The sequence below is a fragment of the Streptococcus sanguinis genome (genome assembly GCF_050223295.1).
Classification (GTDB): domain Bacteria; phylum Bacillota; class Bacilli; order Lactobacillales; family Streptococcaceae; genus Streptococcus; species Streptococcus sanguinis_X.
On record NZ_CP071424.1, the window covers coordinates 1672476 to 1730146 of the forward strand.

The following is a 57671-nucleotide window of genomic DNA, read 5'->3' on the forward strand; positions in this document are numbered from 1 at the left end:
TTGTCGGGTCACTGGCACAAAATCCTCCCGAATCAAATAAAAGGTCATCAAGGCTGCCACTAGAAAAAAGCCGCCAATCAGAAGAAAGACATTGCGGATACCGAACATCTCCGCAATCAGACCGCCAATAAATGGACCCATAAGATTTCCCGCAACGACACCGGTCGAGAGAGTTCCCAGAGCATAACCCGTTTTTTCCTTGGGAGCCTGACTGGCAATCAGAGCTGTGCTGTTGGGAACATAACCAGCGAAAACACCGTTTAGAAAGCGTAGGAGCAAGAGCCAGAAAATATTGGGCACAAAGGCAATACCGCCCATAGTGAAAACCATGGCAATAGCCGCACGTACCATCATAGGCTTGCGGCCATATCGATCAGCCAGACTTCCCCAAACAGGAGAGAGCAGCGCCGCTGAGATTGCAGAGAGAGAAATCCCTAGCCCAGCGTAATACTCCACATCATGACCTATGGCACCCAGCTGCTCCACGAAAAGTGGCATAAAAGGCGTCACCAGAGAAATGCTGGCACCAGTCAGGAAGTTCCCAAACCAAGCGATTTTCAGGTTATGTTTCCAATTTACTTGTGTCGTGATAAATCATCTTCTTTCTAATTTCTGCAAAGCATCGTGAATCTGCTGTCGAGTTTCCTCAAGCAAGCCATTATTATCTATCAGCACATCCGCCCTCTTTCGTTTTTCTCGGAGAGATAGCTGAGCTGCTATACGTTTTTCTGCTTCTTCCTGACTGAGGGCATTTCGAGACATAAGACGACTGAGCTGAGTTTCCACCGTCACATCCACCAGCCAGATTTGGTCAAACCATTCTTCATATTGTAACTCGAACAGCAAGGGAAGATCCATAAAAAAGACAGCCTCAGTTTCTGCCAGCAAATCTCGCCGGCTAGCCAGTTCCTCGCGGATAATCTGATTTTGTATTTGACTGGATTGCTCCAAGAGTTCGGGATTCCCAAAAATCATAGCTCCCAGCTTAGGCCGGTCCAAGCGCCCATCTTTCTGTAAGATAGCTGGACCAAAAGTGGATAAAAGAGCTTGATAAAGGCGTCCGCCCGGCTCCTGTAGCTTATGAACCACCTGATCCGCATCAATGACTTGGTAGCCCTGCTGCCTTAAAAACTCTGTCACGGTTGACTTACCCGAGGCAATGCCACCAGTGATGCCGATAATTCTTACCATGACAGCTACCTCACTTTCTGGCAATGAGGACAGAGATGGGTACCTCGTCCGCCCAGCTTAATTTTTTCAATCGGGCTGCCGCATCTAGCACAGGGTTGACCGGTCTTTCCATAGACCTGCAGAAAATCCTGCATAGTGCCATCCTCACCCAAAGCATTGCGGTAGGTCCGAATGGTCGATCCTCTCTTTTCAATCCCAAGCTGCAAAACTTCTATAATCTGCTCACGCAGCCGCTTCACTTCAGCAGGCTTCAGACTATCAGCTGGCCTAGCTGGATGAATCTTCGCCCGCCAAAGGGCCTCGTCTACATAGATATTGCCTAGCCCAACGACCAAGGTCTGCTCTAGCAAATAGGGTTTGATAGGCTTCTTGGAACGACCCAAAGCTGCTGCAAAAGGCGCCAAAAGAAAGTCCGCCTCTGTCGGCTCAGGACCAAGCTTTCTGGCAGCAAAATAAGCCTCCAGCTGATCCTTTCTCAAGAGCTCCATGGTCCCAAACTTACGAACATCCTCATAAACAAGCGTCCCACCATCCGTCATCTGGAAAAAGACATGGGCATGCTTGCGCTCAGGTACCGCATCAGGATAAAAAAGATACTTGCCTTCCATTCGTAGATGGGAAATCAGCACTCCACCCGTCAGGTAAAAAAGCAAATACTTGCCCCGACGACCGATCTTTTCAATGGTCTGACCTGGCAAGTCGTGGACAAAGCTATCCGCTCCCGTACCAATCATCTTGGCATAGCAGACCCGCACCTGATCAATCGTCTTGCCGACAACCAGACGCTCCAAACCGCGCCGAACCGTTTCCACTTCAGGTAATTCAGGCATAAAGCTCCTTTCTATCTTCTATTTGTTAGTCAGAAATATACTCTAAAATATCAGCAGGCTGACAATCCAGCGTTTCACAGATAGCCAGCAAGGTTGCAAAGCGAATACCTTTAGCCTTACCTGTTTTTAGAATAGACAAATTTGCTTGTGTAATTTTTGTTATTCCTAATAGAATTTTTAATCACTACTCTTTTTAAAACTTTGGTAAACATCATCAATAAAAATCTTTGCAATACGCTTTTTGAAATCTTCATTACTCAATAGCACTCCAAAGAAATCTTGATTTTGGGTGTAACCATCAGTTAAAGCTTTATCAATTTCATCCTCAAATGAAAATTCGAAATCTTCGCGAGAGTTTACTAAAGCTGATTGCTTCAATTTAGGATTCTTCTTCATCAATTCCCTAATTGAGACTGCCCCGCTAACAGCAATTTGATCATCAATATCTAAATCAAGCTGCTCATTAATTTCTTCAATAATTTCAGACAATTTTTTCTCTTGTTCTTCAGAAACATTTGATAAATTCGGCTTATTCAGTGTCACCGAATAATTTCCCTCTAACTCTGCCACAGTGTAAAAACCGGTTTGTTTGTGTTTCATATTATCTACAACAATCTTATCAGCAATAGTGAAATCATTCCCTCCCAATCGGACATCAATCATTTTCACAAGACCTTGCAGATAATTGTATCGTTCATGAAGCAATTCATTTTGATAAGCTGTAGCCTGAATCAAGAAGGTATACATCCGTAAAAATCCACGAATAACTTTACGGATATTTACTTGTTCTTTTTCATCAAAACGCTGCACTCGTGCATACCCGTTTGACAGTAGAGCGAGCATCTTTTGTTTATCGCGGCTGGAACGTTTCTCTTGATATAAGAATTGATTATAGGCATGGACATCATCATTATCTACTATTCCATAACTTTCAATTTTAGCATCTAAATCAAATACATCGCTCGGAGTAATCGTTTCAGTCAAAATTGTTTCTCGGTAGTAGGGAGCAAAAGCTCTATTAATATCCTCATAGGTATTTTTAAAATCAAGAATAAAAGTCTTTTTGTGATAGCCTTTTACAATACGATTCAAACGAGATAAAGTCTGTACTGCTGCTACATCACGCAACTTTTTATCTACATACATAGCCAATAATTTAGGCTGGTCAAAGCCCGTTTGATATTTATTTGCAACGATTAGCACTTGATAATCATCAGTATCAAACTTACTTTTGAGCTTATCTTCACTAAAACCATTCATAGAAGATTCGCTAAATTCAGCTCCATCAAGGCTCAACCTTCCTGAAAAAGCGACGGCCGCTCCGATACTAGTAATATGATGCTCTTTTAAATATTTCTTAAAAGCTTGTTGGTATTTGACAGCTGCCTCACGTCCTGAAGTTACAATCATTGCCTTTCCATGTCCACCTAAATCAGCCATGATGTCATGAGTAATAAAATGGTCCATGATAATTTCGACCTTTTGATGAATATTTTCATCAGATAGCTCCACAAATTTAGCAATTTTCCGCTTTGCCACTGTCGTTTTGAGTTCAGGATCCTCTTCGACCGCCTTATTTAGCTTGTAGTATGTTTTATAAGTGGTGTAGTTATTGAGAACATCTAAAATAAAACCTTCCTCAATAGCCTGCTTCATACTGTACAAGTCAAAAGGAACCTTTGAACCATCTGGTCTAGTAGAGCCAAACAACTGCAATGTAGTAGCTTTAGGTGTCGCTGTAAATGCAATAATAGAAATATTGTCTTGTTTCCCTGTACGGGCAATTTCCTGTTCAATAGCATCGCCGACAGACACTTCTTGTGGCTCATCCATTGTGCCGTTCTCTATATCCGTTTCAGTCAATACCTGACTGACTGCACTCATATAGGAGCCAGTCGTAGAACTATGCGCCTCATCAATCAAAATGGCAAATTTCTTTTCTGCTGTTACACCCGCAGACATCCAGTTTGATTTATTTATTTGTGCAAACTTATGGATAGTGGTCGCAACAATTTTTGTATTCCCAGCAAGTGCATCTGCTAAGTCGCTAGAAGTAGCCTTATCATCCATAACCTTAATCACACCAGGCTGATGCTCAATAGAACGAATAGCATCTTGAAGTTGACGGTCAACAACGATACGGTCAGTAACAACCAAAACTGTATCAACGATATTTTGATTTTCTTCATCATGAAGACTAACTAAGCTGTGTGCCAACCAAGCAATCGTATTTGTTTTACCCGACCCCGCAGAATGCTGAATCAGATAGTTTCTGTCAGTATGGTTGACTCGCATATCTTCTAAAATACGATTAACTGCTCGTCTCTGCTGATAACGCGGAAAAATGATATCCTTTTTATCAGGCGTTAAAAAGATAAAACGTTCAATCAACTGTAGGATACTTTCTTTCTTCAGCAAATCTCGCCATAGATATTCTGTTTCTGGCCCCTGATTATTCTGGGGATTCCCTGCTCCTTGGTCAATCCCTTCACCCTTTCCTTTATTAAAAGGCAAGAAGTAGGTATCTGATCCCTTAAGCTGAGTTGTCATATAGACTTCCATCCAGTCAACCGCAAAACTAACTAATACTCCTGCATTAAATCGGAAAAGACGATTTTTAACATCACGTCCTTTTAACTGCTTAATAGCATCCTGGACAGACTGGCCACTTGAATTTAGTTTCAACTCAATAGCAAACAAGGCTAAGCCATTAAGAAAGATGACTAAGTCAATACGTTCTTGGTCCTTATAGACCACTTCTTCCATTACTGTCAAGCGATTTAAATTATACTGATGACTAGCCTTTTCATTAAAGTCTGTTGCTGGTCTGCGGTACATAAGACGAAGTTTTTTATTCTCAATATACACTCCATCTTTTAAGGCAAATAGAAGACCACCTTTGATAATTTCTTGATTAATCAAATTGAGAATAGTCTCTCTATCAAAACGCTTCAAGAGTTTTTCGACAGTTGCTTCTTGGGTTGACATCAGAAATTCCCATAAAATATCTATATCCATAGCCAACCTTTGATTATAAGCAGACTGAGCACGCTGAATATAGCCATTATACTGAATGAGATCTTTTAAAATCCATTGCTGAAAATCATAACGCTCAGTAATATCTAAATTTGCCATCTGCTCTCCTTATGCTTCATCACCAAGAGATAAAATCTCCAAATACATATCCAATCTTTCATTGATATATTTGGCAAATAAATCCTCCATTGCCGATAAACTTCCTTTTGAATGAAAGTCATCAAATGCTTGGTAATAGGCCAATCTGTCCATAAATTTTATATCAATTGGTGGATAGCCTGCCTTCATCAACTCCAAATTCACCAAGAGCCTACCTGTTCGGCCATTGCCGTCAATAAACGGATGGATACTCTCAAAGGCAATATGAAACTGAGCTAGTTTGGTCACCATATTTTCCTGACTTGCAGCATAATCCACTAGGAGCTTCTCCATCAATGGAGCAATCATGTAAGGCTGAGCCGGTTCATTAGCTGCTCCCATGATGCGCACTGGGACTCTGCGATAAATACCTCGGTCATTTTTTTTATCCGCTAATACTAGATAATGAATATCCTTTATCATCTGTTCCGACAAAGGCTGGTTCTCCTCAACAAGCCTTTGAACATACAGAAAAGCCTCCTGATGACCGATTGCCTCCATATGATCTTTTAAAGGCTTTTGGTCAATAGTCAATCCACGCAGGACCAAATCTGTCTCACGCAAGGTCAGTGTATTGCCCTCAATGGCATTTGAGTTATAGGTATATTCGACTGTGAACTCTTCATTCAGCCGCTCCAGCTCTCCATCCGTCAAAGGGCGAAGTTTTGATAACTGCATCATCTTTTCATCAATCAAAGGCAAGAGACTCTCTGCTTTCTTATAACGGCCATCCGCTGGCTTTCTGGCATCTGAGGGAATCCTCCACAAACGCCCTTCTTGGACAGCACCCGGAATCTTTCCCTGACTGCAAAGAGACCGAACTCGACGATCAGAAATCCCCCAGAGATCAGCTGCCTGCCTCACTGTCATATACATGAGCACTCCTCACTTTCTCCCTCTATTATACCATAGTCCGGAACAATATGAGGAATAACGGAACAATATTTACAGATTAACGGAAGGATATATAGATAGATAAATAACATATTGCTTACCCAAGCTCTACAATGCTTGAACTCATATTAATCACAGAGTTTAATTATAAATATAACAATTCATAACAGGTCTTGTTCTAAATACTGATTAAGAAATAAATTACTCATCTCCAAATAAAGACAACTGTCCATCTAAAATTTCAGTCCTCCTCACTCGATGTTTAAATTCAAATTCATGTTTTTCATCTGTTCCATAGCTAGAAACTGAGATTACTTCCCATCTTATTTTCTCAGTTCCTTCTTGAATTTTAACTATTTTTTTTAGTTCACACTTAATATAAAACCCCGTATTAAAAGAAATAACCTTATTTTGAGATTTTTCTAAAAACTCTTTATCTTTGATATAAAAACGAATTTTTTCACTTTCATATTCTCCAGTCCATCCTTCGTTGCTTCCAGCTACTATAACTGGAGAGATTATATATATTTTTGCATCTGAAATAAGTTTATCTTCATTATTGTTTAAACAGATATAATCATCAAAAGTCTCTCTAGGAATTTTTGCAATCACTCTATCAATCTGTTTTATTTCAATTTCCTTAATTGAAGTATCTTTTTTATTCGCTTTATAAAAAGCATTCTTTTGTTTTCTTGTAAAACCAAAATTATCAATTAGTGTATTTGCCTGAGACTCTGTTAAACTTCCTTCATTAATTCTCTTAAAACATTCAGACATAAATGTAGCTTTTTCAATGTTACTATTTTTAGGAGTTAGGTTAGGTGAAAAGAACTTATTTATAACAGCTCCTAATAAAATCATAATAACGTCTTTATGTTCACCTAAGAACGTGACAACATGAGAAATATCGAAACTACCTTGTTCTCTTGCTCTCACTTTAATTTCAATAGGAAAATTAAAATCTCTTGCTATAGAATATATAAGTGAGGTAATCGCTTCTTCTGATTTTAATAAAGTTCTTGAATCAATCTCATGTAAATCTTTTTCATCAAAAATCCATCGAATAGAATAGCTATATTCATATACAACGGTATCCATTACACCCTCCTCTTCCCTGTTACATAATCATAAATAAGAGTTTGTCGTTGTTTGTTAATATTTTTAATTTGCTCTTGCTTGACTTTTATTAGAGCATCTACATTAGAGCATTGTTTATCTAAATATTCTACAATACCATACTGTTCCTCCATTGGTATTATTGGGATAATAATATTTTTTAAATTATAAGAATAGATGACATCAATCGTTGTGCTGTTACTCAAAAATTTCAACTGTTCTTTAACGAATGTAATATCATTAAAAAAATACTTTATTAGCTTTGGTTGAACAATATGACTATCTACCCTAAACTTCATAAGACAAGGATGTAAAACACCTTCAAAATAATCTTTAGGAACAATAGCGATACGACCAATGGTACCTCTAGTAGTCAACAATATATCTCCAGATACCACAGAAAAGTTTTTTAATTCTTTCCATTTTGCATCGCTTATAAAAGTATCCGTTTCAGTAAAATTATTGTCTAAAACATTACGCTGATTATATACCCATTTACCTGAACTTCTTATTGCATCTCCTGATAACGAAGAACCAAATGGACCAACTTTAATATTATTACTTGCTTTTTCAAGAGTAAATTTTAACTTACTCACTCCCCACCCTTCAGGTACCTGTCCAATCCAGTCGATACCTGAATCTTTCATAGGGACTGTTTTATCTAGTCCTTTTGTGACAGTCTCATAAATCAAGCTAGAGCGGTAGTCTTTGAGTTTTTGAATTTGCTTTTCAAGTAATCTTTTTGCCCTATCTAACTGAGCTATTTTCTTGTCTAGATAATCAGCAATTTTTTGTTGTTCATTACAAGGAGGAATTAATAACTCCATTTTATAAATATCTGACCAAGTCCCACCTTGTCTAACTCCACCACCAAAGTTATAAAAAACTTTACAAATATCATATGTATGCAAAAGATAGTACATATAACTGTCGTTACTCTCTAAATTTTTTAAACGCAATGTTAAGTATGCCGAAGTAATAATACCATTTTCTCTTGCAAGTCCAACACGAAGACTTCTTTTATCATTTTGTAAATCAGTCAGACGTAAAACAATATCTCCTCTTTGAATAATATTATACGTATCAAATGATTCTGGTAAAAGTCCAAAAGAACTATCTATGGATTTCCGGATAATACGACCGTAACTTAGAGATAATAGATTTTTTTCTTTATTACCTCTATTTTTTTGTTTATGTTCCTCAAAAATATGATTGACTTTAGCAACTTCCCACTCTTCTGGTATCTGTCCAATCCAGTCGATGCCACTCTCTTTCATCCTAGTCATGTTTGAGCTCCTCCAAGAGGTTTTGTAGTTCTTCTTCAAGCTCGTAGAACTCTGCCAAGAGCTTATCTGCACTTTCTGGGGCTTGGTACTGGTAGAAATACCTAGTAAAAGGAATTTCAGCTCCATAGCCCTTTTCCTCATCAAACCAATAGTGGGCGTCTGGTACATGTGGATAGACTTCACGCGCAAAGTAGTCTTCAACATCCTCTGTCAGTTTGACGATTTCACTATCCTTGGTGGTCTTATCATAGACAATACCATCTGCTATCTCGCCAAACTTGTCCTTCTTGGTCGTTGTGACAATTTCTGCTGTCTTATCCATCTCGCTCATAGTAAGCGCAATAGCATTGACATTAGCTGGTGTCACCTTCACCTCAGATAATAGCTCTCTGATTACCTGACTAAATTCCTCAAAATTAGGGTAGCTGTCATCAGTGATTCCAAGCCGGAGAGCATTTAATAACTGCTCCTGCTTAGTTTTCCCCGCTGCTAAGTCTTGTAATTTCTTCTCATCATTGGCTGTGCGAGGCTCCATTTCAAGCAGTTCCTGATATTGGTATTCATCATAAAGCTTTGCTACAAATGGGACACTTTTAACCTTTTCGATGGTATCTTCAGTAATTCTGCCTCGACGTTGCAGAGGCTGCATAACGATATACTCTTTATAAAGAAATTCTTTGTTATCAAATATTTTCACATGGTCGTTTTCTTCAAAGTTATGGTACCACTGGATAATCTGCCGGATATTGTCCTCAGAAAGTTCACGACGCTTTTGTCCCAGAGACTTTCTCAATGGTACAAACTCTTCGGTCGCATCGATAAACTGTACCTTATTCCGACGCTTAGGAGCTTTATTTTTATTGTAGATCCAAATATAGATGCCAATTCCTGTATTGTAGAAAAACTGACCAGGGAGTGCGATGATAGCTTCTAGCAAGTCATTCTCTAAGATATAACGCCTAATCTGACTTTCTCCAGATGTTGTTCCACCTGAAAAAAGCGGAGATCCGTTAGAAATAATAGCTGCACGTCCATTCTTTTCTAGTTTAGCCAAGCCATGCAAGTGGAAAAGTAGCTGAGCATCACCTGTTGCCGGAGTATTGACAAACCGACCTTGTCTGCCATCGGTTGCCTCAAAGAGTTCTTGATCTTTTTTGACAGCCTGTTCTACACCATCATCCGCGTCCTTTCCTCCCCAAGACTGGCCAAAGGGAGGATTGGCAATGACAAAATTCATCTTTTTGTCCGCAAAGGGATCACCATCTTTAAGAGTATCTGTCTTCACAAAGTAGTCAGAATTTTCCTGCCGAATAAGCATATCTGCCCTTCCGATACCATAAGTTTCTGAGAGATATTCCTGACCAAAGAGAAGAACATTCACTTCAGAATTCAAACGACGAATATAACTTTTGGCTGTAGCCAGCATGCCTCCCGTACCAGCAGCCATGTCTAGAATTTTTACTATTCTCTTATCTACAAACAGTTCCTCATCTGCTTCAACGAGCAGTAAGTTGACCATCAAAGCAATGACCTCCCGAGGTGTATAGTGAGATCCTGCTTCCTCATTTTCGGAGAAACGGCGAATGATGTCTTCAAACATATAGCCCATTCGCATAGAATCCACTGTACTCGGGGATAGATCAATTTTGGAAAATTTCTTAATGACAGTGAATAGGCGTCCTGTCTGTGCCAAGGTATGGACCTGCTCCTTAAACTTAAGGTTTTCAATAATGTCCTTTACTCGTTTGGAATAACCATCTAAATAAGCGAGAAAGTTTTCTTCGATTGCATCAGGATCATTTTGCAAATTTTCAAGAGTAAAAGGGCTTGTATTATAGTATTTATATCCTGATATATCTTCAAGAATCTGTTCCGGTGTTTTTTTGTCTTTCTTGTAGGCTGCAATCACTTGATCCTTGGTTGGCAGTAGAGCTGCTTCCAATCTAGCTAATACAAACATGGGAATAATCACATCACGATATTTATCTGCGCGATAAGCTCCTCGAAGTGTATTCGCAATAGACCAAACTGTGTTGACATCGCTAGAAATATTAACATCATTTTTCTGAAAAAGAGGAAGTTGCGATTTTAATTTTGACATATATATACTCTATTTCCAATTCTTATTTTAGTATCTTTCTGGTGGAAAAAATGTAGACCATCTCTCGTTTGTAGTAAAAAGAGATAACAAAATGTTATACTCTCTTTCACTACTATTTTAAACATATTTTTTCCTAGCTTCCTTAGGGATTCAATACTCCTTCTTATTATAGCCAAAGTCCGCCAAGTCCAGCTTCTTGTCCCGCCAGTTTTTCTTGACCTTGACCCAGGTTTCTAGGAAGACCTTGTCCCCCAGCATGAGCTCAATATCGCGCCGAGCCATGGATCCGATTTTCTTCAGCATGGATCCGCCTTTACCAATGATAATGCCTTTTTGACTGTCACGTTCCACCATGATAGTCGCTCGGATATGGACCTTGTCCGTCTCCTCGTCTCGCTTCATGCTATCAACGACCACTGCGACTGAATGGGGGATTTCCTCCCGCGTCAGCATCAAAACCTTCTCCCGAATCATTTCTGACACCAGAAAGCGCTCCGGATGATCAGTAATCTGATCTTCTGGGAAATACTGGAAGCCTTCTTCCAGATTCTCACTGAGGATGTCAATCAGATGGGACACATTATTACCCTGCAGGGCTGAAATCGGCACGATTTCTTTGAAATCCATCTGCTGACGGAAATCATCAATTTGCGCTAAAAGCTGATCCGGATGGACTTTATCAATCTTATTAACTACCAAAATAACTGGTACTTTAGCCGCTTTCAGGCGTTCGATAATCATGTCATCGCCCTTGCCACGCGGCTCATCAGCCGGCACCATGAAGAGGACGGTATCCACCTCACGCAGGGTGCTGTAAGCTGCTTCCACCATAAAATCGCCTAGAGCCGTCTTAGGCTTATGGATTCCCGGCGTGTCGATAAAGACAATCTGCTCCTTATCCGTCGTGTAAATTCCCATAATTTTATTGCGTGTGGTCTGAGCCTTATCGCTCATGATGGCAATTTTTTGCCCCATAACATGATTTAAAAAAGTTGATTTCCCAACATTAGGACGTCCTAAAATAGCTACAAAACCTGATTTAAAAGTCATTATTCTACCTCTATTATATTTCCATAAAAACAGCAGAAAATCGGCAGTCTCCCCCGATTTTCAAGTCTTTAAAAAATCCAATCCCAAATCTTGGGAACAAAAATAATCAGTCCCGTCACAACAGCAAAGCCAGACACGACCAGAACAGCTCCCGCCGCCATGTCCTTGGCATTCTTTGCCCGCATAGAAAAGTGGTAATCGCTGGCCAGATCCACGACATTTTCAATGGCAGAATTGACAATCTCAAAGGCAATGACCAGAAAAATGCTCAAAAAGAGAAAGAGCCACTCTATCGCGGACAAGTCAAAAATCAGTCCCGCAACTATCACTGCCAAAGCCGAAAGGACATGCTTGCGCAGGTTGCGCTCCTCTTTAAAAGCTGTAAAAATACCGGTTAAAGCAAATTCCAGACTCGAGACCACATCTCGATTTTTCCATTTGCGTTTGTTATTTCCTTGTGAGTCCATAAGCAGTTAAAATTTCTTCCTGTAATCCAAACATTTCTGCTTCTTCTTCCGGCGTATAGTGATCATAGCCGTTGATATGCAGAAAACCATGCACTGCCAAAAAGCCCATCTCCCGCTCAAAGCTGTGGCCGTATTCCTCTGCCTGCTCACGCGCCTTGTCCACTGAAATGAACAGCTCGCCGATATAGGCGTCAAAATCCTCCAACATCTCAGCTAGCTCAGGATGGTCCAGCAAATCCTCCTCGTCAACAGCGATGTCCAGCTCAGGCTTATACTCCAAGCTAATCACATCCGTCGGCCGATCCGTATCTCTATATTCCAAGTTTAGTTCATGACTGCGCGCATTGCTGACAAAAGTCACAGCCATTTCCTTATTTCCCTTGCCCGTTTTCTGGGCCGCAAACTCCAAAATTTCCTGAGTCTGTTTAAGAATCTCTTCCGAAACCTGACCCGTCTCATCTACCATTTCGATATACATATCTTACCCGCTTTGCTAGTATTACCTTATTATATCATATTTTGACTCACTTTAGGGAGCCGAGGGCAGGGTTTTGGAAAATAGCAGAGCAGATTTATCAACCACTCACCGCAAAGACAAAAGCAGCTATTTTTATTATGTTCCTTCCCGAAACTTTGCCTTTCACTATTTGCTATAACTGACAAAAAGAAAAGGCTGGGAAAACCCAACCTTGTATTACAAGATGCTAATTGCCGGGATCGAACCGGCGACCTCATCCTTACCATGGATGCGCTCTGCCAACTGAGCTAAATCAGCGTACCTATCTAATATATCATGTAGATAGGTGCTTGTCAATATCCTTTCTCATTTTTTTGCAAAATAATCTTCCCTAGTCAGATAGTAATGAACCCGTGTCACAATGCGACCTTTCTCATGCTTGTCTAGTGATGCGTAAGGCTCTTCGTGGGAATATTTCATACCCGACTTGACCATAACTCGGCCAGATGCTGGATTATCCACATCATGCAGCGCTACAAGTTTGTTCATTCTGATTTCCTCAAAAGCTAGCTTGATTACTGCGCGATTGGCCTCTGTCGTATATCCCAGATTCCAGTATTTTTTATTGATTACGTATCCGATAGCCGCCGTTTTCAAGTCCAGCCTGATCTTATGCAGGTCAATAGTCCCGATGAATTTGCCACTTTCTTTCACTTCTATTCCCCAGCGCCCCAGAGGATTGGCCAGATAAAAGAGAGCGATATTATTGCGTGTTTCTTCCAGGCTTTTGTTTGTCTCAAAAGTATAGCGAGTATTTTCCTCATCTGAAGCGTACTCAAACATTGCCGGGGCATCCTCCAAGGTCACCGGACGCAGAATCAACCGCTCAGTTTCCAGTCTGGTATGACGAGCCAGATTGACATAGATATTTTCCATCAGAGCCTCCTATTTTTTCTTAACAGAATAGCACAATTCACTAATGAAAGCAAACCGCTCAGATTTTTTCTTGATTTTTGAAGCGTTTTCATATACAATAAAAACATCTTAAAAAAGGAGCATATTTTTTATGTTAATCGGTATTCCAAAAGAAATCAAAAACAATGAAAATCGTGTCGCTCTGACACCAGCTGGTGTTCAAAGCCTCGTTGGTAAAGGACATGAAGTGCTGATTGAGACAAATGCAGGGCTGGGATCTGGTTTTACAGATGCAGACTACCAAAAGCAAGGTGCAAAAATCGTCCCTACTGCTGCAGAAGCTTGGGCAGCTGAGCTGGTGGTCAAGGTCAAAGAACCTCTGGCAGCCGAATATAGCTTCCTCCGCGATGACCTCTTACTCTTTACCTACCTGCACATGGCTGCCGCTCCTGAGCTAGCAGATGCTATGACAAGTGCCAAGACGACTGGTCTGGCCTATGAAACCGTCCGCGATCAAGATGGACAACTGCCACTCTTGGTACCTATGAGTGAGGTAGCTGGTCGGATGGCGGTCCAAATCGGAGCCCACTTCCTGACTAAGCGTGAAGGTGGATCTGGCGTACTTCTCGGTGGTGTACCAGGTGTTCCGAAAGGTAAAGTCACCATCATCGGTGGCGGTGTCGTAGGTACTCATGCCGCTCGTATCGCTCTAGGATTGGGTGCTCAAGTGACTATTTTGGATATCAGCGCTAAGCGTCTGTCTGTCCTAGAAGATGTCTTCGGTCATCAAATCCAGACCCTCATGTCTAATCCGTTCAATATCGAAGCTAGCGTTCGAGAGGCAGATGTCGTGATTGGCGCTGTCCTCATTCCAGGTGCGAAAGCTCCGAAACTAGTGACAGACGATATGGTTAAGCAAATGCGTCCAGGCTCTGTCATTGTTGACGTAGCCGTTGACCAAGGTGGTGTTATTGAAACTGCTGACCGCGTAACGACTCACACCGAGCCTGTTTACGAAAAACACGGTGTCCTCCACTATGCAGTTGCTAATATTCCTGGTGCCGTAGCCCGCACTTCTACTATCGCCTTGACCAATGTCACCCTTCCTTATATTGAAGCCTTGGCAGAGAAAGGCTTCAAACAAGCCATTGAAGATGACCCAGGCCTGCGTCAAGGTGTCACAACCTACCAAGGCCACATCACCAGTCAGCCAGTTGCAGAAGGCCTCAACAAGGACTACACATCTATTGACGAACTCGTTTAGTTGATTATTTCAACTTTAAAATCAATCCCACAAAAAAGAGCAGAAATAAATCTGCTCTTTTCGTATGTTATTAGATAAAAATCAAAGCTTTCTTTAGTAATACCTCTTTAGCTTTTCTTGATTTTCTTTGAAAAATTCCTCTAGCCATTCCATACCATAGGCATGACTAAAACCTTCTAAAAGAACAGAAAAATCAATCGTATCAAAACCCAACTTTCTCAGGTCCTCAAAGGTTTTGAATGGGGAATGAAAATCTTTGTATTTGATAATAGCTCCTATGTCTTTCAAATCCTGTTCTCTAATGCTGAACATTTTCATTCCTAAAACATATTCAATCGGAACCATTAAAACCCTTAAATGACTAAAAGTATATAAGGTCTCACATAAGTCAACCGCTGGCTGCTTGTTCATTCTTGCTACATTATTATTGAGCCAAAGTTCTTCATGAGTATTGAGGTTAAATCGTTGTCCTACTCTCGCAATAATCTCATTGATTTTTTGGTTTTCTTGGTAAAAAGCATCTACATCTTGCGTTGCTCGCAAGCCATGATGTTCCAAGACATAGCCCCCAACACAGATAATAGTTAAAGTAAGGTTGGCTTGGGCCAATTCTTGATTTAAGGCTTCAAAAACTGGTTTCATTTTATCCATGCTTATATCTCTCCATCAGCTCTTGAACATTTGTTAACTTAGCAGGTTTGTTTAAAGAAATCACATACTCATGCGTTGGAGTGTGTTCTTGTAGAGCATATTTCAGACTAACCTTTTGAAAATCTGTCAACTCTTTTGAAGCCAACAAACGTTCCACATCTTTGTCAGTTAAATAAGAACTGTCTTCAAAAATAACCTTTCTAAGGTAACGAAACCAATGACTGGCATTAAACCTTGATTGCCTAGAAGCATTAATCATATAATCATACCAATCCATCTTCTACCTCTTTTTAAAATTCTATCTTTCCTGATAATCACTTTTAATCATTTTATAAACCTTAAAAAATCTATATCATGATCATGGCCGATGTGAACTGATATTTAGTTCTCTTATTCCATTTCTTCTGGCTCAGTTGCTGCCTCTTTAACAGGAGTTGGTTCATAAGCTCGGATAATCTCCGCCACTACTGGATGACGAACGACATCCTTAGCTGAGAAATGTACAAAGTCGATTTGGGAGATGTTCTTTAATTTCTCCTGAGCATCAATGAGTCCTGATTTAACATTGCGAGGCAGGTCAATCTGGCTGATGTCTCCATTGACAATCATCTTGGACTGGAAGCCTAGCCGCGTCAGAAACATCTTCATCTGCATGATGGTGGTATTCTGTGCCTCGTCCAGAATTACAAAAGCATCATCCAAAGTCCGCCCCCGCATATAGGCTAGGGGAGCAATCTCAATGATTTCTCGCTCCATAAGGCGCGTTGTCTGGTCCTTGCCCAAAATCTGATACAAGGCATCATAGACCGGACGCAGATAAGGATCCACCTTTTCCTTAAGATCACCAGGCAGAAATCCCAAACTCTCACCAGCTTCTACCGCTGGCCTTGTCAGGATGATTCGCTTGACCTGCCCACGCTTGAGAGCAGTCACGGCCAAGGTCACCGCCAGAAAGGTCTTCCCTGTCCCGGCTGGCCCGATCCCAAAGACGATATCATGATTTTTAACGCTGTCCACATAGATTTTTTGGCCAAGTGTCTTGACCCGAATCGGCTTGCCATAGCTGTCCTTGATAATCTCTTCTTCGTAAAGAGCTACAAACTTATCAATTTCATCATTTTTGACCATGGTGATGGCTGTCACAACATCGGGAGTACCGATGGTCATGCCACGATTGACCAAGACCAACAGAGCCTGAATGACCTGTCTGGTCTCTTCACAGGCAGCCTTCGTACCTAAAATCTGCACAATCTCGGTTCGGGCATGAATAGTTACCTTCAATTCCTGCTCCATAAGGCGCAGATGGCGTTCATTAGAACCAAAGAGATGAAAGGCATCATCTGGATGGCCCAGTTTCAATTCTACTGAATGTTCCTGCAAACAAAGAACCTCTCTATTTTAATTTATTGAATGAATTATCTTTATTATATCAAAGCAAGCAGAAAATGACTATCCCTAGCCACTATCCACTCAATGTGCCTGATACTCTTCCCAAATAGCATCGAACTCGCCCAAGTTAAAGGAAAAATTTGCGTGCTCCTCCAGAAAACGACTGACCTCGTCAAAATCATCCGTATGCTTGGGAAAGGCAGTATCCTGAAAAGCCAAATCCGCCAAAATAGCCTTGGGCTCCTTGCTCTTAGGATTGCGCTCTGTCATCAGCCAGCTGTAAAAAGATTTTCTCATAGGTTCCTTTCTAAAAATTTATTAAAAAAGTGATTTTGAGAACTTTATTAATACCTTATAAAATCCAGAATAGTTCTCAATATTAACTACAACATGTTTCACAAACTGAAGCATAAAATAATTTATAGCACAATAAAACAACACAGCTATTAAATAAACCGCCCATATTGTAATATGTTCATTTGAATTTTCCTGAAAAAATTTTAAAATTTCATATTTGATTTCAGGAAATAAGACATTACCAATTCCAACTAGAGCTGATAAAAAACTTAATAAAGACAGGGGCTTTATAATACTTTTTAAAAAACTTTCATGTAGTTCTAAGTCTTTTAATGCCTGGTTTTGATTAAATTCAATTTTTTTACTGTTACTTATCTCTTGGTTAATACTACTTAATAAAATAATTTCTAAGTAATTTAATAGTATCAAAAATTCAGCGGTTACAAAAACTAATAAGTCGCCATTAATTTTAATATGAAAAATATTATAGATAATGCTCGCTGGTATCGGAGAAATAAATGTAGCAATTAAAAGTATCGTCATATATATAAACAACGGCGTATTTAAAACATAACCAATAAACTTGTTATTTTTTAACGAAATTTTATTTTCTATCCAAATCAAACTCTTTCTTAACCAATTAATTTTAACTGTAGCTGTATTTATTTCCATTTTATTCCAGATTTTATTAAACAAATATTTCAAAGGAAAGCATAATAAGATTGTTGGGTATATAACAAAATATGCTAAAAAAGGAATAAATAAATACCAGCACAGAAATAAAATTACTATTAGAGAAATAATATAAAACAGTATCATAATCAGATAAGAATCCTCACACCAACTCCGTTCCAGTCGGGTCCTGCTTGATTTTACCAGCTTTCATCAGCCCACCTAGAGCTTTTTTAAACTGGCCTTTGGAAATGCCAAAGGTAGCCTTGATGTCGTCTGGTGAAGACTTGTCGTTCAAGGTCATAAAGCCGCCATTGCTCTCCAGATAGGTCAGAATCATCTGGGCATCGTTTTCCAGCATTTCAAAGGAACGAGGCTTGATCGAGAGATTAAGAGTTCGGTCTACTTCACGGAAGCCAATCACCCGAGCGTCCAAGACCTGCCCCAAACGTGGCTCTGCATAGCGCTCACTCGGATGAATAAAGCCCAGCATATTATTTTCCGGCAGGTAGACAAAGGTACCAGAAAGCTTGAGCCGATAAACGATGGCTGGCCAATTTTGATTTTGCATGTTATTGTAGGCAGGACGAGCCAGACGCTGGAAATCCTCTTGATAAGCCAGTTGACCCCAGATGCGGTCTTTTTTGTCCACATCCAGACGGATATAAAGGCGGTCGCCCTTCTTAGGCCAGAGTTCCTTGATTTCTGGCAAGATGTCAAGTGACACAACGATTTGCTTATCCGGCAGACCGGTATCGACAAAGACACCTAGATCCTTGCGAACCTCCGTTACCGTTCCCCAACCAAACTGCTCTTGAGTAGCTGTAACTTCAAGAGTTGTCAGGCGAAGCTTCTGCTTCATATCGCTGTAGGCAAAGCCTTTGACAGACTGACCCAGCTCATGCGCCCCCTCTTCCTTAGAAAGAGCGTAAACCTGACCATCCTTTTGAACAAAGTAAAAACGATCATTTTCATCGGTGATGATACCCACGATGAAGCTGGCAAGATTTGTATTCATATAGACCTATTTTCTACCTTGCTTCTTCAAACCGGGCAAGGATTTTTGATGTTAAAACAACTCAGTCAGCCAAAGCCAACTGAGTTTTGATTCTGATAAAAATGTTAAACTTCTAAAAGTTCTTTTTCTTTGTTTACTGTCATTTCATCGATATGTTTGACAGCATCGTCCGTTACTTTTTGAATATCCTTTTCCAGGGTCTTCAATTCGTCTTCAGTGATTTCTTTGGCTTTTTCCTGCTTCTTAGCTTCGTCCATAGCATCGCGGCGGATGTTACGGATGGCAACTTTAGCATTTTCACCGACCTTTTTCACTTCTTTAGCCAAGTCACGGCGAGTTTCCTCTGTCAGGGCTGGAATGACCAGACGAATCACAGAACCATCGCTGGCTGGCGTAATCCCAAGGTCAGAAGCATTAAGCGCACGCTCAATGTCCTTGATAGAAGACTTGTCAAAAGGTGTCACCAAAAGAACACGCGCTTCCGGAATAGTAATAGAAGCGATTTGGTTGAGCGGAGTTTCTACTCCATAGTACTCCACATGGATGCGGTCCAAAAGGCTGGCATTGGCGCGGCCTGCACGGATGCTGCCAAATTCACGAGCCAGACTTTGGTGCGAGTGGGTCATTCTTTCTTTTGCTTTTTCTACAATTGCATTTGCCATGAGTTTCTAATCTCCGTTCTTATAAATTATTTGATACTGTTGTTCCGATTTGCTCACCGATAACAACGCGTTTGATATTGCCTGGCTCATTCATGTTAAAGACAACCAAGTCAATGTCATTGTCCATAGACAGGGTCGAAGCCGTTGAGTCCATGATCCGCAGTCCCTTGCTGATGACATCCCGGTGGGTCAGCTCATCAAACTTAACAGCGGTCTTGTCTTTCTTAGGATCGGCATTGTAAACACCGTCCACGCCATTTTTAGCCATGAGAATCGCATCTGCTTCAATCTCAGCTGAGCGCAAGGCAGCGGTTGTATCGGTTGAAAAATAAGGAGAACCAATACCTGCACCGAAAATGACTATACGGCCTTTTTCCAGATGACGAAGAGCCCGACCTCGGATGTAAGGCTCAGCTACCTGCTGCATAGCAATCGCAGTCTGCACGCGCGTATCTACACCTACCTGCTGCAGCGAATCCGCCATTACCAGCGCATTCATGACAGTGCCCAACATACCAGTATAATCAGCCTGAACACGATCCATGCCCGCTTCTGCTGCCGGCTCACCCCGCCAAAGGTTTCCGCCTCCGATAACCAGAGCAATTTGAACTCCCAAATCATGAACTTCTTTGATTTCTTCCGCCATCTTCTGAACGGTTTGAATATCAATACCAACGCCTTTTTCACCGGCAAGAGCTTCACCTGACAACTTAATCAAAATACGCTTATACTTAGGTTCTACCATTTTTTTACTCCTTATTTTATCTGTACTATTTTACCACATTTTGTGATTTTTATATAGTTAAATCACTGAAATTTTTCTTTTTTCCTTTTAGTAAAATAGCAGAGCAGACAAGCTCATTTCACAGAAAAACCAGCCCCATCATCAGATAGGACTGGGAATGAATATTTCAATCATCTTTTACAAGGCCTACTCACTGCTTGAGCGACTGTTTCTTTTCCCGCTTAGCTAAGAGCGGCAGGATGACACCCAGACTGATCAAGACAATTGGCGTCAAAACGTTTGTTAAGAGAGAGAATTGCCAGCCAGCTGGGTCTTTGGCAAAGTCTACTTTCGGAACCATCCCTAAAATGCAGGCAAAGGCTGTAAAGAGGAAGCACCAAGCTCCGATAGCAAAGCCAACTTTTGGATTTTTGGTAAATTTGTACTCAGCATCCTTGTACTTCTTCCAAGCTTTGTTCAACATCATGTAGGCCAAGAATACCCAGAGATAACGCATGGGCATAACGATGGAGTTGAGGTTGGTCATCCATTTGACCAGACCGTCAATTTCTTTGATTCCAAAGATAGGCAGAATAATTAGTAAGCTAACCAAAATCCCAGTCAGGATGTAACCGTTAATTAGGACTCCTTTTGATGTCCGCTTGCGCAGCCAACTTGGGACAAACTCTTCATCGGCATTATTGAGCATGATTTGCAGAGGCGCGTCAATAGAGAAAGCCAGTGCAGCAATCTGTCCAACCATGTTGGTCAGGGCATAGATGACTACTAGTACATTGCCCACTCCCCAGTAGTTGCCCAGCTTTTGGAAGGCTTGGTAAGCGCCGTTTCGCATCAGGTCTTCAGGAATATTGCTGCCATCAAAAAGCATGCCCATAGCTATAGAGCCTAGGATAGCAGATGCACCAACCATGACAGCCATGACAATCATCCCCTTTGGAAATTCCTTGGCTGGATTGCGTGTTTGGTTAACGTAAGGAGATATTTTCTCAGCCCCGCCGACCGCAAAGACTAAGAGGGAGATAGTCGTGAAATAAGAGAAGTCAAAGTTGGGAATGTAAGTGCTAAGCTTATCCATATTAGCCGTCGCAAACTGCATGTCAGGTTTGATAAAAGGTGCCCCGACTGCTAAGAGGACAAAGAGGAAAGACATAATCAGCATGGCACTTCCTGCCAAGCCCCCAATCACCTTGAGCGTGGACAGCCCCTTGGTAGACAAGTAGAGAAAGGCACCGAAAATCAGCAAGCTAAGAATAACAATCCAGTGAATATCAAGACTGCTCAAAAAGTCGCCATTTCCCTGAATAGCCCAGCCCAGCGGAATCAAGACTCCCTGAGGTTTCTGAGCTAGATAAGGAATGTGTACCACCCAGTAAGTCCAGGCCGCAAAATAAGCCAGCCGCTTGGTAGAGGTCTTCTCCACCCAGTCACTGACACCGCCTCCGCTCTCCTTAAAAGTCGAGCCTAGCTGCCCCACGATTAGGGCATAAGGAATGAAGTAAATAGCTAGGATAAGAATCCAAGAAACAATTACCGAAATGCCCTGCTGGGAGTAGTTATTAACCACATTGCCCAGACCCCAGACCATATTAAAAGCAATCAGAGATACCATCAGCCAGGTTAGCTGGTTCTGATCTTTTTTCATGACACCGTCTCCTTTTATTATAAAATAAATTGATTCGATATTATTATAACATGTTTCTATGAGTTTGTAATCGTTATCAGCATTTTTATTTCAAAAAAAGAACCGCCCGAAGGCAGTTCAATATAAATTCTTAAAGTGAGTTTACATCAACCTTGATACCAACACCTTGTGTAGTAGTGATAGTCAGGTTGGTTACGTAAGTACCTTTAGCAGTAGCTGGTTTTGCTTTTTGGATTGTGTCGTTGAAAGCTTTGAAGTTTTCAACCAACTTGTCAGCTTCAAATGAAACTTTACCAATGATAGCTTGTACGTTACCTGCACGGTCTGCACGGTAAGTAATCTTACCACCTTTAGACTCTTCAACTGCTTTTGCAACATCCATTGTTACAGTACCAGTTTTAGGGTTTGGCATCAAGTTACGAGGTCCAAGGACACGTCCAAGGCGACCTACAAGTGCCATCATGTCAGGCGTAGCGATTACTACGTCAAAGTCCAACCAACCGTCGTTGATTTTTGCAACGAGGTCATCTTCACCAACGAAGTCTGCACCAGCAGCTTTCGCTTCTTCTGCTTTAGCACCACGTGCGAAAACAAGAACGCGTGAAGTTTTACCAGTTCCGTTTGGCAATACCATTGCACCACGGATTTGTTGGTCAGCTTTTTTAACGTCGATGTTCAAGTTGTAAGCAACTTCTACAGTTGCATCGAATTTTGCAAAGTTAGTTTCTTTTGCAAGTGCTACAGCTTCTTCTACGCTGTATGCTTTTGTGCTGTCGATTTTTTCAAGAGCAGCACGAAGTTGTTTGCTTTTTTTAGCCATTTTATCTTTCTCCTTGTAAGTGGTTCAATCGATTTTCATCTCCCACGTCACTCGTCAATCTGATCAAGTGTAGTGCGGGCAAATGGGATGAACGTTATTGATTAGTCAACAACAGTGAATCCCATAGAACGAGCAGTACCTTCAATCATACGCATTGCAGACTCGATGTTTGCAGCGTTCAAATCTGGCATCTTAGTTTCAGCAATTTCTTGTACTTGCGCACGAGTAACTGTTGCAACTTTCGTTTTGTTTGGCTCACCAGAACCTTTTTCAACACCTGCAGCTTTCTTCAAAAGAACAGCAGCTGGCGGAGTCTTAGTCACGAAAGTGAATGATTTGTCTTCGTACACTGAGATAACAACTGGAATAATCATACCAGCTTGATCAGCTGTACGAGCGTTGAACTCCTTAGTGAATCCCATGATGTTGATACCGGCTTGACCAAGCGCAGGACCAACTGGTGGAGCTGGAGTAGCTTTACCAGCAGGGATTTGCAATTTTACAAGTTTTTCGACTTTTTTAGCCATTTTTAAATCCTCCTTTGTGGTTTTGGCGGTAAATAAAGATTTTTACCTCCCACAAGTATGCTTTTCGCATACCTTTCTATTATACACTAAACTTTGTTAAATGCAAGGAATTTTATCTTCTTTTTTGAATTTTTTGTGGTAAAATAATCTTATGACACTATTAAAGATTGCTTCGATTTTATTTATCTTTTTAACATTGATTTTAACCACTATTACAGTGCGAGTTTTTCAATTAAGGAAATACGGTTTAAACTTTGCGGACTTAGCTTTTCCGCTTTTTGTTGTGGAATTTTATATCATTTCAGATAAGGCCTACTACCACAGCTTGCTGCCCCAGCTGACTCTAGCTCTCTCAGTTCTCGCTATCGCCATCACCATCTATTTTCTCAAGAAAAAAAGGAGCTTCTACTATCCCAAGTTTTTCAAGTTCTTCTGGCGGGCTGGATTTCTTCTGACCTTCTTCATGTACCTAGCCATGGTCATCGGTCTCTTTTTGTAATAATGTAAAATAAACCCCATCGGTCACGAGTTAGCCGATGGGGTTTTCATATGCGGGACTTACAAGTCCTTCTTTTGCCGTGAAAGAAGAATCTTACGATGCTCCTAGTCTTATTCGTGAATCTCCAGAGGCAGGCCATCCGGATCAAAGAAGAAAGCCATCTTACGACCGTCAAAGTCGTCATAGCGCAGCTCGGTATGAGGAATCTCCAAACAGTCAAATTCCTCTAGCGTTTCTTCGACATCTTTCACTCGGAAGGCCAGATGCCGTAGACCTGTATGCTCAGGATGCGGCAGGGCTGGCCGCTTGGGAGCTTCTTCCTTGATAAAAATTTCCAGAGTCAGATTTCCCTTGCGGACATTAAAGAGAATATCCTGCTTGTCTGGCCGATGGTGTTCATCCAGCTGCTCAAAGCCTAGCTTATCCACATAAAACTCCCTGGTCTTGGCATAATCATGACCAATGATGGCTATATGGTGAATGGTGTCTAGTTTCATACTTTTTTCCTTTCCTTGGCAATGTGTAAGTAGAGAAAATCTGCCGGCTGACTGCTGGCAGATTTGTTTTTATCAAATGATTATCTTGCTAGCAGACTAGTGAAATTAGAATTAATTTGTCTGCAAAACCTTTCGAGGCTTGGTGCCTTCGGCTGGTCCGATAACGCCTGCCGCTTCAAGTTCTTCCATAAGACGAGTGGCTCGATTAAAGCCGACCGAGAGTCGCCGCTGAATCATAGATGCGCTGGCTTTCTGAGTCTCGATAACCAAGGCCTTGGCTTCTTCAAAGAGAGGATCGCCTTCATCATCGCCCCCACCAGTATCCAAATCACTTTCAGATACTTCACCAGGATCAAAACTATCGTCATAATCAGCTTCAGCTTGATTCTTGACGAAGGCTACGATTCGCTCCACATCTTCATCCGAGATAAAGGAGCCCTGCAGACGAACCGGGTGGTTTTCATCAATAGGCTTAAAGAGCATATCCCCACGACCCAAGAGCTTTTCTGCTCCATTTTCATCCAGAATGGTCCGGCTGTCTGTCCCGCTGGATACAGCAAAGGCAATCCGAGAGGGTACATTGGCCTTAATCAGACCGGAGATAACATCTACAGATGGACGCTGGGTAGCCAGAATCATGTGAATCCCAGCCGCACGCGCTTTCTGTCCCAGACGAATAATGGCGTCTTCCACTTCCTTGCTGGCCACCATCATAAGGTCAGCCAGCTCGTCCACGATGACGACGATTAAAGGCAGGGGAACTTGCTTGTACTCTGATTGGGCATTGTACTCGGCTACTTTAGCATTGTAGCCAGCAATGTTACGGGCACCGACCTTGGAGAAGAGTTCATAGCGGTTTTCCATCTCATCTACAACCTTCTGGAGTGCACGGCTAGCCTTGCGAGGATTGGTCACGACTGGGATAAGCAAGTGAGGAATGTCATTATAAACGGACAGCTCCACCATCTTAGGATCCACCATCATAAACTTGACTTCATCCGGTCTGGCTTTCATGAGAATGCTGGCAATAATACCGTTGACGGCCACAGATTTTCCAGAACCAGTAGAGCCCGCTACCAAGAGATGGGGCATCTTAGCCAAGTCAAAGGAGCGGACAGAGCCGTTGACAGCCTTCCCAAGTGGGATTTCTAGGAGCTTGTTGGCATCCGTTTTCGACTGTTCCCAGAGTTCTCGGAAGGTCACGGTCGCAACTTCAGAGTTGGGTACTTCAATCCCGACAAGAGATTTCCCAGGAATCGGCGCTTCAATCCGCACATCCTTGGCAGCCAAGGCTAGAGCCAAATCATCTGCCAGATTGGAAATCCGATTGACCCGAACACCGACAGCTGGCTTGACCTCGTACTTAGTAACGGAAGGTCCGATTTCAGCCCGCTCAACAGCAGCCTTGATCCCAAAACTAGCAAAGGTCTCTTCCAAAATTTTGATATTATCTCGGACAATGCGCTTTTCTTTGGACTGATTCTTAGGCTTGTCGGGCGCAAAGAGGTTGATGGTCGGCAGCTTATAGTCTAGACTTTCCTTGGCGGTAAAGTCCACTTCAACGTCTACATCTGTCTCGTCCGTCTCTTCTTCGCGACCAAAGTCCAGAGGCTCATGAGGGTCATACTCTCCCACTTCCTCATAGTCTGCCTCGTCAAAGTCCACAGCTGTATCTGACAAGTCCTCGTCATCTAAAATCTCTCCTGTTTCAGAATCGACCTCGACTTCTTCCTGCTCTACTTCAATGGCTTGCATCGCTGCCTGTGCAGCTTTCTCTTCCTGCTCCAAGAAACGAAGCTGTCGCTTTTCTTCCTGCTTCTCTCTCCAATTTTGAAAAGCAGCCATAGCCTTTTCTGAAATATCATAGATAGACCACGGGCTCATTAGGAGACCGCCCAAAAGAATGAGGAGCAGGCCGAAGAAATAGGAGCCGATATTTGAAAAAAGAAAAGAGATAGGCGCGTAAAGGAGAGAACCTAGCAGGCCACCACCCGCGAAGGAGCTGACCTTAAAGGCTGTCAGATCAGTCAAAACCCTGCCTAGAGTTGTGGATAAGACAGCTGCTCCCTCTAGCTTCAACACACTGACAAAATAAGCTTGGAAAATTAACTCCAGTCCCAAAAAGAGGCTGATAAATCCTGAAACCGTCCCCTCGTGCTTGTGCAGCCACTTGAAAAAAAAGAGATAGCCAAAGCTGGCCAGAATAGCCAAATAGGCCAAGCTTCCCACCAAGAGGCGAATCATATTATAAATGGTGACCCCAAAAGCGCCCAGCTTTATCGCTGCAAACAAAAGAATAAGAGCCAACACAAAGGTGGCAATCATTCTCTTTATTGCTTTTTGTCTTTCTAATTCTGCTTTTGTCGGCCGGCGAGTTGTCCGGCCTTTTTTCGTGTTTTTCTTAGTTGCCATAACCCTTATTATACCATATTTGAGCCTTAGATGAGAAATCTTTTATCTAGATCAGAAACAAAAAAATTTATTTATCCACGCAAAAAGAACTGGGCTAGCCAGTTCTCATTTCACTATCACAAAATTCTTATTAAGCCTCTGGCATAACCGCCCAAGCAATCAAGTAAGCCAAGACACCTGTACCTGCCACACAGACCAAAAGAATCCAAATAACACGAACCAAGGTTGGATCTAAATCAAAGTAGTTTGCGATACCAGCACATACACCAGCGATTTTTTTGTTGTTGACATCTCTTGTCAGTCTTTTCTCCATGGAAAACACTCCTTATTATTTTTACACTGTTTATTTTACCATAACATCTCTCAATGCACAAGTTCGCCTGCTATTGAACCCTCTCTTCAGATAAAATTTAATTACATCAAGATGAATTTGTTCACTCTACCATACTTTTAACAAGTCCAAGCAAAACTCTTGTTCTTGTGGTAGAATAGAGGGACATTTTAATTAGCTCACAGTAAAAATACATGAGGAGGAAGATAATGCGAGCCGGAGTCATTCTTTTCAATCCCCAAACCAAGCAAATACTGCTCATCCACCGCTGGAAAAATGGAGAAGAGTATTTTGTGATACCGGGCGGCGGAGCCGAGTCAGGTGAGACAGCAGTCCAAGTAGCTCAGCGAGAAATTCAGGAAGAGCTGGGTTGGTTCTTGTCTGAAAAGCAGCTGCAGCCAGCCTTTACTTTCAGAAATAGCCACCGCTTAGAAATCTATTTTCGCGCCACTATCAGCCATACATCAGCCCCAATGATTCAGGGCGAGGAAGCCCTTCGCAGTCATGCCCAGAATGTCTATCAACCTGAATGGCTAGACATAGAAGCAATTTGCGACCTGAACTTACGGCCAGCAGGACTTAAAAATCTGCTCCTGGATTGTCTGACACAGGAGGGTTTGAAAAACTAGCTTAATTGTAGTAAAATATCAGTAGTTTACAATCTAATGTGAGAAAGGTTTTATATGAAAAAAATTCTTCTTATCAGTCTCTTATCAGGACTTGTCTTGGCTGGCTGCTCTGGTAAAGGTAAGAAAGAGGAGACTACTAGCTCCTCCAACTCATCCAGCAGTTCCTCTCTAGTGAGCTCTAGCTCTGATCCAGAGGAAACCAGCAAACTCCGTGAGCAATTCAAGGATGCCATGACTAACGAAAATGCCAATTTTCCGCAGCTATCTACAGAAGTTGCTGAAGATGAAGCGGAAGTCAAGTTGATAACGACTGAAGGCGATATCCGCATCAAGCTCTTTCCAAAACAAGCCCCACTAGCCGTTGAAAACTTCCTGACCCATGCCAAAGAAGGCTACTATGATGGCGTTTTATTCCACCGTGTTATCAATGAATTTATGATTCAGACCGGAGATCCTAAAGGCAACGGCACTGGAGGCGAGTCTATCTGGAAGGGCAAAGACAAGTCTAAAGACTCTGGAAACGGCTTTAAAAATGAGTATTCTCCATATCTTTATAATATTCGTGGCGCCCTATCCATGGCTAATGCAGGCCCTGGTACCAATGGCAGTCAGTTCTTCATCAACCAAAGCAAGAAAGACTTGTCTAGCCAAATGTCTACGGATTCTTTCCCAGCTAAGATCATCGAAGCCTATAAAAACGGTGGAAATCCTACTTTAGATGGCGGAGCTTATACCGTATTCGGCCAAGTGCTGGAAGGGATGGATGTGGTGGACAAAATCGCTGCCGCAGAAACAGACGACAACGACAAGCCTAAAAAAGATATCAAGATTGAAAAAATCGAGATTATCAAGGACTATGACTTCAGCAAATAAGCTGACCGCCCAACCAATTAAGGAGGGAAATCAATATGATTATCTGGGGATATAAAGGTTATCAGAAAAACTTAGGACAGACCCAAAGCAATATCGAGTGTGCCAACTGCCATAACATCGCACCTTGGGACATTATGGAAACCGGCCGAAAGTTTACACTTTATTGGATTCCTACCTTTCCTTACGGTAGAAAACATTACCTCACCTGCCCAGTCTGCCAGCACGGCAAGCAGATCGAAAAGCAGGAAATCGAGCAGTTTTTGAATTATTAGCAACAGAAAGAGACGATTCTCAATGAACCGTCTCTTTTCTTTTTTAAATTTTATCAAGTCAACTGGTTAAAATCCCAGATCTGGTCCATCCAGCCTTCATAGAAATCAGGCTCATGGCAGACCATAAGGATGCTGCCCTTGTATTCTTTCAGAGCTCGTTTGAGCTCTTCCTTGGCATCGACATCCAGGTGGTTGGTCGGCTCGTCCAGCACCAGAACATTATTTTCTCGGTTCATGAGGAGGCAAAGTCGGACCTTGGCCTGCTCTCCACCTGAAAGAACCTGGATCTGGCTCTCGATGTGCTTGGAAGTCAGACCACATCTGGCCAGAGCCGCTCGGACTTCTGCTTGGTTAAGGGCCGGAAAGGCGTTCCAGACTGCTTCCAGCGGTGTCTGACGATTGCCGCCCTCGACTTCCTGCTCGAAATAGCCCAGCTCTAGATAGTCCCCACGCTCGACCTGACCTGCGATAGGCGGGATAATCCCCAGCAAACTCTTGAGCAGGGTTGTTTTTCCAATCCCATTTGCCCCGATGATCGCCACCTTTTGATTACGCTCAAAGGTCAGGTTAAGGGGCTGGGTTAGCGGTCGGTCGTAACCAATCTGCAAATTCTCAGCCTGAAAGATAAAACGGCCAGGTGTGCGGGCAGGTTTGAAGTCAAAGGTAGGCTTTGGCTTCTCACTCTGCAACTCAATAATATCCATCTTATCTAATTTTTTCTGGCGGGACATGGCCATATTTCGGGTTGCCACGCGGGCTTTATTGCGAGCCACAAAGTCCTTAAGGTCCGCAATTTCTTTCTGCTGGCGCTCGTAGGCCGCTTCCAGCTGAGATTTTTTCATCTCATAGACTTCCTGGAACTGATAGTAGTCGCCAGAGTAACGAGTCAAGTGCTGATTTTCTACATGGTAGACAATATTGATCACGTCATTCAAGAAAGGAATATCATGGGAGATCAGAACAAAGGCATTTTCATAGTTTTGTAGGTAGCGCTTGAGCCAGTCAATGTGCTCAGCATCTAAATAGTTTGTTGGCTCGTCCAAGAGCAGGATATCTGGTTTTTCCAGAAGCAGCTTAGCCAAGAGAACCTTAGTCCGCTGCCCACCAGATAGCTCCGTCACATCACTCTCCATACCGTAGTCCATCACACCTAGTGCCCGTGCAACTTCGTCAATCTTGGCATCCAGAGTATAGAAATCCCGGCTCTCCAAGCGGTCCTGCAGCTCGCCCACTTCTTCCATCAGGGCATCAACATCGGCTCCTTCCTCAGCCATGCTCATATAGATTTCATTGATACGAGCCTCGGTCTTGAAAAGCTCGTCAAAGGCCGTGCGCAAGACATCGCGAACAGACTGACCTTGCTCCAGCACAGCATGCTGATCCAGATAGCCAGCTGTCACATACTTGGACCACTCAACCTTACCTTCGTCCGGCAGCATTTTCCCCGTCACAATGCTCATAAAGGTTGACTTCCCCTCGCCATTGGCACCGAACAGGCCGATATGCTCACCCTTGAGCAGGCGGAAGGATACATCCTCAAAAATAGCCCGGTCTCCAAAACCGTGGCTGAGATTTTTCACTTCTAAGATACTCATTTTTTCTCCTCTATCATTGATTGCAGTTCCTTGATTATACCATCAAAAGGGATTTTTTGGCAAGATAGAAGAAAAGGAGAAGCGAGCTACTTAAGTCTCGCCTGCTTGTTCTCAATTCGCATGATGCGTATGCTTGGTAATCCACTGGGTCAGTTTGATTTTCAGCCAAAAGCCATAAATACCACAGGTAACAATGGTCAATAGCCACCACTTAATCCAATTACCAAAAAGCTGCATGGCAGTACCATCAAAGTAAAGGCGGTGCCCGTCAATAACTGTATGTTTTATCTTCCAATTATACAGGATACACATGCCCCAAGGTGCACAAATTCCCAGTGTAAAAACTGTAATCAAGGTAGCCAAAATCACATGACCGATGTAAGAAAAGAGACCACCATCAAAATAAGACTCTTTGTACATACTATCTCCCCCTTTAAACCAACTCTTTCAGAAATTGAATCAGGGTTTCTGCCGAGCGTTTACCAGCTTCAAGAATGAATTCATCAAAAGTGACATTAGCATCATGGCTAGCTGTGTCGCTCATGGCTCGAATAACCATAAAAGGCAGACCAATCGAATGTGTAGCTTGAGCAATAGCTGCGCCTTCCATCTCGACAGCCAAGACATCTGGAAAATGCTCCTTGATGCGATCAATCTTGTCTTGACCTGCAACAAAGCTGTCACCTGTCGCAATCAACCCTACTCTGGCCTTCTGATGAGTCTTGTCTAAAATTTTCTTCATTTCAGCAACCAGATAGCGACTCGCTTCAAAATAGAGTGGCTGTCGTGCCATCTGACCGTAGTCATAGCCAAAGGCCGTCACATCTACATCATGGTAGACCAGACGATCTGCGACCACCACATCGCCGATAGCCAAACCTTCTGCCACTGCTCCAGCTGAGCCTGTATTAATCACAGCTGTAACCTTGAAATCATTGACCAGAACAGCCACACTCATAGCGGACATAACCTTGCCAATCCCGCTTTCGACCAACACCACTTCATGGTAGCCGATGGAGCCCGTATGATAGACATGGCCCAAACGCAGGTGCTTCTGCGGGTTTTCTAAATGCTCCAGCAGAATCTTCAACTCCTCAGGCATGGCTGCGATAATTCCAATTTTCATATAATACCTCAAATCATCTGATGAAAAAGAAGCTTAGACAGACTAGGCTTCCTTTTAAGTGCAATAGAGCAGTTTTTTAAGGCCACCAAATAATAGCAGCAATCAAACCAATCAGCAGGATAACCACCCAAAGGAGAATCTTATTGAGTTTGGCTTGAAAGAGGCTCCGCTTCTGATTTTCAATCCGACGGCTCTTAGTCACGGTCGGATCTACCTCAATGTGGAGAGTCTCATCCGTAAACTCCTCTTGGTTTTGAGCAGTCTGATAACCAAAACGACTCTGATTCTGCTGAGACCGAGCTTCTTCATAACCAAAGCGGTTTTGAGGGCTTTGATAGCCAAACTGAGTATCCTGTCGGCTAGACTGCTGCGAGCTAAAGGAGCTTCTGCCAGTTGAAAGAATCTTGGTTTCCTCGTCATCCATGAGAGGCGGCCCCGAAATATCCTCACCGCGGTTGGCCCGCTCAATGATTTCATCTGTTAATAAAGCTTTTCCCATTGATCTACGTTCCTATTTATTCAGATTTTTTTGTTCCCAGTACTGAAGGGCCATGATGGTCTTGGCATCGCAGATGTCACCGTTTTGCAGCAACTGATGTGCCTCCTCCAGACTGACTTCAAAAAGTTCCAATGTTTCATCCTCGTCTTGAGGACGAGGGTTTTCGACCTTTGTTAAATGGCTGGCGCTGTAGAGCTTGATTTTTTCATTGCAAAAACCGATGGCAGAGTAGAAATCATAGACCAACTCCAGCTGTCCAGTGTAGCCGGTCTCTTCTTCTAATTCTCGGAGGGCAGCTGCTTGGGGATCTGCATTCTCTCCTACCTCCAGCTTGCCAGCTGGAATCTCGTAAGAAGTCGCTTCAATCGCCTTGCGGTACTGCTTGACTAAAATCATCTTATTTTCCGGGGTGATAGCAATTACAGCCACCGCCCCATTATGAAAAATCAAATCCCGTTGGGCTTGACCCTTGCCCTCTGGCAACTCTACCTGATCCTGAACCACTTGGAAAATCGGGCCTCGATAAATTACTTTGCGTTGGACGGTTTTTTCTTCAAATTCCATGACTAAACCTACTTGTTTTGAGGGTGATGAGGAAGTCGCTTAGCATAATCTTCCTTGTTGATCTGACGGCCACGTCCCAGAGCGATGGCATCTGCTGGTACGTCCTTGGTAATAGTAGAACCAGCACCGACCAGTGAGTTGTCACCCAGCTCAACTGGGGCAATAATGGTCGAGTTGGAACCAACAAAGACATTGTCGCCAATGATAGTCTTGTACTTCTTCTGACCATCATAATTAACCGTAATCGTACCCGCACCAAAGTTGACATTAGCGCCGACTTCAGAGTTTCCAATATAGGTCAAATGACCAGCCTTGGTATTTTCTCCAATTGACGATCCTTTAACTTCTACAAAGTTACCGACATGGACATCCTTAGCCAGACTAGAACCTGGACGAATGTGAGCGTATGGTCCGACCGTCACTCCATCCGCAACACTTGACTCCTCAATCATGGAGTTGGTGATAACGGTCCGCTCTCCAATGACAGAGTCTACGATGTAGGTACCGTTAGTTAAAACAGTCTCTGCCCCAATCTTGGTCTGACCTTTCAAGGTCACATTTGCTTCAACTTGAACTTCAGGCGCAATTTCCACATCTACATCGATATAGGTCGCATCTGGATTGACAAAGCTGACCCCATTCACCATATGCTGCTGGTTAATCCGACGGCGCATTACACTCTCAGCTGTAGCAAGAGCCACGCGGTCATTAACCCCCAGACTTTCATCAAAGTCTTTCAGCGTATAAGCACCGACTTTCTCACCATTCTCGCGGAAAATACCAATCACATCTGTGATATAGTATTCGCCTTGAGCATTATTGGTATTGATATTTTTGAGGGCTTCAAAGAGACGAGCATTGTCAAAGACGTAAGTTCCCGTATTGATTTCCTTGATTTGCTGTTCAAAATCAGAAGCATCCTTCTGCTCAACAATTTTCAAGACTTCGTCGTGCTGATTGCGTACGATACGGCCGTAGCCGAAAGGATTATCTGCTTCTGCTGTCAGGATAGTTGCAACATTCTTGTGGTTGATATGGAAGTCAATCAAGTTTTTCAGGCTTTCTCCTGTAATCAGAGGAGTATCGCCAGCAATGACCAGCGTCTGACCAGTCAGATTTTCCAAAACAGGCTCGGCCATCATAACGGCATGGCCCGTTCCCAGCTGCTCGGTCTGACGGACAAAGTCTGTCTGACCTGCCAAGACTTGCTCAACTAACTCTGCCTTGTGCCCAACAACTGTCACGGTCTTCTCTGGATCAATGGCACTAACACTACGAAAAACATGTTCCAGCATGGAAATCCCTGCAACCTTGTGCAGCACTTTTGGTAAATCTGACTTCATGCGAGTCCCCTTACCCGCAGCCAAAATAATCGCGTAATTTGTCATCAATTATCTCTTTTCTGTAGTATATCACCTTTATTATATCACTAAAAGGTAATTTTTAAAAATTTAAAATCAAGCCAACCCCATAAAAATCTGCAACAAAAAAACTTTTGCACAAAAAAATCAGCCTTTAAACAGCTGATTTTGCTTCTTTTTCTTTGATTTTCTTTGGAAGATGGACTTTTGCCTTGCCATAGTCCTTGAAGACTGCCCTCTGCTTGAAGTAAATCAATTCTCCATCTAAGGCTGTATCTTCGTCCAAATCCATGGTCATATCAATAGAGCGAATGGTCCGAGTCTTAGGGTCAACCACAAAGGCAACCTGACACTTCTCAATATCAATGGTCGTATCATAATGTTCATCATTATAAGCATAGTAGAAGGCATCGATAAGGTCATAGGCCAAATCACCTTCTGCTGTCACCGAAAACTCATAGCCCCCGTCCACTTTTTTCTTAGTCAGTTCTGACTCATTATCTACCATGACCTGCAGCAAAGCCTTAAAGGAGGACATGCCCGAATAGCCATCAATATGTTTCCGGGAGTCGGTGTCATCAATGGTCTCAAATCCATCCTTTTCTTCCAAGTACATCCGATCTTCGCTGAAATAATGGGTCAGTTCTTGATCATCATAGGTTTCGTAAAGCTTAGCTAAATAAGGTGAATCTGAAACAGTCAGCTGTTTAACCGTCTTGGCTTTTCTTTTTTTGTAGCCTTCTAGATAGGTCGACTCAGACAGCCGATCCATGTAAAAACTATCATGATCGAATTTTTTCAAAGATGCATCCACTACAGCCGATAGCTTAAAGCGGGATTCAAGAGCTTCTGCGATTCCTCCAGGCTTAAAGTAAGTATAGAGAAAGGTTCCGCCAATCAGTACAAAGCAGACACAGCCGTAAATGATAAAAAAATGAACCTTCTTCAAAATCAATCCTCCTAGAAGCTTTCTGTCGTTTTATAGCTTTTATTATAAGCTTTTTTGGACCTATTTTCAATCTTTTTCAGAAATGGTCTTTGAAGACTGGTAAAAAATTAGTTTCTTTGGACTTATGAATTGTTGATTTATATAGATTGCAGACTTTAATCAATTTCTGTCTTCCCATTAAGGTTTTCTTCTTTATTGGCCAATCACTCCGTCCAGATCAATTCTTTAAATCCTTTGTCAGGAGCCGACCAGCAATCCCTTGGTTCCAATAAGCCACATCCACGAGTACATACTCTATATATCCTGTAGCGGAAGAAATGCTAATTGGTTTTTCAAACTCTCAAAGTCATTGCCAAATGTATCGACATGGCAAGTAGCCGCTGCTTTTTGAATACTTAGTATCTCAGCCCTCTTTCTCATTTTCAGCCAACTGCTGGCGAAGCTTGGTAAACAAGTCTAACTGAAAGCGAGCAGAATCAAGCCCAAATTCGAGCGTCTTCATTTCAAAATAGCCAATCTGGGAAATACTTTCAGCTAAATCACCTGCCTGACTGGTCTCTATCAGCTCTGTAGCCAGGTGGCTGTTCTGCTCTAGATAGGCTTTTACCTTTTCCTGCTCCTCCGTAAAACGAATCGCGTCTTTGACAGCTTCAAACTCTTGGACTTCAACTTCCAGTCCCTCAATGGTCAAATCCAGCATCTGAAGCTGCTCTTTCTTGGGCAGGTAACCCATAAAGAGGAATTTTCCCAAGTCCATATTCTTGTTCTTGCTCATGTCGATAGGCGTTTTAAGCCACTCCAAAAACAAGATTCGTCCCGAAGCAGTAATGGCATATTCCTTCTTCATTTTTCCTTTTTCTACATACTCCGAATAAGTCACTGCTCCTTGCTGGGACAGTTTTTTTAAGGCTGCTTGGATACTACCTAGACTGTCACTGCACATAGAGCTGAAATTTTGCCGCATCACCTGACGAATTTCATAAACTGTAAAATGTTTTATCATGAGTAAGCCTAAAATTAATTTGTCCATTTCTCCTCCAAATTACGATTTCTTTATATACCTAATAGTAACATTTTTGTTTCGATTTATCAAGGACAAACAAAAAGCCTATTCAAAAATAGACTTAAGCTTGATCCAGCGGATAGACCTTGCGAAATTCTTCTAGGACGACACCCGTTTCTTGGGAAAATTCCAAATCGGCTTCCACCAGACACTCCGTAAAAAATTCCTCATGGACTTGCTGCCAGTAGGCCAAGGATTTGTCTCCTTCTCCTTCCTTAAAAGCGTGTTCGGCTGAAATCTCATTAAAAGGCAGCACAGAGACTTTGGTGATTTCGATGATACAGACGGCTCTATTCCGGCTGTTTAGTATGATATCGAAAGTTCCTACTTGAGGTAGAGGCTCATTTTCAAACTTATAGAGCTCATAGACCGAAGCCGTCGCTGTCTTTTCACCACGAAGCACCAAATCAGCCAGTTGGTCTGCTTGGACACCGAAGGCCCAGGCATCAATCTCGTCACCAATCGCCGGATTGATTTTCTTGTATGCCTGCCACATTTCTTTTAGGGTCATCTTTACTCCTGTCTTTCTAAAATGATAATTATTGTTTATAAACATCTTCCTACAAAACTGTATCTTTATCAAAATCCATAAAGTCATCATGATCATAATAGTAAAGCAGAGCCTGTAAACACTCTTGGTCAGTTGCTTCTGCTTTCTGCTCCATAACTGACAAGAGAACATCCGCAAAATCTTCACCGTAATAAATCAACTCCAGCTCCTGCTCCCTTACTTGTCTTTGGACTCATTGAAGATACCATTTCTTATGTAAATCCTATTTTTCAAACTGTTTTTAAGACCTTCTTGAAAAACAAGGATAAGATCCTGAACGCACTGGAACTGCCCTACTCAAACACAAAACTAGAAGCTACTAACAACCTCATCAAAGTCATCAAGCGAAACGCTTTCGGATTTCGGAACTTTGACAATTTTAAAACTAGAATCCTCATCGCTTTGAACATCAAAAAGGAGAGGACTGATTTAGTCCTCTCCAGATTATAACTTCTCATCAACCCACTACAGTTGACAAAGAGCCCAAAAATCAAACATTTCCCACACTTTCTGAAATCATTTCATCCCCTTACATAGAAAGCAGACACCATTTTATAGCCTCTAGGCATTTCGAAACTTGCTTCCGTAACAAACCTTTAGTAAAATGTTAGTAACACAAGTCTAAAGGAGGCGCTTATGACTCAAAAAACGATCCGTCGCTGGGCTCCCTGGTCTATTTTAGGAAGCTGGCTGATTTATGTTGCAGATATATTGATTGCTATCTCTGACGGTTTTGGAAAGGGATTTTGGCAGCACATGCCTGATTTAGCAGCTTGGAAAGTTGATTTTGCAGGCTATGCCTTACTTCTTTTCCCGCTTTTAGGAATGGGCGTCTATATCCTCTCTATCGGGCTGAGACAAAAATGGCTAGGAATAGTAGGAGCTTGGATTCTCATGACTGTCTGTGTTTTCCTCCACACCAGCTATTTCTATTTTGCCGCCACTTCGCGGCTGTATGCCCATAATCCCTCTGCCGATATTGCAAAATTACTAGAAAGCTTTTCAATAGTGAAAAATAACTTTCTGCTTATTTATTTCGTACTTATGGCTGTACTTCTCCTATTTATTGTTATCCTCGTTTTGAGTAAGAAAACGGCTTACCCGCGCTGGTTTGCCCTAACAACTCCCTTAACAGGAATTCTCCTTAGTCGGCTACTCAGCGCTATTGCACCAGCCCTTCGCGAAATGCTTTCTCCTATTCTCATTCCCGCCTTTTGGTTTGCTTTAATGATAACAATAGCCATGATTTTTGCCCTAAAGGACAAAAACTTTACCAACAAGGAAGCAAGTAGCTGTCCTGAAAATTCAGTTCTCCATTTTCCTTAGCATACAAACAGAAATCATCATCTAGCTTTTCCGACTTTACAGCCTGAATGATATCTTTTAAGTCATAGCTTTGGTTTTTCTTCATTGGTCAAAAGTCCCTTTCCATTCATAGGCCGGATAAACTCCTAGACTCTGATAGCCCAAGCTTTCTGCAACCTTCTTAGAAGCTTCATTATGCGCATCCCAGAGAGGAAAGAGTGAGCGGTTTTGGGCTTCTAGAATCATCTGGGCACCCAAGATTTTGGCCAAGCCTTGTCTTCGGTAGGCCGGCTTGGTAGCAATTTCAATCTCAAGGGCTCCATAATAGACCAATCCCGTTGATACAGCAGCGATGATTTCCTTCCCGGAATAGAGTAAAAAGCCAAAGCCACCCGCCGCTTGAAAATGGTCAAAATCGGAAAAGTCTCCCTGCAAATCCTGAGACCAGACTTCCTCAGCCAAACGCTCATAACTCTCCTTATCAATCGGACTAAGGTAGTAATTTGCTGGTAGTCTGCTCTGCCATTTCTCCAAAGCCTCTGTGTCAAAGGAAGCCCTGTCCGCAAAAGCATAGCGAGTGAACTGCTGCAGCTCACTCTGACTATCCAGAAACTCTTGCCAGCTAGATTCCTCGGAGATAATGACCTTGTCAGCCAAGCTGTATTTTGTGATGTACTCTTGCCAAAAATAACAATCCACCTGACCAGCCGGAAAAATGAAATTTCCTAGTTGGTAAAGGCAAGATGTCTCAGGCGCATTCATGAAGAACTGTCCTAGGCCAGCATCCAAACCGTAAAGTACCATATTTTTGGCCCAGGTTTGGAAAAGGTTCTTAGCTTTTTCATTGTTTTCATTATTCATTTACTTACTTCAAACTCCAGCCACCGTCAATTTTGATAATCTCGCCCTGCATAGCAGCTGCCTTGCCACTAGCTAGAAAGAGGCTAACATTAGCTATTTCCTGAGGGTCTAACCAGCGCTTGATCGGCGTTTCCTCAGCAACCCAGTCTGCCAGTCCGTCTGGCTCAAAGTCGGCGGCAGTCATAGCTGTCTTGACAGCGCCTGGCGCCAAGCCAAAGACTTGGATATTTTTATCCGCATAGTCTAAGGCTATCTGCTTGGTCAGGCCAGCCAGAGCATGCTTAGAGGCTGTATAGGCAGCACCGCCGCCGCCAGCCAGAAAGCTAGCAATCGAGCACATATTAATGATGATACCAGACTTTTTCTCCAGCATTTTCTGCAGATAAAAGCGAGTGATTTTCATGGTAGCGGTCAGATTGAGCGCAAAAATCTGCTCCCAGTCCTCGTCGCTGGTCTCGTGCAGGGGACGATAATCGTCCAAAATACCTGCTGTATTGCAGAGAATATCCACCTCGGGCAAGCTGGTGAAGAGCGGTGTCAAATCCCCTGTCAAATCCATCTTGACAAAACGAAGCTCATTGAGAAAGCCAGGATTTTCATCCTTGTCCACCCCATAAACCCGGTAGCCATTTTCCAAAAAAGTCAGAGCCTGAGCTCGGCCGATGCCTGAGCTAACTCCCGTCACCAGTACTGTCTTAGTCATCTACTTCCACCCAATCTGTCGCGAGCACATCGCAAGGAGTCGGACTCCACATGGAGAAGCCCTCCCCCTCACCAGAAACATTGATGAGGAAATAGGGTGTCACCTCGAGAGCCACCCCATTCTGCTCAATCGTGTCAAAGAGCTGGACGTAGTTCTCTGCCCCGCCCCAGCCTGTACGCACATATTTTTTCTTGGCCTTAAGGCCAGGTAAAATCTCTTCAAATGTCATGGTTTTCTCCTTTTGTTTATTGGTAATCTTTGACAAATTCCCTACTAGCCGCCAGTAGTCATAAGTATGTTGAACAACTTTTTCTTGACTGTCAACAAGTTTATCTGCTGCTTTGAAATAAAGTCTAAAATTAGACCTTCTTCTCCATCTCCACAAAGAGATGAATATCACCATTGCTTTCCTGCGGGATGCGCCTCACCACTTCAAACCCCATGTTGAGATAAAGCTGTTGGGCTCGGTGATTGAAATCAGCCACGGATAAACTTATGACTTGGGGCGCAAATTTTTTCTTGATAAAGTCCAGAATTTCCTGCAAAAATGCAGCGCCCTGACCTTTTCCGCAATGCTCCGGCTTCATCCCCAAACCAAGCTCCAAAGTTCGCTCTCCCTTCTGCTCCAAGCAAAAAAATCCATAGAATTTCCCATCCCGCAAGACTTGATAATAACGGTCCCCACGCGCTTTTGGGGAAATCATTTCTTCATAATCTTCCAGGTCATTTTTCATATCATAAAAATCATAAGGCGCCTCATAATGCCAGTTGTTAGCAATTTCTAAAGCATGTTGCTGAGTTAGTGGTTCAATCATCATCTACTCCTCCTTTCTCTAAAACTCCCAATAAAATCGTTTCTGGTCTGCTTTTTCGCTGCAGCCGAGGCTGCGATAAAATTCATGGGCTGCGGAGCGGGAAATGCCTGAATTAATCCGAATTCCTGTGTAGCCTGCTGCTTTTCCCTCTTCACGCAAAGCTTGCATCAGCGCTCTGCCATGTCCCTGCCCTTGAAAATCCTGAGCGACGGCCAAAGCCAAGAGATTGAGCAAGGACGGGAAATAGAGACAGTCGTAGCTAGCCGCATGAGCGTAGCCTATGACCTGACCGTCTTCTTCAGCTACCAAAATCAAATGCTGGTCATTCTCTAGTAACTTTTTCAGTTGAGCCTTCGTCGCTTCCCTATCGAAATCGTAGCCCAGACACTCATCATTGAGTCGCTGAATGGCTGCAGCATCTCTTAGTTTTACTTTACGAATCATCTGTCACCTCGTTCTTCTCTTTATTATAGCAGAAAAGCAGTCTCTTTGACTGCTTTCAATGAACTATTCTCCTATCTGTCCCTTCAACCAAGACTCCGCCTCTTCTAAAGGCTGGTCTGTTTGGATATCTGGCTGAATTGCCTCATTCTCATAAAGCTTGCCCGTGCGATCTAAGATACTCGAGGTAGTCAAGAGCAAAACCGCTCCATCATACAGTTGATAATAATTATTTCCCGTAGTATAGCTTGCCGTTGGCTGACCAAATATTTTGACGTTTTCCAGTCCCTTAAAAGCTAAAACAGTCATTTCTCCTGAGCTGCCTGTCTTCCCATTGATAAGGACGGCTATTTGCACTTTCTTTGCTTTCTCATCAGTCTGCTCCAGACCAAGCTGCTGAAGAACATCTAATCGAGAAACCGCGCTCTTGCTCCCATTTTTATAAACAAATTGGAAGAGGTCTTCATCAGGCAGAAGAGAGGACAGTCCAGCAATCATCGGATACATATTCCCGCCGGTATTATCTCTCAGATCCACAAGAACCGCCTGATAGTCATCCCTTTTAAGAGCTGCTGACAGTTTCTTGGCATAAGCCTTCGTTGCCTGTGCATCACCAGTGAAAGCAGGAACTTTTAAATAGAGAATTCCCTCCCGATTCTGCACTTCAGGCTGATTTTTGCTTTCTGGACTATTTTCGGGATTATCCTGTGGACTTAAAAAATAAGAATGCTTTCCGCCAGCCTCTTTGGTTAATTCTTCCAAGACGGGATAGGTATCTTGATAAGTCTTGGCTGATCCAAGCTTCTCTAAGGCTTTCTTTTTCTCATTTTCCCAATCTTTGTCCGTATAAAGACCGAAATCAAGCTTTTTCACAACCGAGCGAGCGTAGTCCTGCGGACTAGGTGGAAAAAGAAAAATGCCGTAGTCTGGACCAAAGTAGGCCAGAAAACCTATTAAAAGAGCAAGCAAAATCAGCACCGTTCCCAAGCAACCTAAAAGGACTTTTTTCATAATCACACAACCTTTCTTGTGAGGATTCCTGAGCTGATTATAGCAAAATAGAGACACGTTTTCCATGTCTCTACCTTACATTTATCATCGTCAATCTTACATTTTTGTAAGATGATTTTATTTAAATCTACAGAAGCTTATTTCCATTTCTCACTCTTGGAAAATGCAATCATCAAACCAGACCCAGCTAGAACTGCCAGAATAAGAAGACAGATATTTTTCAGTGGATAGAGCCAGTCTTTATTTTTCTCATGCCAAGTTGTCTTCCAAAGCCGAACATACTCAGCATTCATATCTTCGGGCTGGTTCAGCTGAATATTAATCACAATCGCCAATAAGATCAGGGCGATAAAAGCAAGGGTAAAGAGCCAGATTTCTTCTTTTGGGTTAGATTAAGTTTCTTCATACTTTTCTACTTCTCTTTTACAGCGATTTCTGAGTTTCGACAGCCATAGAAGGCATAGATGAGACTTCCCAGCGCTAGGGCAATTCCAAAGGCCTGCCAGGTTTCCTTGGTATACTGGGTCATGAAGGACAGGCAGATGATAATGGACAAGATCGGTGTCAGAGGTACTAGAGGCGTTTTGAATTCGCCAGCTTTTGGCATTCCTTGATCTTTCCGCAATTTTAAGACAGCTAGTGCCAATAAAATCAGATAGGCCAAGGTACAGATGTTCAGGAAAGAAGCGATGCTAGCCAAAGGGAACATGCCCGCACAGACAGCCGAGGCAATCCCTACTAAAATCGTTGCATTCTTTGGCACCCGACTGGTCTCTGTCAATTTTTTGAAAGAGCGAGGCAAGAGACCATCACGCGCAATACTGTAAATCATCCGCGACAGGGCGTAGGTCATGGAAATGCAGACAGTAATCAGAGTCAAAATAGCGACGACAGAGATATAGTTAGCCGCCCAGCCAAGTCCGACACTGCGCAAGGCAAAGGCCACCGCATCTGAGACATCCAGCTTGCTATAGTGGACAACCCCAGTCAAGACCAAGGTCACCAAAATATAGAGAATGGTCACAATGCTCAAGGATAAGACGATCCCACGCGGAACATTCTTTTGGGGCTCTTTGATTTCATCGACCGCCATGGAAATGGACTCAAAACCTAGAAAAGCAAAGAACATAAGCGAAGCCCCAGCCATGATACCAACCTTGCCGCCATAAATTTCCCCAAAGCCAAAAGGTGCGAAGTTAGACCAATTTTCTGGCTTGATGAAGAAAAATCCTACAATAATAAATAGTGCCAAGGCTGAGAATTTCAAAACCACCAAGGCTGAGTTGAAGCGCAGGGCGGCCTTTGAGTTCAAAAGGACAACCCCCGTAACAAAGGCCAAGACCAGAATGGGCAGCAAGTCCACATAAGTACCTGCTTTGGGATTGAAGGTACCATTCAGAGCTGCCGGCAGCTGGATACCAAAGCCACTAAGCAATCCTTTCAAATAAGAGCCCCAGCCAGAGGCAACACCTGAGATAGCGGTCATGAACTCCATGATGGTCAGCCAACCAGCCAGCCAAGCAGGAAATTCTCCCAGAACCGCATAGATATAACTGTAGGCTCCGCCATTGGCCGGAATCCGTGAAGCAAACTCAGCGTAAAAAAGGGCCGAAATACTCACACAAAGAGCTGAAATGACAATCGAAACGGTCAGAGCAGGCCCAGCATATTTGGCCGCTCCAGTCCCTGTGATGGTAAAAATCCCAGTTCCTACCATGGCACCAATACCAAGTAAAATCAAATCTGGAATTTTCAAGTGACGGCGCATGCCCGTTCTATCCTTGCTGGCATCTTTTTTTCTAAAAATATCCATCTATTCTTATTCTCCTAATTGCATTAACGCCCTATTTTATCATATTTCCTCCCTTTTAGGAATCCTTCTCAGAAATTTACCAAAAAGAAAGGCTGAGAACAATCTCAGCCTAGGTCTTTAAAATAGATGAAAGGTATATGATGCCTGTCTCTGCTATCACATAGCCACAATTTTACGATAGCTGCGAGAAGTAATGAGAAAGACACCAACATATACTGCAATAAACAGAGCGCAGACGCCGAGAGTCACCACTAACATAAGTGTGGCATTCAGCACCCCTAAAGCAGATAAAATCAAGCTCAGCATGTGATAGGCAAAAGCCAAATGAAGAAAGGCAAAGATTAGCGGTAGGAAGAAGACTATCAGAATCTGCCTACGAATTGTTTTCTTGATTTGTTTTTCGTCCAATCCAACCTTTTGTAAAATAACAAAGCCTTCTCGATCTTCATAGCCTTCAGAAATCTGCTTGTAGTAGATTATAAGAACAGTTCCAAGCATAAAAACGATTGATAGGAAAATTCCAATAAAGAACATACCACCTAGCATTCCTTTTATTTCTTGCTTATCAAAGGCTGTCACCGAACCGTAAATAGCTTGATTTTCAGGTAAGGTGGTATTAAAACTGCTTAGCTTTTCTTGGTATGCTTCTTTGAGTTTTCTCTGTTCTTCTTTTGGAAGCTTGAGATTTAATCCTCCATAATAGTTAACATTGACAGCGTAATCGTTCATCAATGAAGAAAAGATTTGACTCGGATTTTTAGCTACCATATAGATTTTTTCAGGCACTATCATATTCATCGGATCGGGTATATTACCGAAAACGAAATCTTCTTTTAATTTTTTCTTGATTTTCAAATTTTTATCAGCTAGCTGTAAATCTTTTTTGCTGTCTAGTTCCAGTCCTTGCTCAAATATGGCTATTTCATCATCTTTAAGCTGAAGACTTTGACCCGTCATTCCTTGATAATCACTCTCAGAAATGGCCAAAATATAAAGATTTGGAGTGAAGGATTTCTGTCCCTTAGAATAAATATCTAGCTGATTACCAGTTCGACCGCTAACTCCTATCGTATAATACTGGTAAATAACTTTTTTACTAATCTGCAGCTGCTGCTCTTGAACAAACTCTGTCAAAGCTTGGTCCAGTATCTCACCTGTTACTTCTTTTCCTTGGATACTGAAATCATGCGGGAACATGGCATTCTGCATATAATCACCACCAGCATAAATGTTGGCTCCACCAGATAAGGTAACCAGAACCATTGTCGACAAAATAGAAATCGTCGCTAAACCAATTGCATTTTTCTTCATTCGAAAAATTAGATTAGATACCGAAATCATGTTATCAGGCTGATAATAAAACGTCTTCTTCTTTTTCAAAAATTGCAAGAAAACAGTTGTTCCTGCATTAAAAAGCAGATAAGTCCCTAGAATAACAAAAAGTACGGCCACGAAGAAAATGATAATGGCTGCCATCGGATTAGATACACCTAAAGCAAGATAATAGCCAAAAGCGAGAGAAGACATACCAATAATAGTTTGCAAGAGTAAAAAGCGACTCTTTTTCTCCCCGCTATTTTTTTCCTTGACTAATTGCAGAGCATCAAACTTTCTTAAGTAAAAGCCATTTTTAATTACCAAACAGAAAAATACAAAAGCATAGAATATGATAATCAATACCAATACAAAAGGTTGAAATGTCGAAACCAGAACCACCTTGGTACCCATGAGCTTGAGCAAAAAGGCGTAAATCAGCTGGTCAAAGAGAACACCAATAGTCAGCCCCAAGCTTACAGCCACCAACCCAAAAATCAGAAGCTCAATAAAAGTCATAACAAAGAGATGGCGTTTATTGAGACCTAGCATACCGTAAAGCCCCAGCTCCTTGGAGCGATTCTTCATGACAAATTGATTGGCATAAAAGACAATAATTCCAGCTGTGATGTTCACAATAACAACCCCTAGAACCAAAACGAGGATAACAGAGCTGGCACCTGTCATTTTAGATAGATTGGGGTTAAAAGCCAAGGAGTTGAAAATATAAGAAATGGCTACAGCCACACAAGTAGCCAGTGCAAAAGGATAATAGAGACGGCGGTTCTTAATCAGATTGGATACCGCCAATTTTGCTGCTAATCGAAACACTAGTCCTTCACCTCACTTGCCATAACTGTCAAAGTATCGGAAATCTCTTGGAACATCTGCCGATCGGTCTTGTCGCCACGGAAGATTTGATTATAAAGAATCCCATCCTTGATAAAGAGCACCCGCTTGGCGCGGCTAGCCGCTGCAGTTGAGTGGGTCACCATGAGAATAGTTTGACCGCGTGCATTGATGTCGTCAAAGACATCCAGCAGAGCTGCCGAAGACTTGGAATCCAAGGCTCCTGTCGGCTCATCCGCCAGCAAAATCTCAGGATCTGTGATGATGGCCCGAGCCACTGCAACCCGCTGCTTCTGACCACCGGAAATCTCATAAGGAAACTTCTCTTGGAGTTTGTTAATCCCCAGCTCATTGCAGGTCGTGACCAGCTTTTGCATCATCTCGGTAATGGGACGGCGAGAGAGAACCAGGGGCAGGAGAATATTATCCTTGACCGACAGGGTATCCAGCAGATTGAAGTCCTGAAAGACAAAGCCTAATTTCTCGCGGCGGAAGCTGGAAGCCTGACTGTTCTTGATAGTTGCTGTGTCAGTCCCGTTGAGAAAGACGCGGCCCTCAGTCGGCTTGTCCAGCATGGCTAGGATGTTGAGCAGGGTGGATTTCCCAGAACCCGACTCCCCCATGATGGCGACATATTCGCCTTTTTCTACCGTAAAGTGAATGTCCTTCAGTGCCTCTACTTGGCTGCCCTGAAAGCGGGTTTTATAAATCTTTTTCACGTGCTGTACGTCTAATAATGTCATACTCGAACCTCTTCTTTATTTAACTTGATACTACTATCATACCGGAAAGACAGACAAGTTTCCATAACCTAATCTTTCATTTTGCCTGCCAATCTTACATTTTTGTCATCTTGTACTCCAAGTCGGATAAGAGAAAAGTCAACTGACCTTTCTCTTATCCTTAAATACTGGAATCTCTCAGTGACTGTACTGCAGCCAGAAATAATATTGACTGGAAGCGCAGCCTAGGCGAGTCTTCTCGATTTCTTCCTTGGAAATCTTTTGAGCTTTAGGTTTACTTTGGCGATGGTTAAAAAGATTGATTTTCATAGCGGGCCTCCTTCTTGAAATCTGATTTTTAGTTTGGAAGATAGTTATCTTCTTTTTCTTTACACTTATAGGATACCGAATTCCTTGACTAGCTGCCATAAGATAACCTTTCATTTTAGTCATTAAACTTACATTTTTGTCACTTAGAAAAAATAGTTTTCGATTGCCCTTAAACTGCATCAATAGCCCTAAATTCAACGATGTATATCAGCTTCATTCATCAAGAGCATAAAAAAACAAGCGTCAATGTTCATTGACACTTGCTTTCTGTTTTATTTTTTGAAACGGATTCCGAAATAAACCCCACAACCAACTATGATAATCAAGCCTATGGCAAGTAGCGTAAAGCTGATCTCTGTACCTGTAAAAGGCAGAACTTTCTTCGTCTTCCCCTTATCTCCAGGTTTATCTTGATTTGATTTTTTCGGATCTGGTTCATCTGTTTTTTTAGACGGATCCTTTTCTGGGCCAGTCGGTTTCGTTTGGTCAGTTACGACTAACGTCCCATCCTTGTATTCAATTGTATTTCCATTGGCATTTACAACTGTTACTGTGCCATCGAGATTCACTTGGAACACAATGTCAGTAACAGCTAGGTAACCAGTTGGGGCTGCAGCTTCATGGAAGGTATATACTCCAGGAGCTAATTCAATCTCATACGATTTATTTGCTTCTGAAGTCCATTTCGTTACAGGATTACCAGTTGCCTCTTTGCCTTGGAAAATTTGAATCTCTGCACCTGCAATCTCAGTTCCGCCAAGGTTGACCTTACTAAAGGTCACCTTACGTGGAAGATCATCGTCTTTATCCGTTACGGTCAGAGTTGAACCATTGGTTGCAACGGTGTTAGCTTCGCCCTTAGCATCCTTCTCACCAACATTGGTCACTTCCACTGTTCCGTCATAGTTGACTTGGAAAGTGATGTCAGTCACTTTGAGGTAACCGGTTGGTGCCGCTTCCTCATGGAAGGTGTAAGTTCCCGGTGCTAAGTTAATGTCCTTAGACTGATTAACCTCGGATGTCCAGCTTTCAACGGCTGCACCTTCTGCCTTGTCGCCTTTGAAGATCTTGATTTGAGCTCCTGCGATTTCTGTACCGCCTAGGTTGACCTTGCTGAAAGTAATCTTACGTGGAAGATCATCGTCCTTATCGGTTACTGTAACAGTTGAACCATTGGTCGCAACGGTGTTAGATTCACCCTTAGCGTCCTTCTCGCCAACATTTGTCACTTCCACTGTGCCATCATGGTTCACTTGGAATGTGATGTCAGTTACTTTGAGATAGCCAGTTGGCGCGGCTTCCTCATGGAAAGTATAAGTGCCCGGTGCTAAGTTAATGTCCTTAGACTTGTTAGCTTCAGATGTCCAGCTTTCAACTGCTGTGCCTTCAGCTTTCTCGCCCTTGTAGATTTTGATCTGAGCACCGGCGATTTCAGCACCACCAAGGTTGACCTTACTGAAGGTTACCTTACGTGGGAGATCATCATCCTTATCGGTTACTGTCACTTTGGAACCATTGGTCGCAACTGTGTTAGCCTCGCCCTTAGCGTCTTTCTCACCAACGTTTGTCACTTCCACTGTGCCGTCTGTTTTGACTTGGAAAGTGATATCGGTTACTTTGAGGTAATCGGTTGGAGCTGCTTCTTCATGGAAAGTATAAGTACCTGGAGTCAAGTTCAATTCTTTAGACTTACCAGCTTCGGATGTCCAGCTTTCGACTGCGTTTCCTTCAGCTTTCTCGCCCTTGTAGATTTTGATCTCTGCACCGGCAATCTCAGTACCACCAAGGCTTACCTTACTAAAGGTAATCTTACGTGGAAGGTCATCATCCTTATCGGTTACTGTAACAGTTGAACCGTTTGTTACGACCTTGTTCTCTTCACCCTTAGCGTCTTTCTCGCCGACATTGGTCACTTCCACTGTACCGTCATGTTTAACTTGGAAGGTGATGTCCGTTACTTTGAGGTAGCCTGTTGGTGCTGCTTCCTCATGGAAGGTATAAGTACCTGGTGCCAAGTTGATGTCCTTAGACTGATTAGCTTCGGATGTCCAGCTTTCAACTGCATCGCCTTCAGCTTTCTCGCCCTTGTAAATCTTGATCTCTGCACCGGCAATTTCAGTACCGCCAAGGTTGACCTTACTGAAAGTCACCTTACGTGGGAGATCATCGTCCTTGTCAGTCACTGCAACAGTTGAACCGTTTGTTACGACCTTGTTCTCTTCGCCCTTAGCGTCTTTCTCGCCAACGTTTGTCACTTCTACTGTTCCGTCAGTTTTTACTTGGAAAGTAATGTCTGTTACTTTGAGGTAGCCGGTTGGGGCTGCTTCCTCATGGAAAGTATAAGTACCTGGAGTCAAGTTTAATTCTTTAGACTTACCAGCTTCAGAAGTCCAGCTTTCGACTGCTTGCCCTTCAGCTTTTTCGCCCTTGTAAATCTTGATCTCTGCACCAGCGATTTCTGTTCCACCAAGGTTGACCTTGCTGAAAGTCACCTTACGTGGGAGATCATCATCCTTATCGGTCACTGTAACAGTTGAACCGTTTGTTACGACCTTGTTCTCTTCGCCCTTAGCGTCTTTCTCGCCAACGTTTGTCACTTCTACTGTTCCGTCAGTTTTTACTTGGAAAGTAATGTCTGTTACTTTGAGGTAGCCGGTTGGGGCTGCTTCCTCATGGAAAGTATAAGTACCTGGAGTCAAGTTTAATTCTTTAGACTTACCAGCTTCAGAAGTCCAGCTTTCGACTGCTTGGCCTTCAGCTTTTTCGCCCTTATAAATCTTGATTTCAGCACCAGCGATTTCAGTACCGCCGAGGTTGACCTTGCTGAAGGTCACCTTACGTGGGAGATCATCATCCTTGTCAGTCACTGTAACAGTTGAACCATTGGTCGCAACGTTGTTAGATTCACCCTTAGCGTCCTTCTCACCAACATTGGTCACTTCTACTGTTCCGTCAGTTTTGACTTTAAAAGTGATGTCGGTCACTTTGAGATAGCCAGTCGGTGCAGCTTCCTCATGGAAGGTATAAGTGCCGGGTGCCAAGTTGATATCCTTAGATTGATTAGCTTCAGATGTCCAGCTTTCGACTGCATTTCCTTCAGCTTTATCGCCCTTGTAAATCTTGATCTCTGCACCAGCGATTTCTGTACCGCCGAGGCTGACCTTACTGAAAGTAATGGCTTTAAGACTATTGTCCTCTTTATCGGTTACAGTAAGAACCAAGCCATTTGCTTCAACAGAATCTGTTGCTCCTTTAGCATCAACAGTAATGGTACCATCAGAATGAACTGTGAATTTTATATCTTCTACAGCCACAAACCCAGCAGGAGCAAGGCTCTCTTTCAGAGAATAAGTCCCTGGGGCTAATTTTACTACCTTAGATGCGTTGGCTTCGGATGTCCACTCTGCAAGAGGCTTAGCTTCAGGACGAATCTGACTGCCTTTGTAGAGTTTCAATTTCGCACCAGGAATTTCCTTCCCGTTTGGATCTACTTTCTTGATCGTCACATCTCGTTCTGAGTCGTCATCCTTGTCTGTTACCTTCAAGGTTGCTCCGTCAGTCACAACCTTATTGTTTTCACCTTTGGAGTCTTTCTCGCCGACATTGGTCACTTCCACTGTGCCGTCATGTTTGACTTGGAAGGTGATGTCGGTTACTTTCAGGTAACCAGTTGGAGCTGCTTCCTCATGGAAGGTGTAAATACCAGGCTCCAAATTGATTTCTTTAGACTGATTAGCTTCGGATGTCCAGCTTTCTACTGCTTGACCCTGCGCTTTGTTGCCCTTGAAAATCTTAATTTGAGCACCAGCAATCTCAGTACCACCTAGGTTGACCTTACTGAAGGTAATGGCTTTAGGACTATTGTCCTCCTTGTCGGTAATCGTCAGAATTGAACCTGCTGCTTGAACAGTATCTTCTGCTCCTTTTTTCACAAGAGCAACAGTACCATTAGCACCCACTGTAAATGTGATGTCTTCTACATATTGATAACCAGCAGGAGCGTTCGCTTCAGTCAGTGTATAGGTTCCTGGAGACAATTTTATGACTTTAGAAGTATTTTCTTCTGAAGTCCAGTCTGCAACAGGAGCTTCTTCCTGATCAACATGATCACCTTTATAGATTTTCAGTTGCGCACCAGGAATTTCTTTCCCGTTTGGATCTACTTTTTTGAAAGTTACATCCTGCTCTGTTACCGTCTTCTTATTGACGATCTCGCGCGATACAGATTTGTCTGTTCCAAAATCCTGGGAACCAATCTTAATTTCCTCAGTTAATTTATCATATCCTGTAGGAGGAGTCACTTCACGGATGGTATAATCATCGCGCAACAAGTCACCCAAGTTGGCATTCCCGTTAGAATCTGTGGTTAATTTTCCGACAACTGCTCCGCTCCGATCACGAACAACTTCAAATTCTGCACCTTGCAGGTTCTCACCATTTTCATTGACCTTATGAAGCTTAATGGTGAAAACATAGCCTTCTCCAACACCGCCGGCAATCTGATAAGAGCGATTTTCAGCTGATGTCGTTGTTTGACCACCGTTATAGGTCATGGTAGCACTATTGGAAACACGCTCACCATCAACAAGATCGTAATCTGCTTTTGTCTTATAGTCCAGCAAATACCCGAAACCATCCATGTCGCCAAGATCAATCGTGAATCCATCACCAGCAGCATTTTCCGTAATTTTTGATTGGAAATTAGCTGTCACGTCTTCTGTTGAATCCCGCACCCAATCTCCATTATTCCAGCGCCAAGCAATTTTATAGACTCGAATTGAGTCTCTCATGATTTTAAAATTAGGCGAGGTAATCTTGTCAGTTATCGTTACATCGGTATAATGTTCCATATTGCGGTTAATCGCAATATTGTAATGAACTTCATTCTTACCGTCTTCTGCTGCCTGATAAGAGCTCTTCTCAATTTTTGAGTCATATCTTTTGGGTGGTCCATTATAATGGACGATTCCCGGATACAACATCCGACCTCCTACGGTAAATCCACCATTCAAGTCACCTTCTTGTCTCACAACATCATGGTCAACTCGTGCATAGAAGAAGAATTCTCCTTGGACACCAGACTTTTGCTCAACATAATTTGTATAGGTCAAAGTAATGGTCTTGTTGGTTGAATCCAAAAATCCATTTGCCACTACATTATCCGAGCTGTCTTTAAGCTCAATAGCTGAAGAGTTCCCAAATGCATACTCAGAAGGCAAGGTGATTTTTGTCGTATCTCCTTGATGTACTTGGTTATCCGGCAAGACAAACTTTGCGTAAACTCGAAAAGTTTCCCAAATATCAATTCCCTGCGTCAAATCACCACCTGAAGAATTCTTCAGGCTCATCTCAGTGATAACATCACCAAACTCAGCTGCTTGCACCTGAGTAAGAGGAGCTACTGATGGCAAAATGACTCCTAAACAAAGAATAATAAGGTGGAGCAATGCTCTAATCCTTTTGTTCATGCAATTTTCCTTTCTCACAATATTCAGTTTTAAATGTACAATGTAATTGTATACTAACTGAGCTTCCCCATCTTGTCAGTGCCCACTTCTAAAAAGCGAACATTTATAGATACATTACATCTACATTTTATCATACTATAAGAAAAATGGCTATACACAAAAGAAGATTTTTTTAACATTTGTTTACCTTTTTGTCATTTAGAAGAGGTGGACGATTTATATGGTTCATTCGCAAATCAAACCACTATTGTTAGGGTCAATTACGTCTGACAATCAATGTCCTCAATAACGCAGAAAAACCGGAAACAAAGTCCAGTTCTTCTGATTTATTTCCTAAACGTCAGGACATAAAATTTTCCGTCCCAGAGGAGTTTCAACTCCTTCTCTTTGACTCCTGTCGGTATAGCGGCCTCAATTTCTCCTAAATCAACAGTAGCGTCCTTAAAATAGTTCTTGCTGAAGTGGTTCTTCTTATATTGCTTGTCCACATAGTCTGCCGTCTCGTCTGAGATCATAATCTTAGTTCCTGGCTTAGCCACTCGCAGCATTTCCTGCATGGCCTTGGCCTTATCGCTGAAGAAATTAATTCCGCCGATATGATAGACGATGTCAAAGCTATTATCCGCAAAGGGCAGGTCCTCTGCACAAGCATGAAAGAGCTTCAGATTGGTCTTCTTGGCGCAGGATTTCTGGCATTTTTTTAGCATGCCTATAGAAATATCTGCCCCAACAAAGTCTAGGCTTTTCAGGTCAATATTTTCAGGAATGTAGCGCAGGTCTTGACCCGTCCCGATAGAGACATAAAGGACGGATAGATGATCCTTCCATTCTATTTCTGCCATCTGGTCCTTTCTCAGCTTGTCAATTGCCTTGCCATGGAGAAGTGGCCCTATCCATTTTTCACCAAAATCATACCAGCGAGCCAAGCGATTGTACATGGTCATATACTTGGCATTGTCCCCTGAGACATAGTCCGGATTCAGCGCCAGATAGATGTCTCCATCTTTTTGAAAATCCGCTAACTTCAAACCTGGCTTCAGCTTCTCTTGTATTTTTGTATCTGTCATATCTTCTGTCTCCTTTTTCTATTTGCCATTTATTATAGAGGATTCTGAGCCAAAAACAAGGGTTTTTCCGTAAGTGACTGCCCAGCATGAGTAACTGGAAGAAATTGCTCAGTAAGCTGCAATAAAGCTAGACCAAAAATGTGCAAACAAAAGAAGATAAAGCATTCTGCTCTATCCTCTCTTTGTTTATTTGCTCAGTCGAGTCTTACGGTAAAGTCCTAAAAGAGTCAGGACTACCAGACCAGCAAGAACTAGTCCAAGACTTTCAGCAGAGCCAGTCGCAGGAAGAACTTTTTTAGATTTTCCTTGACCGTCTGCTGCTTTATCAGAATCAGATGATTGATTTGGCTTAATACCACCTTGAACTGCTTTATCAGGGGTGCCAAGTTCAGCTGGTGCTGCTTGGTCAGTAATGAACAACTTACCATCCGTATACTCCACTGCATTGCTATTAGCGTCTAGAACTGTTACAGTGCCATCTTCATTGACTTGGAAGACAATATCAGTCACAGCCAGATAACCTGTCGGAGCCGCTTCCTCATGGAAAGTGTAAACACCTGGCTTTAGGTTAATTTCTTTAGATTGGTCAGCTTCTGAAGTCCAAGACGCGACAGGGCTGCCCTTGCTTTCCTGCCCCTTGAAAATCTGAATCTGAGCACCGGCAATTTCTTCACCAGCTAGATTAACCTTGCTGAACGTTACCTGTTTATCTGTTGGAGTTTGAGTTTGTTTATTGACTACATTGACTGCAACCAATCTGCTGTCTCCAGAATCTCCAGAAGCCGGACTTCCTACGTTCAAAGTCTTACCAAAATCCGTCGGACTGATGGTAATATCCTCTGTCAGGCGATCGTAACCAGCTGGAGAAGTCGTTTCACGTAGGATATAAGTGTCGCGCAGAAGATTACCAACTTCCGCATTCCCATCTGCATCTGTCGTGATTGTGCCAACCACCTTATTGGTCGCTTTCCGCACCACTTCAAAGACTGCACCGCTCAGAGAAGCATTAGACTCATCTGTCTTGTGGACCTTAACCTTGAAGTTATAGCCTTCGGACTTTCCACCAGCAATCTGATAAGAGTACTCGTTGGTCACAGACACTGTCTCGGTATTGTTGTAGTTCATGGTAGCCTTATTTCCTACAACCTCTCCATCAGCCAAATCATAGTCGGCCAGCGTCTTGTACTCAACTAGGTAGCCGAAGCCTTCTACATCTCCGAAGTTGATTGTCAAGCTATCGCCTTCAGCGCCAAAGGTCATCTTAGACTGGAAGTCTGCTGTTACATCTTCAGTCGAATCACGCGCCCAATCACCATTATTCCAGCGCCAAGAAACCTTATAAACTCGTACAGAGTCTTGAACAATCTTAGCGTTTGTATCACCCAGCTTGTCCGTCACAGAGACATTTTTGTAGTTGCCCATGTTACGGTTAATGGCTACATTGTAGCGGATTTCATTCTTAGCATCAGCATCCCACTGAAAAGCACTCTTTTCTAGCAGAGACTCATACTTTTTCGGAGGTCCATTATAGTGAATGCTGCCAGCTGCAATTCTATTATTGCCTACCGTGAAAGTAGCTGGAATATCCCTTTCCTCTGTGACAACTTCGTGGTCAATCCGCGAATAAAAGAAAAACTCGCCTCTGACACTGGACTTCTGCTCCACATAGTCAGTGTAGGTCAGTGTGATGGTCTTGGCATCGCTATCCAGAACTCCATTAGCCACTAGAGCTCCGTTTTCATCCTTGAGCTCAATAGCCGAGGAATTCCCAAAGGTAAACTCATTCGGTAAATGAATCACCGTTGTATCACCCGCATGGGCTTGGTTGTCCGGCAGGGCAAACTTAGCATAGACACGGAAGGTCTGCCAGATATCCACACCATTGGTCAGCTGCTCACCAGAGTTAGTGGTCAGGTGCATCTCAGTGATGACATCATTGAGCTCCGCCGCATGAGCCTTAAGGATTCCGGCTAGGAAAGGCAGGAACACACCTAGACAGAGAATGATGAGCTGAAACCATACTCTCAGTTTTTTATTCATGCAATCTTCCTTTCTCACAAGTAAAATTTGTTTAAAAGTACAGCGTATTGGCCAGCCAGTCGAACACGTTCTTTTCATGTTTTTCTGCCTTTTTGACAAACACTGGAAAGACAATACCAATTCATTGTACCATATTGACTATTAAAAAACTATAGGAACGCTCACAGGGTTTTATCATAAAAAGGAGAAAGAAGACGCTAAGCCTTCTCTCTCCTATTGATACGCAAAACAGGCCAAAAGATGACCTAAAAATCATTGAACAAACTCCGCTCTTCTATTTTGACAAAAAAGTCAATCTTTCTGTGACGCACTGGAAGTTGCATCTACCTGATTCTGATCTGTTTCTTCTTGTTTGGAAGAATTTCTTTCCGTCTTATCTGAAGTGTCGAGCTCTTTCTGTGTATGCCCGCAGGCCGTTAGGATAAAGACAGAAATCGGAACCAGAAACAAGCTCCCAATTTTCTTGAACCTAGACATACGAGTCCTCCATTTATGCGAAACTTGATGAGACTAGCACTCTGCCAAAAATGCCTGCACAGTCTTGACATCTTCTGGAGTTCCGCCTTGGTCAATATCGCAGATATGCTGGAGCCCATATTTTTCGATAATCAGGGCAGTAGCTCCGCAGAAGGTCCGGCCGTGTTTAACAGAGTCGCCATTGTTAACAAAACCTTTAATCAGCCCGGGATGTTTCTTGATAAAGCGTTTGGTAGACCACGGAATTTTCCCAGCACCAGCGTTTCGAGTAATGAGAATACAGGGCACTTCCAGTTTCTCCTTGATGCTCTGGGTCGGATAACCCAGTGATTCTGCAAATCGTTTTCCAATACCAGTATTTGAATCATAAACTACAATCATCTTCATCACCTACTTTCTTAAAAAAAGGATAGCAAACCATGCCGCAAAGCCTAAAACCACGACATCTGAGATGAGCATAAGCATGAACTCCAAATCTGGCATCATGTGAATGTACATCAGCAATGACAAAGTTGTCAAAGCCAGTGCCGTCAGCTTAACAACTGCCGGCAAGCCCGGAATCAAAGCTGCTCCGATTAGGACAACGATGAGACCTCCAACTAAAAATGACTGAAAATCTACACTCAAACTAAAACCAACTGTTACACCTCCGTAGCCAATGGTCAAAAGACCAATCGCGACCAGACAGATACCTAAAATAGCCAATCCGCTCATGGCAAATCCTCCTTGCTTATTCATTCTTTTCCTCACTTTCTATTTTTGAATGAACAGTTCCTAATATTCATTCAAAACTTTCTAAAAAAAATTCACTTTATACTTATCCAATCACGTTTCTTGAATACCTTCCAATTCCTATTCGTACTACATAAGACATCACCTCCTTTTGTTTGTGAATGAATGATTTTAAAAATTCATTCATGTTTGCTTCTAAGTAAAGGAATTTCCTCTATTTGGAAAAAATTCCCTTAACAAAATATTTCACTAAAGTCTCAAGACTATCGAAGTAGCCTGAAAATTCCTGCTCCGTGACATGCATGTCTATGTAGTAAATCAAGTCATAAACCTTCATGATCTCAGCTATTTTCTCCTTCGAAAAACCCTCTTCCTGCAAGCGCTGGCTGAAAGTCTGAATCAGAAACTGATGAAAGGCATTGGACGCTCGTCCGGAATCCTGATTATAGTAATCGTGCAGAATCTGAGAAATGCCTGGCTTGTTCCACTCAGCTAGAATTTTATTAGGCGAAATCAACTCAAAAGTGACTGCAAAAAGTTGTTCAACGATTGCCTCGGGCTCGCCCTGCCAGTCCACACGTCGCATGGTTTCCTCACGTATACGGCTATTTTCAGCTATATAAACCTCCAAGAAGATGGCTTCCTTAGACTCATAATACTTGTAAAAAGATCCGACAGCCATCTGGCTTCTCTTAGCAATATCAGAAATTCCAGCTGCCTTATAGCCTTTTTCTGCAAAGACTTCTCTAGCCGCAGCCAGGAGCTCATTTTTTTTATCCATTTCCATGCCTCTTTTGTGAATGAATTTTATTTTGTGTTCATTCATATTTTAACACAATCTTGCCACTTGTCAAGCATTTATGTTATACTATACAAAAAAGACAGTTTGCTTATCAAATTATTTTTTAGATTATATTTTGGAGGTTGAGCTATGCTCAAGGAAAGACGAAACCAGGGTACCATCGCCCTACTGGTAATTTCTCTTGTTTTTCTAGCTGTTGCTGCAGTAATGGGCTTTATCCAATACCAAAAAGTCAACACTAAGACTGCCTATGACCGAAATAGCGAGTCTGGAGCAGATTCAGCAGTCTATGCTGAAGTGTCATATATTTTCCCAGAGGCCCTGATTGAAGTAGAAGATAATACTCAAGTTTGGCTGGTTGCCTACCAAGACGGATATGTTGGTCTGCAGGCTAAAAAAGGGGACAAGCAGATTACCCAGCTCTTGGAAAAAGAGAAGAGTGGAGAGCTAGAAAAAAATCCTGTCCGAATTGTTGGCTCCTATGTTAATGCTAACTCCCCCCAAAAAAATCAGGGATATATCTCTAATTATGG

General features: G+C 42.5%; 60 protein-coding genes, 1 tRNA gene and 3 pseudogenes (2 of these 64 cut by a window edge). 8 read left to right on the plus strand and 56 right to left on the minus strand.

Features of this window, described 5'->3' with window-relative positions:
- From J1C77_RS08165 to J1C77_RS08230, 14 genes are all read right to left on the minus strand, one after another.
- On the minus strand, positions 1 to 591 hold the 5' portion of the coding sequence (locus J1C77_RS08165) for a multidrug efflux MFS transporter (RefSeq protein WP_328263335.1). 612 nt of this gene lie to the left of the window's left edge; the window shows 591 of its 1203 coding nt (coding positions 1-591); the start codon lies at positions 589 to 591; its stop codon lies beyond the left edge, outside the window.
- Positions 592 to 594: 3 nt separating this feature from the next.
- Positions 595 to 1191, minus strand: a complete 597-nt coding sequence (gene coaE, locus J1C77_RS08170; RefSeq protein WP_002920705.1) for a dephospho-CoA kinase — start codon at positions 1189 to 1191, stop codon at positions 595 to 597.
- A 5-nt stretch (positions 1192 to 1196) separates the two neighbouring features.
- Positions 1197 to 2021: a DNA-formamidopyrimidine glycosylase gene (gene mutM, locus J1C77_RS08175; RefSeq protein WP_002920703.1), complete on the minus strand. Its 825-nt coding sequence runs from the start codon at positions 2019 to 2021 to the stop codon at positions 1197 to 1199.
- A gap of 25 nt (positions 2022 to 2046) precedes the next feature.
- Positions 2047 to 2196 carry a helix-turn-helix domain-containing protein gene (locus tag J1C77_RS08180; protein ID WP_152905390.1) on the minus strand — a complete coding sequence of 50 codons (150 nt, stop codon included), beginning with the start codon at positions 2194 to 2196 and terminating at the stop codon, positions 2047 to 2049.
- Positions 2197 to 2198: 2 nt separating this feature from the next.
- Positions 2199 to 5156, minus strand: coding sequence for a type I restriction endonuclease subunit R (locus J1C77_RS08185; protein ID WP_002920702.1), 2958 nt, complete (start codon positions 5154 to 5156; stop codon positions 2199 to 2201).
- 9 nt (positions 5157 to 5165) lie between these two features.
- On the minus strand, positions 5166 to 6071 hold the full coding sequence (locus tag J1C77_RS08190; RefSeq protein WP_002920701.1) for a Fic family protein: 906 nt from the start codon (positions 6069 to 6071) through the stop codon (positions 5166 to 5168).
- A gap of 219 nt (positions 6072 to 6290) precedes the next feature.
- Positions 6291 to 7187: a hypothetical protein gene (locus J1C77_RS08195; RefSeq protein ID WP_002920700.1), complete on the minus strand. Its 897-nt coding sequence runs from the start codon at positions 7185 to 7187 to the stop codon at positions 6291 to 6293.
- Positions 7187 to 8491 carry a restriction endonuclease subunit S gene (locus J1C77_RS08200; RefSeq protein ID WP_427195060.1) on the minus strand — a complete coding sequence of 435 codons (1305 nt, stop codon included), beginning with the start codon at positions 8489 to 8491 and terminating at the stop codon, positions 7187 to 7189. The genes J1C77_RS08195 and J1C77_RS08200 overlap by 1 nt, the downstream gene beginning before the upstream one ends.
- The gene (locus J1C77_RS08205; protein ID WP_002897157.1) at positions 8484 to 10592 is read right to left on the minus strand and encodes a type I restriction-modification system subunit M; all 2109 of its coding nucleotides are present in this window, start codon (positions 10590 to 10592) and stop codon (positions 8484 to 8486) included. Before J1C77_RS08205 ends, J1C77_RS08200 begins: the two co-directional genes overlap by 8 nt.
- Before the next feature lie 150 nt (positions 10593 to 10742).
- The gene (gene era / locus J1C77_RS08210) at positions 10743 to 11642 is read right to left on the minus strand and encodes a GTPase Era (RefSeq protein WP_002894867.1); all 900 of its coding nucleotides are present in this window, start codon (positions 11640 to 11642) and stop codon (positions 10743 to 10745) included.
- 68 nt (positions 11643 to 11710) lie between these two features.
- Positions 11711 to 12109: a diacylglycerol kinase family protein gene (locus tag J1C77_RS08215; protein ID WP_002894866.1), complete on the minus strand. Its 399-nt coding sequence runs from the start codon at positions 12107 to 12109 to the stop codon at positions 11711 to 11713.
- On the minus strand, positions 12090 to 12587 hold the full coding sequence (ybeY, locus tag J1C77_RS08220; protein ID WP_002909250.1) for an rRNA maturation RNase YbeY: 498 nt from the start codon (positions 12585 to 12587) through the stop codon (positions 12090 to 12092). Before ybeY ends, J1C77_RS08215 begins: the two co-directional genes overlap by 20 nt.
- 224 nt (positions 12588 to 12811) lie before the next feature.
- A tRNA-Thr gene (locus J1C77_RS08225) sits at positions 12812 to 12884 on the minus strand.
- 48 nt (positions 12885 to 12932) lie between these two features.
- Positions 12933 to 13502, minus strand: a complete 570-nt coding sequence (locus J1C77_RS08230; protein WP_002920696.1) for a GNAT family N-acetyltransferase — start codon at positions 13500 to 13502, stop codon at positions 12933 to 12935.
- 130 nt (positions 13503 to 13632) lie between these two features.
- Between J1C77_RS08230 and ald the strand changes: the two genes are divergently transcribed.
- A complete protein-coding gene (gene ald, locus J1C77_RS08235) occupies positions 13633 to 14745 on the plus strand; it encodes an alanine dehydrogenase (RefSeq protein ID WP_002918634.1) in 1113 nt (370 codons plus the stop codon).
- A 93-nt stretch (positions 14746 to 14838) separates the two neighbouring features.
- Here the strand turns inward: ald and J1C77_RS08240 are convergent, their stop codons facing one another.
- From J1C77_RS08240 to rplK, 11 genes are all read right to left on the minus strand, one after another.
- Positions 14839 to 15396: a DUF6036 family nucleotidyltransferase gene (locus tag J1C77_RS08240; RefSeq protein ID WP_002920695.1), complete on the minus strand. Its 558-nt coding sequence runs from the start codon at positions 15394 to 15396 to the stop codon at positions 14839 to 14841.
- A complete protein-coding gene (locus J1C77_RS08245) occupies positions 15389 to 15673 on the minus strand; it encodes a hypothetical protein (RefSeq protein ID WP_002920694.1) in 285 nt (94 codons plus the stop codon). Before J1C77_RS08245 ends, J1C77_RS08240 begins: the two co-directional genes overlap by 8 nt.
- Before the next feature lie 113 nt (positions 15674 to 15786).
- The gene (locus tag J1C77_RS08250) at positions 15787 to 16776 is read right to left on the minus strand and encodes a PhoH family protein (protein WP_002920693.1); all 990 of its coding nucleotides are present in this window, start codon (positions 16774 to 16776) and stop codon (positions 15787 to 15789) included.
- A gap of 90 nt (positions 16777 to 16866) precedes the next feature.
- Positions 16867 to 17082: a YozE family protein gene (locus J1C77_RS08255; protein WP_002894860.1), complete on the minus strand. Its 216-nt coding sequence runs from the start codon at positions 17080 to 17082 to the stop codon at positions 16867 to 16869.
- 21 nt (positions 17083 to 17103) lie between these two features.
- On the minus strand, positions 17104 to 17754 hold the full coding sequence (locus J1C77_RS08260) for a hypothetical protein (RefSeq protein WP_223310671.1): 651 nt from the start codon (positions 17752 to 17754) through the stop codon (positions 17104 to 17106).
- Positions 17755 to 17917: 163 nt separating this feature from the next.
- The gene (gene cvfB, locus J1C77_RS08265; protein ID WP_002920690.1) at positions 17918 to 18772 is read right to left on the minus strand and encodes an RNA-binding virulence regulatory protein CvfB; all 855 of its coding nucleotides are present in this window, start codon (positions 18770 to 18772) and stop codon (positions 17918 to 17920) included.
- Between the two features lie 104 nt (positions 18773 to 18876).
- Positions 18877 to 19434: a ribosome recycling factor gene (gene frr, locus J1C77_RS08270; protein WP_002920689.1), complete on the minus strand. Its 558-nt coding sequence runs from the start codon at positions 19432 to 19434 to the stop codon at positions 18877 to 18879.
- Between the two features lie 19 nt (positions 19435 to 19453).
- Positions 19454 to 20179 carry a UMP kinase gene (gene pyrH, locus J1C77_RS08275; RefSeq protein ID WP_002894857.1) on the minus strand — a complete coding sequence of 242 codons (726 nt, stop codon included), beginning with the start codon at positions 20177 to 20179 and terminating at the stop codon, positions 19454 to 19456.
- Between the two features lie 190 nt (positions 20180 to 20369).
- A complete protein-coding gene (locus J1C77_RS08280; RefSeq protein ID WP_002920688.1) occupies positions 20370 to 21821 on the minus strand; it encodes an APC family permease in 1452 nt (483 codons plus the stop codon).
- A 130-nt stretch (positions 21822 to 21951) separates the two neighbouring features.
- The gene (gene rplA, locus J1C77_RS08285; protein ID WP_002894855.1) at positions 21952 to 22641 is read right to left on the minus strand and encodes a 50S ribosomal protein L1; all 690 of its coding nucleotides are present in this window, start codon (positions 22639 to 22641) and stop codon (positions 21952 to 21954) included.
- Positions 22642 to 22742: 101 nt separating this feature from the next.
- Positions 22743 to 23168 (minus strand): 50S ribosomal protein L11, encoded by a 426-nt coding sequence (gene rplK / locus J1C77_RS08290; RefSeq protein WP_002894851.1) that lies wholly within the window; start codon positions 23166 to 23168, stop codon positions 22743 to 22745.
- A gap of 151 nt (positions 23169 to 23319) precedes the next feature.
- On the opposite strand from rplK, the gene J1C77_RS08295 reads away from it, so the two are divergent.
- Positions 23320 to 23667 (plus strand): DUF3397 domain-containing protein, encoded by a 348-nt coding sequence (locus J1C77_RS08295; RefSeq protein ID WP_002897148.1) that lies wholly within the window; start codon positions 23320 to 23322, stop codon positions 23665 to 23667.
- Positions 23668 to 23777: 110 nt separating this feature from the next.
- Here J1C77_RS08295 and gloA2 read toward each other — a convergent pair whose 3' ends face one another.
- The 3 genes from gloA2 to J1C77_RS08310 all read right to left on the minus strand — a co-directional run bounded on the left by gloA2 (position 23778) and on the right by J1C77_RS08310 (position 26889).
- Entirely contained in the window at positions 23778 to 24164 is a 387-nt protein-coding gene (gloA2, locus tag J1C77_RS08300) for an SMU1112c/YaeR family gloxylase I-like metalloprotein (protein WP_002920687.1), read from the minus strand.
- A 111-nt stretch (positions 24165 to 24275) separates the two neighbouring features.
- Positions 24276 to 26576, minus strand: a complete 2301-nt coding sequence (locus J1C77_RS08305) for a DNA translocase FtsK (protein ID WP_002920686.1) — start codon at positions 26574 to 26576, stop codon at positions 24276 to 24278.
- Positions 26577 to 26706: 130 nt separating this feature from the next.
- Positions 26707 to 26889: a PspC domain-containing protein gene (locus tag J1C77_RS08310; RefSeq protein ID WP_002899876.1), complete on the minus strand. Its 183-nt coding sequence runs from the start codon at positions 26887 to 26889 to the stop codon at positions 26707 to 26709.
- Between the two features lie 227 nt (positions 26890 to 27116).
- Between J1C77_RS08310 and J1C77_RS08315 the strand changes: the two genes are divergently transcribed.
- From J1C77_RS08315 to J1C77_RS08325, 3 genes are read left to right on the plus strand one after another with little or no spacing between them, the layout of a single operon-like run.
- A complete protein-coding gene (locus J1C77_RS08315) occupies positions 27117 to 27536 on the plus strand; it encodes an NUDIX hydrolase (protein WP_042762775.1) in 420 nt (139 codons plus the stop codon).
- Positions 27537 to 27590: 54 nt separating this feature from the next.
- A complete protein-coding gene (locus J1C77_RS08320) occupies positions 27591 to 28409 on the plus strand; it encodes a peptidylprolyl isomerase (protein ID WP_002920684.1) in 819 nt (272 codons plus the stop codon).
- A gap of 35 nt (positions 28410 to 28444) precedes the next feature.
- Positions 28445 to 28681: a zinc-ribbon domain-containing protein gene (locus J1C77_RS08325; RefSeq protein WP_002920683.1), complete on the plus strand. Its 237-nt coding sequence runs from the start codon at positions 28445 to 28447 to the stop codon at positions 28679 to 28681.
- Between the two features lie 53 nt (positions 28682 to 28734).
- Here the strand turns inward: J1C77_RS08325 and J1C77_RS08330 are convergent, their stop codons facing one another.
- The 10 genes and pseudogenes from J1C77_RS08330 to J1C77_RS08375 all read right to left on the minus strand — a co-directional run.
- Positions 28735 to 30276, minus strand: a complete 1542-nt coding sequence (locus J1C77_RS08330) for an ABC-F family ATP-binding cassette domain-containing protein (RefSeq protein WP_002920682.1) — start codon at positions 30274 to 30276, stop codon at positions 28735 to 28737.
- Between the two features lie 111 nt (positions 30277 to 30387).
- Positions 30388 to 30696 (minus strand): DUF898 family protein, encoded by a 309-nt coding sequence (locus J1C77_RS08335; protein WP_002918611.1) that lies wholly within the window; start codon positions 30694 to 30696, stop codon positions 30388 to 30390.
- 13 nt (positions 30697 to 30709) lie between these two features.
- The gene (locus J1C77_RS08340) at positions 30710 to 31402 is read right to left on the minus strand and encodes a 5'-methylthioadenosine/adenosylhomocysteine nucleosidase (RefSeq protein WP_002920681.1); all 693 of its coding nucleotides are present in this window, start codon (positions 31400 to 31402) and stop codon (positions 30710 to 30712) included.
- 76 nt (positions 31403 to 31478) lie between these two features.
- Positions 31479 to 31901: a cell wall synthase accessory phosphoprotein MacP gene (macP, locus tag J1C77_RS08345; protein WP_002905026.1), complete on the minus strand. Its 423-nt coding sequence runs from the start codon at positions 31899 to 31901 to the stop codon at positions 31479 to 31481.
- Positions 31902 to 31913: 12 nt separating this feature from the next.
- Complete coding sequence (locus tag J1C77_RS08350) at positions 31914 to 32465, minus strand: NUDIX hydrolase (RefSeq protein ID WP_002920680.1); 552 nt, start codon at positions 32463 to 32465, stop codon at positions 31914 to 31916.
- A gap of 8 nt (positions 32466 to 32473) precedes the next feature.
- A complete protein-coding gene (glmU, locus tag J1C77_RS08355) occupies positions 32474 to 33853 on the minus strand; it encodes a bifunctional UDP-N-acetylglucosamine diphosphorylase/glucosamine-1-phosphate N-acetyltransferase GlmU (protein ID WP_002918606.1) in 1380 nt (459 codons plus the stop codon).
- 127 nt (positions 33854 to 33980) lie between these two features.
- On the minus strand, positions 33981 to 34775 hold the full coding sequence (locus J1C77_RS08360) for a hypothetical protein (RefSeq protein WP_002909232.1): 795 nt from the start codon (positions 34773 to 34775) through the stop codon (positions 33981 to 33983).
- Between the two features lie 403 nt (positions 34776 to 35178).
- On the minus strand, positions 35179 to 35805 hold the full coding sequence (locus tag J1C77_RS08365) for a PadR family transcriptional regulator (RefSeq protein ID WP_002920679.1): 627 nt from the start codon (positions 35803 to 35805) through the stop codon (positions 35179 to 35181).
- Positions 35806 to 35899: 94 nt separating this feature from the next.
- On the minus strand, positions 35900 to 36349 hold the full coding sequence (locus tag J1C77_RS08370; protein ID WP_042762773.1) for an ASCH domain-containing protein: 450 nt from the start codon (positions 36347 to 36349) through the stop codon (positions 35900 to 35902).
- 49 nt (positions 36350 to 36398) lie between these two features.
- Positions 36399 to 36575: pseudogene (locus J1C77_RS08375) on the minus strand (DUF7716 domain-containing protein); the annotation flags it as partial.
- Here J1C77_RS08375 and J1C77_RS08380 point away from each other — a divergent pair.
- Positions 36575 to 36838: pseudogene (locus J1C77_RS08380) on the plus strand (transposase); the annotation flags it as partial. The pseudogenes J1C77_RS08375 and J1C77_RS08380 overlap by 1 nt on opposite strands.
- A gap of 186 nt (positions 36839 to 37024) precedes the next feature.
- Positions 37025 to 37714 (plus strand): DUF6796 family protein, encoded by a 690-nt coding sequence (locus J1C77_RS08385; RefSeq protein ID WP_032909682.1) that lies wholly within the window; start codon positions 37025 to 37027, stop codon positions 37712 to 37714.
- A gap of 81 nt (positions 37715 to 37795) precedes the next feature.
- On the opposite strand, the gene J1C77_RS08390 is transcribed toward J1C77_RS08385, so the two are convergent.
- The 18 genes and pseudogenes from J1C77_RS08390 to J1C77_RS08475 form a co-directional block, all read right to left on the minus strand.
- On the minus strand, positions 37796 to 38554 hold the full coding sequence (locus tag J1C77_RS08390) for a GNAT family N-acetyltransferase (protein WP_002920675.1): 759 nt from the start codon (positions 38552 to 38554) through the stop codon (positions 37796 to 37798).
- 4 nt (positions 38555 to 38558) lie between these two features.
- Complete coding sequence (locus tag J1C77_RS08395) at positions 38559 to 39257, minus strand: 3-oxoacyl-ACP reductase (protein WP_002913309.1); 699 nt, start codon at positions 39255 to 39257, stop codon at positions 38559 to 38561.
- The gene (locus tag J1C77_RS08400) at positions 39250 to 39486 is read right to left on the minus strand and encodes a DUF2829 domain-containing protein (protein ID WP_002899859.1); all 237 of its coding nucleotides are present in this window, start codon (positions 39484 to 39486) and stop codon (positions 39250 to 39252) included. Before J1C77_RS08400 ends, J1C77_RS08395 begins: the two co-directional genes overlap by 8 nt.
- A 130-nt stretch (positions 39487 to 39616) precedes the next feature.
- Positions 39617 to 40075, minus strand: coding sequence for a GNAT family N-acetyltransferase (locus tag J1C77_RS08405; protein ID WP_002920674.1), 459 nt, complete (start codon positions 40073 to 40075; stop codon positions 39617 to 39619).
- Between the two features lie 15 nt (positions 40076 to 40090).
- A complete protein-coding gene (locus tag J1C77_RS08410) occupies positions 40091 to 40516 on the minus strand; it encodes a GNAT family N-acetyltransferase (RefSeq protein WP_002920672.1) in 426 nt (141 codons plus the stop codon).
- 63 nt (positions 40517 to 40579) lie between these two features.
- Positions 40580 to 41590: a S41 family peptidase gene (locus J1C77_RS08415; protein WP_002920671.1), complete on the minus strand. Its 1011-nt coding sequence runs from the start codon at positions 41588 to 41590 to the stop codon at positions 40580 to 40582.
- Between the two features lie 71 nt (positions 41591 to 41661).
- A pseudogene (locus tag J1C77_RS08420) lies at positions 41662 to 41930 on the minus strand (hypothetical protein).
- Between the two features lie 6 nt (positions 41931 to 41936).
- On the minus strand, positions 41937 to 43337 hold the full coding sequence (locus tag J1C77_RS08425; RefSeq protein ID WP_002920669.1) for an amino acid permease: 1401 nt from the start codon (positions 43335 to 43337) through the stop codon (positions 41937 to 41939).
- A 156-nt stretch (positions 43338 to 43493) separates the two neighbouring features.
- The gene (locus J1C77_RS08430) at positions 43494 to 45482 is read right to left on the minus strand and encodes an ABC transporter permease (RefSeq protein ID WP_002920668.1); all 1989 of its coding nucleotides are present in this window, start codon (positions 45480 to 45482) and stop codon (positions 43494 to 43496) included.
- Positions 45482 to 46243 carry an ABC transporter ATP-binding protein gene (locus tag J1C77_RS08435; protein ID WP_002920667.1) on the minus strand — a complete coding sequence of 254 codons (762 nt, stop codon included), beginning with the start codon at positions 46241 to 46243 and terminating at the stop codon, positions 45482 to 45484. The genes J1C77_RS08430 and J1C77_RS08435 overlap by 1 nt, the downstream gene beginning before the upstream one ends.
- A gap of 177 nt (positions 46244 to 46420) precedes the next feature.
- Positions 46421 to 46552: a hypothetical protein gene (locus J1C77_RS08440; protein ID WP_009659231.1), complete on the minus strand. Its 132-nt coding sequence runs from the start codon at positions 46550 to 46552 to the stop codon at positions 46421 to 46423.
- A gap of 272 nt (positions 46553 to 46824) precedes the next feature.
- Positions 46825 to 52020 (minus strand): SpaA isopeptide-forming pilin-related protein, encoded by a 5196-nt coding sequence (locus J1C77_RS08445; RefSeq protein ID WP_002920664.1) that lies wholly within the window; start codon positions 52018 to 52020, stop codon positions 46825 to 46827.
- Between the two features lie 326 nt (positions 52021 to 52346).
- The gene (locus tag J1C77_RS08450; RefSeq protein ID WP_002920663.1) at positions 52347 to 53087 is read right to left on the minus strand and encodes a class I SAM-dependent methyltransferase; all 741 of its coding nucleotides are present in this window, start codon (positions 53085 to 53087) and stop codon (positions 52347 to 52349) included.
- Positions 53088 to 53273: 186 nt separating this feature from the next.
- Complete coding sequence (locus J1C77_RS08455; RefSeq protein WP_002920662.1) at positions 53274 to 55127, minus strand: SpaA isopeptide-forming pilin-related protein; 1854 nt, start codon at positions 55125 to 55127, stop codon at positions 53274 to 53276.
- A 291-nt stretch (positions 55128 to 55418) separates the two neighbouring features.
- The gene (locus tag J1C77_RS08460) at positions 55419 to 55604 is read right to left on the minus strand and encodes a hypothetical protein (protein WP_002920661.1); all 186 of its coding nucleotides are present in this window, start codon (positions 55602 to 55604) and stop codon (positions 55419 to 55421) included.
- Between the two features lie 33 nt (positions 55605 to 55637).
- On the minus strand, positions 55638 to 55994 hold the full coding sequence (locus J1C77_RS08465; RefSeq protein ID WP_002920660.1) for a class Ib ribonucleoside-diphosphate reductase assembly flavoprotein NrdI: 357 nt from the start codon (positions 55992 to 55994) through the stop codon (positions 55638 to 55640).
- Complete coding sequence (locus tag J1C77_RS08470) at positions 55995 to 56342, minus strand: hypothetical protein (protein WP_002899843.1); 348 nt, start codon at positions 56340 to 56342, stop codon at positions 55995 to 55997.
- A gap of 208 nt (positions 56343 to 56550) precedes the next feature.
- A complete protein-coding gene (locus J1C77_RS08475; RefSeq protein ID WP_002920658.1) occupies positions 56551 to 57162 on the minus strand; it encodes a TetR/AcrR family transcriptional regulator in 612 nt (203 codons plus the stop codon).
- 105 nt (positions 57163 to 57267) lie between these two features.
- On the opposite strand from J1C77_RS08475, the gene J1C77_RS08480 reads away from it, so the two are divergent.
- Positions 57268 to 57671, plus strand: partial view of a hypothetical protein gene (locus tag J1C77_RS08480; protein WP_002920657.1) — the start only. It continues 550 nt past the right edge of the window; only the first 404 of its 954 coding nucleotides appear in the window; the start codon lies at positions 57268 to 57270; its stop codon lies off the right edge, out of view.

Coding starts and splice junctions, on each gene's coding strand:
- coaE (WP_002920705.1), bottom strand. CDS start 1,191: ATGGTAAGAATTATCGGCATCACTGGTGGCATTGCCTCGGGTAAGTCA.
- mutM (WP_002920703.1), bottom strand. CDS start 2,021: ATGCCTGAATTACCTGAAGTGGAAACGGTTCGGCGCGGTTTGGAGCGT.
- J1C77_RS08185 (WP_002920702.1), bottom strand. CDS start 5,156: ATGGCAAATTTAGATATTACTGAGCGTTATGATTTTCAGCAATGGATT.
- J1C77_RS08190 (WP_002920701.1), bottom strand. CDS start 6,071: ATGTATATGACAGTGAGGCAGGCAGCTGATCTCTGGGGGATTTCTGAT.
- J1C77_RS08195 (WP_002920700.1), bottom strand. CDS start 7,187: ATGGATACCGTTGTATATGAATATAGCTATTCTATTCGATGGATTTTT.
- J1C77_RS08200 (WP_427195060.1), bottom strand. CDS start 8,491: ATGACTAGGATGAAAGAGAGTGGCATCGACTGGATTGGACAGATACCA.
- J1C77_RS08205 (WP_002897157.1), bottom strand. CDS start 10,592: ATGTCAAAATTAAAATCGCAACTTCCTCTTTTTCAGAAAAATGATGTT.
- era (WP_002894867.1), bottom strand. CDS start 11,642: ATGACTTTTAAATCAGGTTTTGTAGCTATTTTAGGACGTCCTAATGTT.
- J1C77_RS08215 (WP_002894866.1), bottom strand. CDS start 12,109: ATGGACTCACAAGGAAATAACAAACGCAAATGGAAAAATCGAGATGTG.
- ybeY (WP_002909250.1), bottom strand. CDS start 12,587: ATGTATATCGAAATGGTAGATGAGACGGGTCAGGTTTCGGAAGAGATT.
- J1C77_RS08230 (WP_002920696.1), bottom strand. CDS start 13,502: ATGGAAAATATCTATGTCAATCTGGCTCGTCATACCAGACTGGAAACT.
- ald (WP_002918634.1), top strand. CDS start 13,633: ATGTTAATCGGTATTCCAAAAGAAATCAAAAACAATGAAAATCGTGTC.
- J1C77_RS08240 (WP_002920695.1), bottom strand. CDS start 15,396: ATGGATAAAATGAAACCAGTTTTTGAAGCCTTAAATCAAGAATTGGCC.
- J1C77_RS08245 (WP_002920694.1), bottom strand. CDS start 15,673: ATGGATTGGTATGATTATATGATTAATGCTTCTAGGCAATCAAGGTTT.
- J1C77_RS08255 (WP_002894860.1), bottom strand. CDS start 17,082: ATGAGAAAATCTTTTTACAGCTGGCTGATGACAGAGCGCAATCCTAAG.
- J1C77_RS08260 (WP_223310671.1), bottom strand. CDS start 17,754: ATGGAAATAAATACAGCTACAGTTAAAATTAATTGGTTAAGAAAGAGT.
- cvfB (WP_002920690.1), bottom strand. CDS start 18,772: ATGAATACAAATCTTGCCAGCTTCATCGTGGGTATCATCACCGATGAA.
- frr (WP_002920689.1), bottom strand. CDS start 19,434: ATGGCAAATGCAATTGTAGAAAAAGCAAAAGAAAGAATGACCCACTCG.
- pyrH (WP_002894857.1), bottom strand. CDS start 20,179: ATGGTAGAACCTAAGTATAAGCGTATTTTGATTAAGTTGTCAGGTGAA.
- J1C77_RS08280 (WP_002920688.1), bottom strand. CDS start 21,821: ATGAAAAAAGATCAGAACCAGCTAACCTGGCTGATGGTATCTCTGATT.
- rplA (WP_002894855.1), bottom strand. CDS start 22,641: ATGGCTAAAAAAAGCAAACAACTTCGTGCTGCTCTTGAAAAAATCGAC.
- rplK (WP_002894851.1), bottom strand. CDS start 23,168: ATGGCTAAAAAAGTCGAAAAACTTGTAAAATTGCAAATCCCTGCTGGT.
- J1C77_RS08295 (WP_002897148.1), top strand. CDS start 23,320: ATGACACTATTAAAGATTGCTTCGATTTTATTTATCTTTTTAACATTG.
- gloA2 (WP_002920687.1), bottom strand. CDS start 24,164: ATGAAACTAGACACCATTCACCATATAGCCATCATTGGTCATGATTAT.
- J1C77_RS08305 (WP_002920686.1), bottom strand. CDS start 26,576: ATGGCAACTAAGAAAAACACGAAAAAAGGCCGGACAACTCGCCGGCCG.
- J1C77_RS08310 (WP_002899876.1), bottom strand. CDS start 26,889: ATGGAGAAAAGACTGACAAGAGATGTCAACAACAAAAAAATCGCTGGT.
- J1C77_RS08315 (WP_042762775.1), top strand. CDS start 27,117: ATGCGAGCCGGAGTCATTCTTTTCAATCCCCAAACCAAGCAAATACTG.
- J1C77_RS08320 (WP_002920684.1), top strand. CDS start 27,591: ATGAAAAAAATTCTTCTTATCAGTCTCTTATCAGGACTTGTCTTGGCT.
- J1C77_RS08325 (WP_002920683.1), top strand. CDS start 28,445: ATGATTATCTGGGGATATAAAGGTTATCAGAAAAACTTAGGACAGACC.
- J1C77_RS08330 (WP_002920682.1), bottom strand. CDS start 30,276: ATGAGTATCTTAGAAGTGAAAAATCTCAGCCACGGTTTTGGAGACCGG.
- J1C77_RS08335 (WP_002918611.1), bottom strand. CDS start 30,696: ATGTACAAAGAGTCTTATTTTGATGGTGGTCTCTTTTCTTACATCGGT.
- J1C77_RS08340 (WP_002920681.1), bottom strand. CDS start 31,402: ATGAAAATTGGAATTATCGCAGCCATGCCTGAGGAGTTGAAGATTCTG.
- macP (WP_002905026.1), bottom strand. CDS start 31,901: ATGGGAAAAGCTTTATTAACAGATGAAATCATTGAGCGGGCCAACCGC.
- J1C77_RS08350 (WP_002920680.1), bottom strand. CDS start 32,465: ATGGAATTTGAAGAAAAAACCGTCCAACGCAAAGTAATTTATCGAGGC.
- glmU (WP_002918606.1), bottom strand. CDS start 33,853: ATGACAAATTACGCGATTATTTTGGCTGCGGGTAAGGGGACTCGCATG.
- J1C77_RS08365 (WP_002920679.1), bottom strand. CDS start 35,805: ATGGACAAATTAATTTTAGGCTTACTCATGATAAAACATTTTACAGTT.
- J1C77_RS08370 (WP_042762773.1), bottom strand. CDS start 36,349: ATGACCCTAAAAGAAATGTGGCAGGCATACAAGAAAATCAATCCGGCG.
- J1C77_RS08385 (WP_032909682.1), top strand. CDS start 37,025: ATGACTCAAAAAACGATCCGTCGCTGGGCTCCCTGGTCTATTTTAGGA.
- J1C77_RS08390 (WP_002920675.1), bottom strand. CDS start 38,554: ATGAATAATGAAAACAATGAAAAAGCTAAGAACCTTTTCCAAACCTGG.
- J1C77_RS08395 (WP_002913309.1), bottom strand. CDS start 39,257: ATGACTAAGACAGTACTGGTGACGGGAGTTAGCTCAGGCATCGGCCGA.
- J1C77_RS08400 (WP_002899859.1), bottom strand. CDS start 39,486: ATGACATTTGAAGAGATTTTACCTGGCCTTAAGGCCAAGAAAAAATAT.
- J1C77_RS08405 (WP_002920674.1), bottom strand. CDS start 40,075: ATGATGATTGAACCACTAACTCAGCAACATGCTTTAGAAATTGCTAAC.
- J1C77_RS08410 (WP_002920672.1), bottom strand. CDS start 40,516: ATGATTCGTAAAGTAAAACTAAGAGATGCTGCAGCCATTCAGCGACTC.
- J1C77_RS08415 (WP_002920671.1), bottom strand. CDS start 41,590: ATGGAAAACGTGTCTCTATTTTGCTATAATCAGCTCAGGAATCCTCAC.
- J1C77_RS08425 (WP_002920669.1), bottom strand. CDS start 43,337: ATGGATATTTTTAGAAAAAAAGATGCCAGCAAGGATAGAACGGGCATG.
- J1C77_RS08435 (WP_002920667.1), bottom strand. CDS start 46,243: ATGACATTATTAGACGTACAGCACGTGAAAAAGATTTATAAAACCCGC.
- J1C77_RS08440 (WP_009659231.1), bottom strand. CDS start 46,552: ATGAAAATCAATCTTTTTAACCATCGCCAAAGTAAACCTAAAGCTCAA.
- J1C77_RS08445 (WP_002920664.1), bottom strand. CDS start 52,020: ATGAACAAAAGGATTAGAGCATTGCTCCACCTTATTATTCTTTGTTTA.
- J1C77_RS08450 (WP_002920663.1), bottom strand. CDS start 53,087: ATGACAGATACAAAAATACAAGAGAAGCTGAAGCCAGGTTTGAAGTTA.
- J1C77_RS08455 (WP_002920662.1), bottom strand. CDS start 55,127: ATGAATAAAAAACTGAGAGTATGGTTTCAGCTCATCATTCTCTGTCTA.
- J1C77_RS08460 (WP_002920661.1), bottom strand. CDS start 55,604: ATGTCTAGGTTCAAGAAAATTGGGAGCTTGTTTCTGGTTCCGATTTCT.
- J1C77_RS08470 (WP_002899843.1), bottom strand. CDS start 56,342: ATGAATAAGCAAGGAGGATTTGCCATGAGCGGATTGGCTATTTTAGGT.
- J1C77_RS08475 (WP_002920658.1), bottom strand. CDS start 57,162: ATGAATGAACACAAAATAAAATTCATTCACAAAAGAGGCATGGAAATG.